The sequence below is a fragment of the Pseudomonas sp. UBA5666 genome, from assembly GCF_002420785.1.
In the GTDB taxonomy this organism is placed as follows: domain Bacteria; phylum Pseudomonadota; class Gammaproteobacteria; order Pseudomonadales; family Pseudomonadaceae; genus Aquipseudomonas; species Aquipseudomonas fulva.
The window spans coordinates 489-58,159 of record NZ_DIIQ01000002.1; the positions used below are offsets into that span (position 1 = coordinate 489).

Here is a 57,671-nt window from a genome sequence, read left to right on the forward strand (position 1 = left end):
ATGACCCGCCTGATGCAGGTCGGTGCTGCCAACCTGCACCGCAGCTGGCTGAACGTGCCTCACGTCACCCAGTTCGATTCGGCTGACATCACCGAGCTCGAAGCCTTCCGCGTGGCCCAGAAAGCCGTCGCAGAAAAGGCCGGCGTCAAGCTGACCGTCCTGCCGCTGTTGCTCAAGGCCTGCGCCTTCCTGCTCAAGGAACTGCCAGACTTCAACAGCTCGCTGGCACCAAGCGGCAAAGCGGTCATCCGCAAGAAATACGTGCACATCGGCTTTGCCGTGGACACGCCCGACGGCCTGCTGGTACCGGTGATCAAGAACGTCGACCAGAAGAGCCTACTGCAGCTGGCTGCCGAAGCGGCTGCACTGGCCGAGAAGGCGCGTACCAAGAAGCTGTCGGCGGACGAGATGCAGGGCGCCTGCTTCACCATCTCCAGCCTCGGCCATATTGGCGGCACCGGCTTCACGCCGATCGTCAACGCCCCTGAGGTGGCCATCCTGGGCGTCTCCAAGGCGACCATGCAGCCTGTCTGGGACGGCAAGGCCTTCCAGCCCAAGCTGATGCTGCCGCTGTCGCTGTCGTACGATCACCGTGTGATCAACGGCGCTGCCGCTGCGCGCTTCACCAAGCGTCTGGGCGATGTGCTGGGCGATATCCGCACCATGCTGCTGTAAGGCAGCGCACTGCCCCTCCCGGTGAGGGGCAGTCTCTTTTTCGAGCTGCCACGCTCGTACCTCAACCCCGTCGATTGACGGGGCTTTTTTTGCCTGGCGCAAAGTGGGCGCTGTGCGGGGACATGATGGCCCCGGTGCGCGTCGGCGTTGCCGATCATCGTTGCACAGCCGCTCTGAACAGCCGTCCTACAGATTCCGTACCCTCGGCCGATATCCTTGTTACAGCTTCGTACATGGCCGCTTGCCAGCTATAGGGACATGATGCAACCTTGCCAGATTCGACGCGGTCCAACGCGCGCGTTCCCTCTTCAAGCGAGTTTTCGATGAAAAGCCAACCCGATGCTGGCAACCGTGTGACGGGCGAGGTCGTCACGCAGTTACCCGTGCCCTCGCGGTTGGGCATGCTGCGCTTCGAAAGGCTCAATGAAGCCAGTTGGTCGTTGCTCTACCTGGACCCGGCCTGCGAGCGCCAGTTCGGCGTTCATGCCAGTGACCTCTGCGCGCTGGTCGATGCCCCTTACGCCAGCCTCATGGAACCTGAGGCCCGCTACCGGCTGCATGACGACATCCAGCTGCAACTGTCGCAACGCGGCTACTACCGTGTGCGCTACACCCTGCACACGCCAGGCGCTTCCGTGCGCATGCTGGAGGTCGGCGAAGCCTTCAAACAGCACGCCCGGCAGTTGCTGTGCGGCTACCTGAGCGTACTGGACGATCACCCGGAAGACACGGGCGAGACCGCCAGCGACCTGGAGTCACGCAACAACCGCCTGCAACTGGCCCTGCAACTGAACCAGCGTGCCCAACGTGAGCAGCTCGAGCACCTGGAGCGCGTACGCAGCCAGCAAGACCTGATCCTGCGCCTGGCCCGTCAACGCTACAGCGCCGAGAACTCGTTGCTCGAAGCCGCCGAACTGATCACCCGTAGCGCCTGTGAGATCTACAAGATCGACTGCGCCGGTATCTGGCACCTGGAAGGCCATCGGCTTGAGCCGATCACAGCCTGGTACAGCGATGTGCAAGCGCACCGGCAACCCCAGGCAATCGACGCCAGCCATTTCCCGGATTACCTCGAGGCCCTGCATGCCAGCCGTGCGATCGATGCGCACAACGCTGGGCACGATCCCCGTACACGTGCGTTGATGCAGAGCCTGGGGCCTGGCAACAAGGCCATGCTCGATGCCAGCATTCGCGTCGATGGCCAGGTGGTGGGCGTGTTGTGCCTGGAACAGGCCGGCCAGCCACGGGCCTGGCAGTCCGATGAGATCGCCTTTGCCGGCGAGCTGGCCGACCAGTTCGCCCAGGTCATTACCAATCACAACCGCCGCGCGGCGGCCAGTGCGCTGCACCTGTTCCAACGCGCCGTGGAGCAGAGCGCCAGCGCCTTCCTGCTGGTGAACCGGGATGGGCAGGTCGAGTATGTGAACCCGAGCTTCACCGCCATCACCCAATACAGCACCGAGGAAGTGCAAGGGCGTCACCTGGGTGAACTGCCCGCCCTTGAGAACCTCAACGAGCTGCTGTTCGACTCGCCTTCGAGCCTGGCCATGGGTAATAGCTGGCAGGGTGAATTCAAGAGCCGGCGCAAGAACCTGGAACCCTACTGGGGGCAGCTGTCGATCTCCAAGGTGTATGGTGACAACCGCGAGCTGACCCACTACATCGGCATCTACGAAGACGTCACCCAGAGCAAGCTGGCCCAGCAGCGCATCGAGCGGCTGGCCTACACCGACAACCTGACCAACCTGGGCAACCGTCCGGCGTTCATCCGCAGCCTGGACGAATGCTTCGCCCGGGATGTGCAGAATCCGATGTGCCTACTGCTGGTGGACATCGACAATTTCAAGCGCATCAACGACAGTCTCGGCCATCACACGGGCGACAAGTTGCTTATCAGCCTGGCCAGGCGCCTGCGCAACAGCCTGCATGCCGGCGGTATCCTGGCCCGTTTTGCCAGCAACGAATTCGCCGTGTTGCTCGACGACACCAGCCTGGAGGCCGGCCAGGGGGTTGCCCAGCAATTGTTGCGCACCCTCGACAAGCCGATGTTCGTCGATAACCAGCTGATCAATGTCACAGCATCGGTGGGCCTAGCCAGCGCTCCCCAGCATGGTGCCGACCCCACCAGCCTGATGAAGAATGCCGGGTTGGCGCTGCACAAGGCCAAGGCCAACGGCAAACACCAGGTGCAGGTGTTCACCGAGGTCCTCAACGCCGAGGCCAGCTACAAACTGTTCGTCGAAAACAACCTGCGCCGCGCATTGACCCAGAACGAGCTGGACGTGTTCTATCAGCCCAAGCTGTGCCTGCGCAGCGGCCGGCTGCTGGGCCTGGAGGCACTGTTGCGCTGGAACCATCCTGAGCGGGGCATGATCCGGCCTGACCAGTTCATCAGCGTGGCCGAAGAAACCGGTTTGATCATCCCCATTGGCAAATGGGTTGTGCGCCAATCGTGCCGCATGAGCAACGAACTGCGTGCAGCAGGGCTTGGCAATCTGCACGTCGCGATCAACCTGTCGCCCAAGCAGTTTTCCGACCCTGATCTGGTCGCCTCGATCAGCAGCATCATCAGGGAAGAAGGCTTGCCTGCGCACCAACTGGAGCTGGAGCTGACCGAAGGGTTGCTGCTCGAAGCCAGTGAGGACACCCATCGGCAACTCGACGAGCTCAAAGCCTTGGGCCTGACCCTGGCCATGGATGACTTCGGCACCGGTTATTCCTCGCTCAGCTACCTGAAGAAATTCCCGATCGACATCCTCAAGATCGACCGCAGCTTCATCAAGGACATCCCCGACAACCAGGACGACATGGAAATCACCTCGGCGGTGATCGCCATGGCCCACAACCTCAAGCTGAAGGTGGTAGCCGAAGGCATTGAAACCCCTGCGCAGCTGGGTTTCCTGCGTCGACACCGGTGTGACATCGGGCAGGGCTATCTGTTTGACCGACCTATTCCGGGGCGAGAGCTGGCAGAGCGCCTGCAACGCTATCCGCGAGGTCCAGCCGCCTGACAGCGGCGCAAACCTCGGGCACACTAGAAACCATTCGGGCTACATCGCGAGCAGGCCCGTCCCCACCAGGATCACGCAGGTCATGTGATCGGGAGCGGACTTGTCGGCGATGGCCCTGAAGCTATCCAACTGAATAGACACAGAGGAACGGCCATGGTCCTGCGTTCGGAAATACTGGTGAACAAAAACGTCATGCCCACTGCGGAGCAGGCCCTGCCTGGCCGCGAAACGCCGATGAGCCTGCCCGAGTTCCACTACGTGTTCGAGGAAACGCCGCTGCTCGGGCCATTCTTCGAAGATGTGGATTTCGCCATTTTCGGCCTGGGGTGTTTCTGGGGCGCAGAGCGTCGATTCTGGCAGCGTGAGGGTGTGGTCAGTACCGTCGTGGGTTATGCCGGCGGCTTTACCCCGAACCCTACCTACGAAGAGGTCTGCTCAGGCCTGACCGGGCACACCGAAGTTGTGCTGGTGGTCTTCGACAAGAGCAAAGTGAGATACAGTGAACTGCTGGCCATGTTCTGGGAACTGCACAACCCGACCCAGGGCATGCGCCAGGGCAACGATGTCGGCACGCAGTACCGCTCGGCCATCTACTGCACGAGCCCAGAGCAGCTCGAGCAGGCCCAGTCCAGCCGCGAGGCCTTCCAGGCCGAGCTGGACAAGGCTGGCTTCGGTCAGATCACCACCGAAATCGACAAAGCACCCACTGTGTACTTCGCCGAGGCCTACCACCAGCAATACCTGGCCAAGAACCCGGACGGCTATTGCGGTATCGGCGGGACGGGCGTGTGCATGCCGGCCAGCTTGCAAGGGAATTGAGCATGAGCACTATGACCCTGTTCCACTCGCCCCTGTCGCCATTCGTGCGCAAGGTCATGGTGGTATTGCACGAAACCGGCCAATTGGACCGAGTGGCACTGCAGCCTGTGAACATCAGCCCAGTCAACGGTGACGAGCAGCTCAACGCCGGCAATCCCATCGGCAAGATTCCGGCGCTGCGCCTGGCCGACGGAACCGTGCTGCATGACAGCCGGGTGATCTGCGAGTACCTGGATCAGCAACATGTGGGGTTGCCACTGCTGCCCCGGGAAGGCTCGGCTCGCTGGCGGCGCATGACGCTGGCCTCCCAGGCGGATGCCATTCTGGATGCAGCCGTCTCGAGCCGCTACGAAACGTTCGTGCGACCCGTCGAGAAACGTTGGGATGGGTGGTTGGAGGCGCAGGGGGACAAGATCCGCCGCAGCCTGGCCAACCTCGAACAGGCCCACCTGGCGGAGCTGATGTCGGGATTCGATTTGGCAGCAATCGGCGTGGCTTGCGCATTGGGGTACCTGGACTTGCGTCAGCCAGCGTTTGGCTGGCGTGAGCGCCAGCCTGGGCTGGCGGCCTGGTACGCCGAGGTGAGCACACGGCCGTCAATGGTCGCCACCGCACCCGATGCCTGAACAGAAGGCTATTGCCGTCAAGCCGGCTCGTGTAGAAGCGATCCGGCGCCCCTGCAGGCGTGCGTCAGCGGCGATGCGCCCGTTCATGCAACGATAATCAGCAGTCAGGCTTGCCAGCGGTAAATCGTTTGGCAGGGTTCACCGCGCCTTTGAACTCGCGCAACGCCTTGGCACCCACCAACAGTGGGTAATTGAAGTTGCTGCGATCCACCAGGTTGACCTCCACGGTTCGCTTCACGTCTCCCAGGCACAGTTCCAGGTCCACCACTGGCCGCTTGGCGCTCTCGGGTGCATCGCCCTCATCCTCATCATCGGCACGGCCCTTGATCTTGCTGATGCGCGAGACCTGGTGCTCGTAAACCTTGTCGTCGGCATCCTTGGTTGCCAAACGGAAACGTACCCACTCCTGCCCATCGCGGGTGAACAGCTCGATGTCCTTGGCAGACAGTGACGCCGTATAGGCGCCAGTATCCATCTTGGCCTTGAGCGTCTGGCCAATCTCCGGCAGCGCGATATTCTCGTAACGCCCGTACAGCGTAGGCTCGGCGGCCATCACCGGTAGCGTCAACAGGGTCAGCACGGCAAACAGTGATTTCACAAGCAAGCTTCCTTGATCGATTTACGGGTTAGACCGCACAGGCAGCCCAGGTTCGCGGTCCAAAGCCTAACCAACATAATGTGAAACATTTGTCCGTGCCGCCGGGCATTGGAGGTTTGGCGTAGTTCGCAACCCTGCTTATCATTGCCGATCGTTATGGTTCTGACAGAAAGAGTCTCCTTATGCGTCGCGTGCTGACCGGCATACTTACAGCCACCTTGCTGCTGCTCAATACCTTGGTGTTGATCGGGCCCCTGCTGGTGTTCGCCTTGTTCAAACTGGTGCTACCTGGTCGTGGGCGAGACCATGCATCAGGGGCTGTAATGTGGGTGGCCGAAACCTGGTCGGAAATCGACAAAGCCATCTTTGCCTTGTGCACCCCCACCCAATGGGACATTCGCGGCATCGAAAACCTGCGCCGTGACACCTCGTACCTTGCGATCAGCAATCATCAGAGCTGGGTGGACATTCCCGCCTTGATCGAGAGCCTCAACCGGCGCACACCCTTCTTCAAGTTCTTCCTGAAAAAGGAATTGATCTGGGTGCCGCTGCTGGGCCTGGCATGGTGGGGGCTGGACTATCCCTTCATGAAACGCTACAGCAAAGCCTTTCTGGAGAAGCACCCCGAGCTCAAGGGCAAGGATCTGGAAATCACCAAGGCTGCCTGCGAGCTGTTCAAGCGCCAACCGGTGACCGTGGTCAATTACCTGGAGGGCACCCGCTTCACCGAGGCCAAGCGCCAGGAGCAGCAATCACCCTACCGCCATCTGTTAAAGCCCAAGGCCGGAGGCGTGGCGTTCGTACTCGCAGCGCTGGGTGAGCAGCTCGATGCATTGCTGGACGTCACCATCGTCTACCCCGGCGACAAGGCGCCAGGTTTCTGGGACTTGCTCAATGGCAGTGTCAGCCGGGTAATTATCGACATTCAGGTGCGTGAGCTCGACCCAGCGTTGTGGGCCGGCGACTACGAGAGCGATCCTGTTTTCCGCCAGACAGTACAGGCGTGGGTAAACCAGCTGTGGCTGGAAAAGGATGAACGGATCGAGCAGTTGCGTTGGGAATAAGGGACGTTGTTGCCTGTAATGGCTATGGCGCCGGCATGCTGGGTCCTGCGGGGTCATGACGGTGCGCGGGGCATCCAGGCGATAGGCGCATTGGACGCTTGGACACCCCGCCAATGAGAGTTCGGCGTCTATTCGGCCCCTGATACTTCTTGTCACACACCCCTTTTGTGGATAAAGATCGATCACAGCACAACTATAAAAATGTCTGGATCGACCGATGACCCACCCATCAAGCTCCGCCCCGCCCCAACTGCGTCGTGTTCTGGGCCTCCCTGCCCTGGTGTTCTTTGGCCTGGTGTACATGGTCCCACTGACCATTTTCACTACCTACGGCATCGTCACCGAGCTAACCGGTGGCCGTACGGCAACCGCCTATCTGATCACGCTGATGGCCATGCTGTTCACAGCCGCGTCCTACAGCTTTATGGTCAAACGCTTCCCGGTCGCGGGTTCGGCGTACTCCTACACCCACATGGCTTTTGGCCAGAACGTAGGCTTTCTGGCGGGCTGGTCGCTGCTGCTCGACTATCTGTTTCTGCCGATGATCAACTACCTGCTCATCGGCCTGTTCCTGAATATCGCCTTTCCAGCGGTGCCGGCCTGGGCGTTCGTACTCGCCTGCATCAGCTTGGTGACCGTGCTCAACGTGGTTGGTATCAGCTCGGTGGCCAAGACCAGCAATCTGATCGTGGGCGCGCAGATCGTCTTCATTGGTGTGTTCATCGCGCTGTCCTGGCAGTCCCTCAGCGACGGCCACCCCATCGACTGGCTGGCGCCGCTGCAAGGTGACGGTAGCGCACCCGGCTTTGGTCCGATGATGGCCGGCGCGGCAGTGCTGTGCCTGTCGTTCCTGGGGTTCGATGCCGTTTCCACCCTGGCCGAGGAAAGCCGCAATGCTCGGCGTGATGTGCCTCGGGCGATCATCCTCACCACGCTGTTCGCCGGCCTGCTGTTCACCGTGCTGGCCTATGTGAGCCAGTTGGTGCTGCCGGGCAGCACCTTCGCCAATGCCGATGCTGCTGCAAACGAGGTCATGCTCAAGGCGGGCGGCCAGTTCCTGGCCAACTTCTTCACGGCCGCTTATGTCGCCGGTAGCCTCGGCTCGGCCTTGGCCTCCCAGGCCGCAGTGTCGCGCATCCTCTACACCATGGGCCGGGACCGGGTGCTGCCCCCGCGCACCTTCGGCCACCTGTCGCCACGCCTCGGCACACCGGTATTCGCCATCGCGGTGGTATCGGCGTTCTCACTGCTGGCGCTGGTAATCGACTTGTCCACCCTCGCCTCGCTGATCAGCTTCGGCGCCTTGGTGGCGTTCTCGGCGGTGAACCTGGCGGTGGTGAAGACCCACCTGATGGACGATGCCAGCCAGCGCAATACCAAGGGGTTGCTGAGCTATGGCGTGGTGCCACTGGTGGGGTTGGGGCTGACGCTGTGGCTGTGGACCAGCCTGTCGGCGCTGACGCTGGTGATCGGGCTGTGCTGGTTCGCGCTGGGCCTTGCCTACCTGGCCGTCCTGACCGCCGGCTTCCGCCGCCCGGTGCGGCTAGTGGATTTCAGCGAAGCGGCCTGATCCAATGATCTGGCGGCCTGCGCTGGCTGTTGTGGAGCGGACGCGTGTCGCGAAAGGGCCGCGCCAGCCTTCACCATCTACCTGGATTGTCCATACCGTGCCCTAGACCGAAGGCTGGTTCAAGGGCGCTGGTGCGGTCCACAAGCTACCCAGGTTCTGCAACAACGACCCTGCAATGCCCTGTTGGCCGAGGTATTGCAGAATCAACGGCGCAAACTGCCCGATCATCCCGGCATCCATCCCCAGCGCCTTGAATGCACTGTACAAGTCGCTGCGGTTTTCCACGTTGTTGCCCAGCGCGTTGCTCAATGCCGACTGGCTTTCGCTGTGCTTGCCCAGCAAATCCCCCAGCCCGCTCAACCCACCCAGCGCATTGGCCCCAGCCAACAGGTCCAGCCCAGGCACCGCTTTGGTCAACTGGCCATATTCCTCAGTGCTGAGGTTGTTACGTGCCATCCCTAGCATCGCCCCCGCCCCGCCCATGGCCTGTTCGGGGGTGATGTTCAATTGGCTGCCCAGGGTATTGAGCAGATTGGCCTGGGCCGCAGGAGCCTGCACCTGGCCTTGTTGCATCTGGTTCTGCATGGCAGAGACGGCGTTGGCCGCATCGCTGAGGTTGAAGGCGAACACCGGGCTTGCGGCCAGGGTCATCAGGGTCGCCAGGGTGAATGCTTTCATCGGGAGGGACCTCGTAGGCCGGGATGGCCCGGGAAACGAGGCATTCGACTGGGGTTCGGGGGATTTGTTCCTATCCGACTGTCGACGCAGATGTTCACCCGTACCGTATCCATCACCTGTTACTTCTGCCAGTAGCGGCATACGGAGATCACCGGGATACTCAGAGCAGCCGCTTTAAAAGAGCGAGAGCTATGCGCATTCTGACAGGAGCACACCCGTATGAAAGACGTCGGACCGCACGTTTATTCTGCCTATGGCTTCTGCGCAACACTCCAGCCAGCAAAAATCTTACTTGGATTCAACGGCCAGGCCATAGAGCAGTTCACAAAGTATTATCAGCTGGGCGTCGGTTATCGTAGCTATGCACCGTCACTTCTACGTTTTCTAAGTCCTGACAGTCTGTCCCCCTTTGGCGAAGGCGGGATTAATGCATACAACTACTGCGCTGGTGACCCGGTTAATTTTCAGGATCCTACGGGACATATGCCGAGGCCGATTACTAAAGTCGGTCTACTCCCGAGATACAAGGGACTCGGGCCGACAGCCAAACTGGCGCTCGTCAAAAAATCGCTTAATACTTCTACACCCCGACCGGGTAAACAACCAACAATAAAGCCGGCAGGCACTGCTCCTCAGCCAAAGCACAAACCACCTCGAGCTTCAGAGGTCCCAACCCTGTCTATCAGTACAAATCCTGAGCAGCTCTCGAGCTTACCAGGGGTTAGCAGTTCACATGGTTCTTCCCGAGCGCGTAGCGTCCTTGATGACTACGTAAGTGATATTAACATCAACATCAAAAAAATTAAGGATGGTGCAGCGAAAGCGGGAAGAGCACTAACGCGCGACGAGCAAAATTCAATTGATCACTTCAGACGTGAAATTGAGTCCACGCGTCCAGCCTGGAGCTCTTCGAATGCCGACAGCGGTAGTCACCCACCAGAAGCGAACGCAAAGATCCGTGAAGACAGATTGTTATATTAGGTAATGCCCAACCGGACCAGCGGATCAGCGCGCCTAACGCCGCCAGTTTTCCGATTTTTCCGCTTACTTGTAGGACGTTTCAGAAATATGCTTCCAAGCCGTTTAAGCCGTTGCGGTGATCCGGGATGGGCTCTAGTCTCGGCCGGTCGTTGCAAAATCAGCGACCGGCTTTGACAGGCCGCCTTCGTCAAACACATGGCTTAACCTCTATGGCAGCTGTGCATGGGGCACTTCACGTGCGCCGGGTTTTGTTTGACCTACCGGTCTGTCAACCCATGTACAGCTGCCGCCTTCTTGTTTGACAGCAGGCTGGTTGTGGCCCCACTACAGGTCATTCCTCACGCTTAAAATCGTATATGCACGGGATTTGACCATTGACGGCCTGATGGACAACAAGCCGCAGTTGCTTTGGGCTTCGCATTATCTAAGCGCGCTGGCCAAGGCGCTGTTGGACGATGCGGAGTTGGGGATGATGCGCTGAGTGATGGCTAGGGCGGGCTGGCCTCTTCGCGGGCGGGCCCGCTCCTACAGGTTCCGTGTGAGCTTCCAAAACTGTCATTTCTGCCAGTACCTAAATCCCTGTGGCTGTTCAGAATGGGCTTAGAGCAACCTCCATTCACCCCGCACGGCAGGGAGTTGAACCATGAGCAAAGCACCGAACAGTTCGCTTTTATTCTACCAAGGCAACAAGCTGAGTACCGTCCGGGAGGACGCCGTCACTCGTACGATCCTGCGCGGCGCTGAAGCGCCTTTGGCAGAACAACTCACGGGGGCCACAACAACCGCCGGGCTGCTGACAACCGACGACAAGGGTTCTGTGCTCTCTGTGCTGAGCGACGATGAGGAGCCTCCCCACAGCTATTCAGCTTACGGACATGATCCCACCTTGCCTTCAACGCGAGTGGCGACAGGCTTTAATGGTGAGGCGTTGGAACCAACTGCCAGATGCTATCTACTGGGGCAAGGATACCGCGCTTACTCTCCTAGCCTTGGCAGATTTATCGCAGCAGACAGTCTCAGCCCCTTTGGCGAAGGCGGCCTGAATAGCTACGCCTACTGTACGAACGACCCGGTGAACGCGGTCGATCCCTCAGGCCATGCCACGCTCGTTATTGAAATTTTCAAACAAATCAAGCGACAGCCCACAACGACTGTAACCAGGTTTACAGCGGGTAGCAAAGTGCCGCCCTCGACGAAGATCGTGAAACAAGGGAACAGCAAGTATTACTCAAAAACCTGGCAGCCGGATACCCTCTATCGATATGAAACTCGAACGCTTAACAGCGTACCGGTAAACCAGGATCTGGGCGGTGGAAAAGGGGCCATATTGAAGGAAAATTTGGCCCGATATAAAGCCAATGAAAAAGATCTACGGACGTTGCAAACGTTACAAGATCTACTTCCGACGGAAGCGGGTGGACTGCACCTCAACACACTGGTGGAACGACAGCGCGGTATGTTGAACGAGGGTGGAAGACTGCTGAAGAGCGCATTGGATCCTCAGGACCTTACCACTCATATCCGTGGTAACCCCAGAACGACTCAGGGCGAATGATCCAGCCAAACGCAAAACGCCACGCACTCCCATGCGTGGCGCTTTCTTATACCGTTGCGAAGCCCGTCACGCCGCGCCCCACATCTTGTGCGGGTCGATCACGAATTTCTTCGGCACACCTGCATCGAACTCGCCATACCCTTCCGGCGCCTGATCCAGGTTGATCACCTGCACACCCACCACTTCGGCAATGTTGATGCGGTCCCACATGATCGCCTGCATCAGCTGGCGGTTGTACTTCATGGTTGGCGTCTGCCCGGTGTGGAAGCTGTGCGACTTGGCCCAGCCCAGTCCGAAACGGATGCTCAGTGCACCGATCTTGGCAGCCGCGTCTACAGCGCCCGGGTCTTCGGTCACGTACAGGCCAGGGATACCGATCTGGCCGGCAACTCGGGTCACCTGCATCAGCGAGTTAAGAACAGTGGCCGGCGCCTCGTGCTTGGCACCTTCATGGCCGTGGCCGCGCGCTTCGAAGCCGACGGCATCGACGGCGCAATCCACTTCCGGCTCGCCGAGAATGTCCACGATCTGCTCGTGAAGCGGCGTGTCTTTGGACAGGTCGACCACTTCGAAACCCTGGGACTTGGCGTGAGCCAGGCGAGCAGGGTTCAGGTCGCCCACGATCACACAGGCAGCGCCCAGCAGGCGAGCCGAAGCAGCGGCAGCCAGGCCCACAGGGCCGGCACCTGCAACATAGACGGTGCTGCCTGGGCCTACGCCTGCAGTCACGGCACCGTGGTAACCGGTTGGCAGAATGTCGGACAGGCAAGTCAGGTCACGGATCTTCTCCATGGCCTTGTCGCGCTCAGGGAGCTTCAGGAGGTTGAAGTCGGCGTATGGCACCAGTACATATTCGGCCTGACCACCGGTCCAGTCGCCCATGTCCACATAACCGTAGGCACCACCGGCGCGGGCCGGGTTTACGGTGAGGCAGACACCGGTGTGCATTTCCTTGCAGGAACGGCAACGGCCGCAGGCGACGTTGAATGGCACCGAGACCAGATCGCCGATCTGCATGCGCTCGACGTCACTGCCCTTCTCGACGATTTCACCAGTGATTTCGTGGCCCAGAACCAGGCCGACCTGGGCAGTGGTGCGGCCGCGGACCATGTGCTGGTCAGAGCCGCAGATGTTGGTGGAGACCACCTTCAGGATCACGCCGTGCTCGATCTTTTTGCCGCGCGGGTCCTGCATTTTCGGGTAGTCGATCTTCTGCACCTCGACCTTGCCGGCGCCGAGATATACCACTCCACGATTGCCAGACATGCTCTTACCTCGCTTGATTTGTATTTATGCAGCGGTGGTTGAACGCGCCGCCATCCATGGGCGGCATGTGTTTCTGGAATGGGGGAATTGTGGGCCGGATGGGGCCCGATGCACTGACTGGGAGCGACAGGGAGATGCCTTTTAGCGGCAGGTTTGTCGCGGGAAGATAAGGCACACACGCAGGGAGAGGCAGAAGCGAGCCTCGCCGCGACCCAAGCGGCGAGGAGGCCAGCAAAAACGCTAAAGAACGACCGTGCGGTTGGCGTTGAGGAACACCCGCTTCTCGATGTGGTATCCCACCGCCCGTGCCAGGGTCAGGCACTCGATGTCTCGCCCCTTGGCGATCAGGTCTTCGGGGTAATAGGTATGGTCCACCACTTCGACACCTTGGGCGATGATCGGCCCTTCGTCCAAGTCATTGTTGATGTAATGCGCCGTGGCCCCGACCATCTTCACACCCTTGTTGTACGCCTGGTGGTAAGGCTTGGCGCCCTTGAACCCCGGTAGCAGCGAGTGGTGGATGTTGATCGCGCGGCCATCGAGCTGGCGGCACAGCTCGGGCGAGAGCACCTGCATGTAGCGCGCGAGAATAACCAGCTCGGCGCCCGTCTGTTCGATCACCTGCAATACCTTGCGCTCTTGTGAAGGCTTGTCCTTCGGGTCGAGCGCGAAGTGGTAGTAGGGAATCTTGTGCCAGTGTGCCAACGGCTCGAGGTCGGGGTGGTTGGAAACCACCGCCACCACGTCCATGCCCAGTTGACCGATACGCTGGCGATACAGCAGGTCGTTCAGGCAATGGTCGGCCTTGGACACCATGATCACCACCTTGGGGCGATGGTTGGGAGCCGTCAGCTCGAACGCCATGCCAAACGCCTCGCTGCGCTCGGCAAGGCCTGCACGCAACCCGTCTTCGTCGAAGCCGTCAGGCACGCGAAACTCCACGCGAATGAAGAAGCGCCCGGACAGCCGATCATCGAAGGAATGGTGCTCCGTCACGTAGCAGCGTTGCTCGAAGAGGTAACGCGTCACCACGTCGACGGTACCGAGCATGCTCGGGCAGTCGGCGGTGAGAATCCAGGTATCCGGTGCCCGACTCATGGCAGTTCTCCTTAAGCTTCGATGGCCAGCCCGTACTCGGCCGATGCGTCCTGCAGCCACATCCACCAGTAATCGGAGAAGCTGCGGCGGATGACCAGCTCCCAGGTGTCTTCGGCAGTACGCCGAATCACCAGCTGCGACTTGGCGAACACCGTGCCGACAGCCTTGCCGACCGGGAAGTTGTTCGGATGCACGTCGTAGCTGGTGGACTTCATCAGCACGTCGCGCACGTTCGGGCCGCGCAGCTCCAGCAGGCTCTGCCCACCGCTGACATTGACCACCTGGATGTGTTGCCCTTCAAGGGCAGCACGCAGCTTTTGTTCAATCGCCACTTCCTGCCCACCCGGGACGATCAGCAGCCACTCATCAGGACCGACCCATTGCAGCGACAGATCGCCGTTGGCCACGACGGTCAATGCCACCGGCAACTCCAGGCCCAGGGCCTGGTGTACGCCACCGGCAAAGGCTGGATCATGACCGTTGCCACGCAGGGTCAGGTGGCCGAGGAACTTGCGCTCGCGCAGGGTCACGCCAGCGTTGTTGCGGCCCTTGCCCACCAGGCTTGCCAGGTCGGCGTGGTGCAATGGCGACTCGGCCTTGGCCGAGGCGCCGGGGTTTTGCTCGAAGACGTTGATAGCGCTCATTTCATACCTGCCTTGAATTCTTGTTCGTCGATGGGATGCAGACACCCGGTCCAGCAAACTCTGCCAGCCTCATCGCCGGCGAGCCGGCGCTTACTGAGCGTGCATGAACCTCGGTGTCTGCACCGCGCCTGTGGGAGCCGACCGGCCTGCGACCCGGCCTGGCCTGCTCCCCAGGGGCCCGGAGTCAAACGTTCTGCCGCTCACCCTTCGGATCGAAGAACACCGAAGACACGATTTCCGCCTCGATCACGCTGCCATCGGCCTGAGGCGAGTAGACACGCTCGCCCATGCGCTTGAGGCCGCCCTTGACCACACCCATGGCGAACGAATAGCCCAGGGAGTTAGCGGCGTAGCTGGAGGTGACGTGGCCAACCATGTCCATCGGGATGGGCTGCTTCGGATCGAACACCAGCTGAGCGCCTTCGGGCAGCCACTGGTTCGGGTCGATCGGTTTCAGGCCAACCAGCTGCTTGCGGTTTTCACGCACGCAGTCTTCACGGTTCATGCCGCGCAGGCCAATCCACGAATACGGCTTGTTGCGCCCCACGCACCAGCTCATGTTCAGGTCGTCCGGCGTCATCGAGCCGTCCGTGTCCTGGCCGACGATGATGAAGCCCTTCTCGGCACGCAGCACGTGCATGGTCTCGGTGCCGTACGGGGTCAGGTTGTACTTCTTGCCTGCCTCGACGATCTGCTCCAGCACGCCCATGGCGTAGTTGGCTTGCACGTTGATTTCATACGACAGCTCACCGGTGAACGAGATACGGAACACACGGGCTGGCACACCACCGACGTTGCCTTCCTTCCAGGTCATGAACGGGAAGGCTTCCTTGTCCATGTCGATGTCGGTCAGCTCGCTGAGCAGCTTGCGGCTGTTCGGCCCGGACAAGGTCATGGTCGCCCAGTGGTCGGTCACCGAGGTGAAATACACCTTCAGGTCTGGCCACTCGGTCTGGTGGTACAGCTCCAGCCACTGCAACACGCGCGCCGCGCCGCCAGTGGTGGTGGTCATGATGAAGTGGTTGTCGCCGACGCAGGCGGTTACGCCGTCGTCGAACACCATGCCGTCTTCCTTGCACATCAGACCATAGCGCGCCTTGCCCACATCGAGCTTGGTCCAGGCGTTGGTGTACACGCGGTTGAGGAACTCACGCGAATCCGGGCCCTGGATATCGATCTTGCCCAGGGTGGAGGCGTCCAGGAAGCCGACGCTGTCACGCACCGCCTTGCATTCGCGGGCAACGGCGGCGTGGATGTCTTCACCGGCTTTGGGGAAGTACCACGGGCGCTTCCACTGACCAACGTCTTCGAACTCGGCGCCATTCTTCACGTGCCAGGCATGCAGGGCCGTGAAGCGCACGGGCTCGAACAGGTGCCCACAGTGACGACCCGCCACCGCGCCGAATGTCACCGGCGTGTAGTTGGGGCGGAACATGGTGGTGCCCATTTCCGGAATGGTGATGCCCATCGAACGCGCCGCAATGGCCAGGCCGTTGATGTTGCCCAGTTTGCCCTGGTCGGTACCGAAGCCCAACGCGGTGTAGCGTTTGACGTGCTCGACCGACTCGAAGCCTTCACGGGTAGCCAGCTCGATGGCAGCGGCCGTCACGTCGTTCTGCTGATCGACGAACTGTTTAGGCGCACGTGCGGTGCCCTTGTCGTGTGGCACCTGGAACAGCGCCAGGGTGGCGTCTTCCTTGCGCGAGACGGTTTTCGGCAAGGTGCCTACGGTCGCCTTGAAGCCTGCTTCGGTGGCTGCACGCACGCCGCCTTCGAAGCCGTCGGCAATGGCATCGCCCAACGGATAGACACCGTTGATGCCGCCAACACACTCACGCTTTTGCGGGGCATTGCCCGGCACGAAGCCCAGAATGTCTTCACGCCATACCGGACGGCCGCCCAGGTGCGAAGCCAGGTGAACCACAGGGCTATAGCCCCCGGAGGTGGCGATCAGGTCGCACTCGAGGGTTTCGCCAGGGCTGGTGACCTTGTGGGCCTGCACATCGATGGCGGCCACCCGAGCACCCGTGACGTGCTTGCTGCCCTTGGCTTCGATGACAGCACTGGAGGTGAGGATACGAATACCCTTGGCACGCGCTTCTTCGACCAGCGAGCCCCGTGGGTTGTGGCGGGCATCGGCGATGGCCACCACCTGCAAACCTGCATCGTGCCAATCCAGCGCGGTACGGTAGGCATGGTCGTTGTTGGTCGACAGCACCAGCTTGCGGCCAGGCGCTACGCCGTAGCGGCGAACATAGGTCGAAACGGCGCCGGCCAGCATGTTGCCTGGCACGTCGTTGTTGCCGTACACCAGCGGGCGCTCGTGGGCGCCGGTGGCCAGCACCACACGCTTGGCCCGTACACGGTGCACGCGGTGGCGCACCTGGCCGAGCGGAGCACGGTCGCCCAGGTGGTCGGTGAGGCGCTCATGGATGGTCAGGAAGTTATGGTCGTGGTAGCCGTTGACCGTGGCGCGTGGCAGCAAGGTCACTTCCGGCAGGCCTTCGAGCTCCTTGATGACGCCACTGACCCATTCAACGGCCGGCTTGCCGTCGAGGGTTTCACGGGTGTCCAGCAGGCTGCCACCGAATTCTTCCTGCTCGTCGGCCAGGATCACGCGAGCACCGCTGCGCGCAGCCGCGAGGGCTGCCGCCAGGCCAGCAGGCCCTGCACCGACGATCAGCACGTCGCAGTGCTGGTTCATGTAGTCGTAGCTGTCCGGATCATTCTGCAGCGGCGCGCGGCCAAGGCCGGCTGCCTTGCGGATGTACTTCTCGTACGTCATCCAGAACGACTTGGGGTACATGAAGGTTTTGTAGTAGAAGCCCGGCGGCATCATGCTGCCGCCTACCTTGCCCAGGATACCCATGACGTCATTGTTGACGTTCGGCCAGCCATTGGTGCTGGTGGCGACCAGGCCCGAATACAGGGCTTGCTGGGTAGCGCGCACGTTGGGGATCTGGGTGGCTTCGCTGGAGCCGATCTGCAAGATGGCGTTCGGCTCCTCGGTGCCTGCGGCGATGATGCCGCGCGGACGCGAGTACTTGAAGCTGCGGCCGACGATGTCGACGCCGTTGGCCAGCAAAGCCGCCGCCAGGCTGTCGCCGGCATAGCCCTGGTAAGTCTTGCCGTTGAAGGTGAAGTTCAACACCTTGCTGCGGTCGATACGGCCGCCGCTGGCGAGGCGATAGGTCTGGCTCATACGTTGACTCCCCGTTCGTTTACAGCAGCCGAGCGCGCCGGTGTGTGTTCACGGGCGCTGACTTGCGGCTTCTCGCCAATCTTGTAGGTTTCCAGGATCTCGTAGGTTTCGGTGTTACGGGTGACGTTGAAATACTGACGGCAGCCGGCAACGTGGTCCCACAGTTCGTGGTGAATACCGCGCGGGTTGTCACGGTAGAACATGTACGTGCCCCACTCCTGGTCGGAGCAGGCGTTGGGGTCCAGCGGGCGGGCGATGTGCGCCTGGCCAGCGGCGTGGAACTCTTCTTCGGAGCGCAGCTCGCCGCAGTGGGGACAGAAAATATGCAACATGACGGTGTCTCCGGTTAGTGGGCGACGGCGGCAGCGCCGTGTTCGTCGATCAGGGCGCCGTTGTAGAAGCGGTCCATGGAGAACGGCGCGGCCAGGGGGTGCATCTCGCCCTTGGCCAGGCTTGCGGCGAAGACGTTGCCCGAACCTGGGGTCGCCTTGAAACCGCCAGTACCCCAACCGCAGTTGAAGAACATGTTCTTGACCGGGGTCTTGGTGATGATCGGGCAGGCGTCCGGCGAGGTGTCGACGATGCCGCCCCATTGGCGGTTCATGCGCACACGCGAAAGGTTGGGGAACATCTCGACGATGGCCTGCAAGGTGTGCTCGATCACCGGGTACGAACCACGCTGGCCGTAGCCGACCCAGCTGTCGATACCCGCACCGATCACCAGGTCGCCCTTGTCCGACTGGCTGATGTAGCCGTGCACGGCGTTGGACATGATGACGCTGTCGATGATGGGCTTGATCGGTTCGGAAACCAGTGCCTGCAATGGGTGCGATTCGAGCGGCAGGCGGAAGCCGGCCAGCTTGGCCATATGACCGGAGTTACCTGCCGTGACCACGCCCACGCGCTTGGCGCCGATGAAGCCCTTGTTGGTTTCCACGCCGATGACCGCGCCGTTTTCCTTGCGGAAACCCGTCACTTCGGTCTGCTGGATCAAGTCCACGCCCAGGGCGTCGGCGGCACGGGCGTAGCCCCAGGCCACGGCGTCGTGGCGGGCGACGCCGCCACGGCGCTGCACGGTGGCACCCAGGATCGGGTAACGGGTGTTCTTGGAGCAGTCCAGGTACGGAATCTCGGCCGCTACCTGGGCGGTATTGAGCAGTTCGCCATCGACCCCATTGAGGCGGTTGGCGCTGACCCGGCGTTCGGAGTCACGCATGTCCTGCAGGGTGTGGCACAGGTTGTACACGCCGCGCTGGGAGAACATGACGTTGTAGTTGAGGTCCTGGGACAGGCCCTCCCACAGCTTCATGGCGTGCTCATACAGGTGGGCCGACTCGTCCCACAGGTAGTTGGAGCGCACGATGGTGGTGTTACGGGCGGTGTTGCCGCCGCCCAGGTAACCTTTTTCGATCACCGCGACATTGGTGATGCCGTGTTCCTTGGCCAGGTAGTAGGCCGTGGCCAGGCCGTGGCCACCACCGCCGACGATGACCACGTCGTACACCTTCTTCGGTGTCGGCGTACGCCACATGCGCTGCCAGTTCTCGTGGTGGCTGAGGGAGTGCTTGAGAAGGCCGAAGCCCGAGTAACGTTGCATGGTGTGGGACTCCACTCAGCGGTAAACAGGGAAATCTGCGCACAGCGCCGCGACATTGCTGGCCACATCGGCTTCGACGTCAGCGTCACCGAGGTTGTCGAGCACGTCACAGATCCAGCCGGCCAGGGCCACGCATTGGGCGACCTTGAAGCCGCGGGTGGTCACCGCCGGGGTGCCGATGCGCAGGCCCGAGGTCACGAAGGGCGATTGCGGGTCGTTGGGGACGGCGTTCTTGTTGACGGTGATGTGCGCGCGGCCCAGGGCAGCGTCGGCATCTTTGCCCGTCAGGCCCTGGCGAATCAGGCTGACCAGGAACAAGTGGTTGTCGGTGCCACCGGAGACCACGTCATAACCGCGATCGATGAACACCTGGGCCATGGCCTGGGCGTTTTCGATGACCTGCTTCTGGTAGCTCTTGAACTCAGGCTCAAGCGCTTCCTTGAAGCACACCGCCTTGCCGGCGATCACGTGCATCAGCGGGCCGCCTTGGGCGCCCGGGAAGACGGCAGCGTTGAGTTTCTTCTCGATCTCTTCGTTCGACTTGGCCAGGATCAGGCCGCCACGCGGGCCGCGCAGGGTCTTGTGGGTGGTGGTGGTCACCACATCCGCGAACGGGATCGGATTCGGGTAAAGGCCCGCAGCGACCAAGCCGGCCACGTGGGCCATGTCCACGAACAACAGCGCCCCGACCTTGTCGGCGATGGCGCGGAAACGCGGGAAGTCCAGGGTCTTGGAGTAGGCCGAGAAGCCCGCGACGATCATTCTAGGCTTGTGCTCGACCGCCAGTCGCTCGACTTCGTCGTAATCGATCAGGCCGGTATCGGTGTCGATGCCGTACTGCACGGCGTTGTACAGCTTGCCCGAGGACGACACCTTGGCGCCGTGGGTCAGGTGGCCGCCATGGGCCAGGCTCATGCCCAGGATGGTGTCGCCAGGCTGCAGCAGCGCCAGGTACACCGCGCTGTTGGCCGAGGAGCCGGAGTGCGGCTGAACGTTGGCATAGTCGGCACCGAACAGCTGCTTGGCGCGCTCGATGGCCAGCGCTTCGACCTTGTCGACGTGCTCGCAGCCACCGTAGTAGCGCTTGCCTGGGTAGCCTTCGGCGTATTTGTTGGTCAGGCCGCTGCCTTGGGCCTGCATCACGCGCTTGGACGTATAGTTCTCCGAGGCGATCAGCTCGATGTGGTCTTCCTGACGCTGCTCTTCGGCACTCATCGCCGCCAGCAGTGCATCGTCATAACCCTGGATCTGGTCTTGCTTGCTGAACATCTTGTATCTCCCGGCAGCGATCGTTTTTTGTTCGGAGGGTTCACTCTGACCCTTTGTGGCGATGGTAGGGCTGGCCGGGGTGTGCCAGATGCCTGCGCACGCCTTGCAATGGCGCGTTTACGACATTGGTCAGCGTCCGGATCACACTGGCCACACGTACGGCGCCCGGTGGGAGGCACAGGCCTGAAAACCAGCCGAGCCAAGCCCCCGTCTGCTCAAAGGGCAACGCTCACCCGTGTGGCGCTTCGGCGAGGTTGGCCACATTCGAATGTCGAGGATTCCTTGAACACACGACCTGAAAACGCACGGGTATCCGGGTTGTATAGTCAACCGCTGAATCGATGGTTTAGAGTGCTGTTCTGCGTCGTTCACAGGACAGTGTCATGACAGATAAGAGCCAACAATTCGCCAGCGACAACTATTCCGGCATCTGCCCGGAGGCCTGGTCTGCGATGGAAAAAGCCAACCACGGCCACGACCGCGCCTACGGCGACGATCAATGGACTTCGCGCGCCTCGGAATACTTTCGGGCCTTGTTCGAAACCGACTGCGAAGTGTTCTTCGCCTTTAACGGCACCGCCGCCAACTCCCTGGCCCTGGCCTCGCTGTGCCAGAGTTACCACAGCGTGATCTGCTCCGAGACCGCGCATGTCGAAACCGACGAGTGCGGCGCGCCGGAGTTCTTTTCCAACGGGTCCAAGCTGCTGACGGCACGCAGCGTCGGCGGCAAGCTCACGCCCGACAGCATCCGTGAAGTGGCGCTCAAGCGGCTGGACATCCACTACCCGAAACCGCGGGTGGTCACGCTCACGCAGGCCACTGAAGTCGGCACTGTTTACCGTCCCGACGAACTCAAGGCGATCAGCGAGACCTGCCGGGAGCTGAACCTGCACCTGCACATGGATGGCGCACGCTTTTCCAATGCCTGTGCCTTCCTGGGCTGCTCGCCTGCCGAGCTGACCTGGAAAGCGGGAGTGGATGTGCTGTGTTTTGGCGGCACCAAGAACGGCATGGCCGTGGGCGAGGCGATTCTGTTCTTCAACCGCGAGCTGGCCGAAGACTTCGATTACCGCTGCAAGCAGGCTGGGCAATTGGCTTCGAAGATGCGCTTCCTGTCGGCACCTTGGGTCGGTTTGCTGGAAGACGGCGCGTGGTTGCGGCATGCGCAGCACGCCAACCATTGTGCGCAGCTGCTGGCCTCGCTGGTGCAGGATCTGCCTGGCGTCGAGGCGATGTTCCCAGTAGAGGCCAATGGCGTGTTTCTGCAACTTCCCGAGCCTGCACTGACTGCGTTGAGGGATGAAGGATGGCGCTTCTACACGTTCATCGGCAATGGCGGCGCTCGCTTCATGTGCTCCTGGGATACCGAAACGGCACGGGTCGAGGCCCTGGCATCGGCCATACGCCGAATCGTGGCAGCCTAAGATCGACTGCGACTAGCAGATTTGCCAGTTGGGCGTGGTGCACCGCCTGAGTACCTTGGGCCCTCTAGTCCTAAGAGTATCCGCCATGAAATCTCTGAACGCACCTGATCGCCCATACAGCTCTGTACCAGTGGATCCGGAAAAACTGTTGCAAGCTAGCTTCGGCAGCATTTTTCCGGAACCTGCCTTGAATCACCGCGTCTGGGTACGCTACATCGAGTTGGATGAAGCATCGGACACTGCGGTTCTTAGTGTGCAAGCGCAAAACGTCGACGATGGCTCGACCCAGTTCTATACCGCGCAAGTTACCCGCCAGCAAGCCATAGACTGGAGCGGCCCACTCGATATAGTCATTGTCGATGGTAGTTACCACCATATCGAGCAAAAGCTCGTAACCAACAACCCTAAAGCCACTGCTCTTAAAACGTTGCCATGCCCCACGGATGCTCTCGTGCTCGGCGAGAAACACCAGGCGGCCCTGTATGCACCCAAAGGTACGGTGATCATGCTGCCAAGCACGTGGGAGACGGTTCATCACAGGACGCTGTATCACCTGGCAGACGGCACGCGTAAGTTCATCGTGAACCTTGGCGGTGACCGGCACCTGGAATACCCAGTCGATACCAGTGCTGGCCCGCTCGGTGTACCCGGCGATTTCATGGCGTTTGAGGGCAGTGGTTACGTGAGCCTGATCGTTGGTCGCTTATCGGAGAGGGAACTCATTAGAGACGACTCGAAACCGTTGATGCTCCTGGGCCTGGGCAAAGGGCAGTGGTTACGTGAGCCTGATCGTTGGTCGCTTATCGGAGGGGGAACTCATTAGAGACGACTCGAAACCGTTGATGCTCCTGGGCCCGGGCAAAGTGCAGGGCGTTGTAAACCCCGATTGAGCACGCGGCGCTAGGTGACTGCTGCACCAGCGGCCGTGGGCCGCTGGTGAAGTGAACGCGTCATCCGGCAAAGCCTGGCGCTTCTACACCTTCATCGGCAGCGGCGATGCGCGGCTCATGTGTTCCTGGGACACCGAGCAAGAACGTGTGCGTGAGCTGGCGGCAGACATCCAGGCCATCGCTGGCACCTGATACTTCTGCCAGTTTCTCTCTGCCGGACAGGACGATAGGCTGCTTACACCTGGCCGGGTAACCACTCTTGTGACATGGAGAAACGCGATGAACGAAAAAAATCAGGCAGTGCTCAGCGAAGCTGATGTTGCCAAGTGCATCAAGGTTGGCGACCGGATCAATGGCCAGGTCGTCACGGAGAAGGTGTGGACCCGCGACACCCCGGGGAACCTTACCGTTCACGTCATCTATAACAGTGACATCGCAGAGCGGGTGGAAGTACTCGATCCCGATATACTTTTCACCGTGCGTGAAGGCCTGGTGAGTTCAGGCGAGGTGTACGAAAAAAAACGTGTGGAAACACAGTACACCAAGTCTGATTCGGGTTGGACTGTCCAGGAAGTTCATTACGACCTGTTCGACGTGCTGAGTCTTAAGACTTGATAATCCAGATGCCGCCTCCTGCTCCGGACTGAGCGAAAGCAGGGCGCTTGGTGTGGTTGCCAGTGAAGCCATTGCTTTGCAAGCAGGACCACCTACACCTTCAGTCATTCAATGACTGGAGAAAACGTGAAGCGTGGGGGCGGGATTAGCCGCTCCCACGTAGCTTGGCCAACGGCCTGTCACTGCTCGGCGATGGTCCGAACGATCGCATCCACCGTGGCGTCGATCTGTGCCTGGGTCCGGGCAAGGGTCCGCTGATGTTCCTTCTGCAGTTCGACCTGCTTTGAGCACAGGTTCAAGGCTGCCAGTACCAGCAGCTTGTCGCCGATCAGGGTCGGATACGATCGCTTGGTCTCGGCCAGGGCAGTGTTCAACATACGCACCGCGTGGGCCAAGGTCTCTTCCTGGCCTTCGGGCGCCTTGATCGAATAGTCGTTGCCCAGGATCGACACGACATTGACCGGCTGCGCTTGCAGGCTCATGCGTTGACGACACCCGCGCTGGCACGGTCGACCAACGCCTGGATACGGGCGGCGGTGGCGCCGTTCTTTTCTTCCTGCTCCATCAACGACAGCTGCAGGGTTTCGTTCTCTTCGTTTGCCTGGGCCAGTTGCTGGCCGAGGACGTTGTTTTGCTCGGTGAGTTGAGCGTTCTTTTGCATCAGGTCGCTGACCAGTTGCTCGAGTTGATTCAGGGAAGCTTCAAGCATGGGTCTATCTCAGGTTGTTGCGAGGGGCGCACACGATAAAGAAAACCGTTGCCCATCGCCATTAAATATCGGATTCACAAGGGTTGTGCCCCGCACATTGACAGGGTAACCCCCCTCTTGTTCCGACCTGAGTCAACCATCGGTCAGTCAAAGACGTGGGGCTGCACCGCAGCCCCCGACAGATCCAAGCTGTGCCCTGGATTCAATAATCGATGCGCACATCCCCTTTCGGTACGCTGCAACATGACAGGATGTAGCCTTCGGCCTCGTCTTCCTCGGTGATGCCGCCGTTGTGTTCCATCTCCACTTCGCCGCCCAGCTTCAACACCTTGCAGGTACCGCAGATCCCCATGCCGCAGGCTTTAGGGATCATCAGCCCGACTTTCGCCGCCGCTGCGTGCACGGTTTCGCCCGGCGCGATGCGAATGCTTTTGTCACTGCCGATGAACTCGACCAGGTTGAGGTCGGCTGCGTCCACTTCCGGCGCATCGGCGGCCGCTTCGGCATGTTCCACTGCATCGGCCTTGGCTTCGGCTGGCGTCGCCCCGAACGACTCCTCGTGGTAATTGCTCATGTCGAAGCCGACCGCTTCGAGCATGCGCTTGACCGCCGTCATATAGGGGGTCGGGCCGCAGCAGAACACCACGCGTTCCATGTAGTCCGGCGCAATCAGCTCCATCAGCCGCTGGTTCAGGTAGCCACGGTAGCCCGCCCAGGGTTCGCCCAGGCCATGCTTCTCGCAGATGATGTGCAGGCCGAAATTGGGCACGCGGGACGCCATCTGCTCCAGTTCGCGATGGTAGATGATGTCCTTGGGTGAACGGGCGCTGTGTACGAACACCATGTCGACATTGGCGTTGGTGTCATAGAACCAGCGGGCCATCGACATGACCGGTGTGATGCCCACGCCGCCAGACAGGTACAGCACCTTGGCGCCGGGGAAGTCGATGGCGTTGAACAGCCCCACAGGTCCGTGCACCGGCAGCTCGGCACCTTCGTGCATGGTGTCATGCAGGAAGTTGGACACCAGCCCGCCGGGTACGCGCTTGACTGTGATGGAGAAGCTGTAGGGCACCGAAGGCGAGCTGGATATGGTGTAGGAACGCATGACCGGCTTGCCTTCGATTTCCAGCTCCAGGGTCACGAATTGCCCAGGCTTGAAGAAGAACATGATCGGCTGGTCTGCCATGAAGCAGAAGGTGCGCACGTCCCAGGTCTCCTGGATGACCTTGACGCAGCGCACGATGTGGCGGCCGTTGGCCCAGGTCTGGGTAGTGACCGGATTGAGGAAGGTTTCGGACATGTTCATCTCCAGCAGCCGACAGTTGGCCTTTTTATGGCTCGGATGATGCTCAAGCTTGCGACCTTGAACATTCCTGCCAGCGACATCGGCGTACTTATCGCGACCAGCCCCGCACGACAAGGGTTGCGGCGTCGTAATTCAAATCGGCCATGTCGCCCATGGATACGGTTCACGCCGCCTTCGCACGCACACTCCACCGCAAAACAACACGCTGTTCATGGTTAACAGCCTTGCGGCACCACAACAACGATTAGCCACCTTTTGCCGGCCGCGCACGGCCCCGAGGAATACACGATGGACGTCACCGCAACCCTGAGCCTGGGCGATCCACTGGAACCTGCACGCAAGGCGACCGCCGAGATGCTGCAAAACCGCGAGCGCACCTACTCGCTGCCCCAGCCTTTCTACACCGACGAGCGTCTGTTCCAGATCGACATGCAGGAGATTTTCCACAAGGAGTGGCTGATCGCTGGCATGACCTGCGAGATCCCGGCGAAAGGCAATTACCTCACGCTGCAGATCGGCAAGAACCCGATCATTGTCGTGCGCGGCACCGAGGGCAAGGTGCATGCGTTTCACAACGTCTGCCGTCACCGCGGCTCGCGCCTGTGCGTCAGCGAAAAAGGCAAGGTGGCCAAGCTGGTGTGCCCTTACCACCAGTGGACCTACGAGCTGGACGGCCGCCTGCTGTTCGCCGGCACCGAGATGGGCGCTGACTTCGACATGAACCAGTACGGCCTGAAGCCTGTGAACGTGAAGGTCGCTGGCGGTTACATCTTCATCAGCCTGGCGGAAAACCCGCCAGCCATCGACGAGTTCCTGGCCACCCTGGACCACTACATGGAACCGTACGACATGGAAAACGCCAAGGTGGCGGTGCAGACCACCTTGATGGAAAAGGCCAACTGGAAGCTGGTGCTGGAGAACAACCGCGAGTGCTACCACTGCAATGGCTCGCACCCGGAACTGTTGCAGACCCTGCTGGAGTGGGACGACACCAACGACCCGCGCGCCAGCCAGGAATTCAAGGACCACGTGGCCGCCTCTGCTGCCGCCTGGGAGGCCGAGAAGATCCCGTACCTGCACAAGAGCCATGGCCTGCGTAACCGTATCGTACGCATGCCGCTGCTCAAGGGCACGGTTTCGATGACCATGGATGGCAAGCAGGCCTGCAAGAAGTTGATGGGCCGCATCAAGAACCCGGACCTGGGGTCGATGCGCATCCTGCACCTGCCGCACTCCTGGAACCACTGCATGGGCGATCACATGATCGTGTTCACCGTATGGCCGATCAGTGCCCAGGAAACCATGGTCACCACCAAGTGGCTGGTGCACAAGGATGCCGTCGAAGGCGTTGACTACAACCCAGAAAACATGCGCAAGGTATGGGACGCCACCAACGACCAGGACCGCCGCCTGGCCGAAGAGAACCAACGTGGCATCAACTCCACGGCGTACCAGCCTGGTCCTTACTCCAAGACGTATGAGTTTGGGGTGGTGAACTTCATCGACTGGTACAGCGGGCGCTTGCTGAACAACCTGGGGGCGGAGCCTGCGCCGTATCTGAAGGAAGTGCAGGCACAGTAACTGGCTAGAAGCCGGGATAGCGGCAACTGTCGCTATCCTTTCTTCAAGCCGGCATTAAGTAGATCTTATAGTTGCAGTCTGAGTCCGCATCCTTTCCGAGGAGCCAGGGTCTGCAGAGTGCCTGCGTCTCCCTGAAGCCCTGTCAGGGGCACTCACCGATCGCTCGACCAACGGCAGGTTAACGAGTTCGGGCACGTTTAGTCGCCACGGTTTCGCTTGAGCCAGCTTCCATGCTTCATAGGTAGAGGTGCCCAGCGACACTATCGTCAGCGCTGCAAGCGCCCAGGTTTGCCATTTGCTGTCCGGGTCGACCGCTCTGGTCACCCCAATGGTCAACCCCGCCGTACCCGATAGGGCACTGATACTCGATAACACCCACTCAGCCCGCTTTGGCTTGGGTATCAGCGGTTGAAGAGCTTCCACGGCAGTTTGGGAAGCCGAATTGATCCGTTTATGGAAAGACCTGAAACGTAGGCCGCTGATAAAGACGCCCATGAGGTTGGTGAAGATGCTCAGGACTGGCAGCACATATTCCTCTGGCTTTTGCCCAGTAGGGTCGCTGTGGTTGACTGGATCACCCACGCAGTAGGCATAGGCATTCAAGCCGCCGTTACCGAATGGGCTCAATATGTCGGGTGAATGGAAGCGCATGAGCGATGGCTTGTAGTGCCGGTGTCCATTCCCCAGCGGGTAGCTGAACGTCAGCGGATCGCGCAACTCTCCACAAAAGGCAAGGCTTGGCTCCGAGAGCTCGTTCCCAGTGCCATAGGGCGAATAAGCCCGACGACCTTGGCGCCCGGTGTCTGATACGGGATGTCGTCGGTTGGCGCTGTAGAGAAAGGTCGGCATGATTCCCCGAACTCGCGTGGCATGCGTGCAGGATAGACGGGCATGCAGCGCTGGGGTACTGGCAAAAATGACAGGTCTTGCACGGCGCGCGTCACCCGCTGTGCTCGCCGGTGGAAGCGGGCTTGCCCGCGATCACCGGCACAGCCGATGCCAGCCGCTGCGCGGGATGCCTGGCGGGTTCAGTCGCCAGGCATGCCCATCAGCGCAGTACGCCTTCCTCGACCAATAGTTTCACAATGGCCTCGGCACCTTCCTGTGGCGTGACGTCCTTCAACACTTTGCCCCCGCCCCCGCTGGCCTTGGCCGTGGCGGCCTTCATGCGGTCGGCGCCGCTTTTGGCCTTGATAACCTTCAGCCGTTTGGGCCGTGGGCGGGCCGGTTGCAGGGCCTCTTCGCCCAGCAGTTCATCGTCCACCACCTGTACGTCCTGCGCCGCCAGCACACCACGGCGCGCTGGTCCGAAGGCACTTTGACGCGGCTTGGGCGCGGCGTTATCCACCGTCGCCACCATGGGCAGGCGTACCTTCAAACGCCGGCGCTGACCGCGCGGTAACGCCTGCAACACCTGGGCAGTACCGTTCTCGATGGATTCCACCTCTGCCAGCCCCACCACCAGCGGCCAGCCCAGTTTTTCAGCGAGCAGGAACGGCAGCATGCCCGACCCCTCCCCCGTCTCGGCCTGGCTGCCGGTAAGCACCAGTTGCGCACCGGCACCGCGCAGGTAATCGCCCAGCACCCCCAGCACATCGGCGCCGGCGGGTTGCTCGAGCACATCAAGGTGTTCCAGGCCCATGCCCAGGTAACCGCGCAAAGCCTCCTCACGGGGATCCCCTGCATGCACGACTTGCAGGTCCTCGCCGGCCAGTTGCAGACCCAACTCGACCGCCCGTGAGTCCTGCTCGGCGCGCCGCGCGCGACCGGAGCTTGGGTGCGCACCGATCGAAACCAGGCTGATGACTTTCGTACTCATGCTCGTGCCCTTATGCCGCGTCACGCTGGGCGCCGTTGCGGAACTGCTCCACAGCGTCGATCAGTGCCTGAAGAATCGCCGCGCTGTCGCCAATCACCGACAGGTCGGCGCGTTTGATCATGTCGCAACCGGGGTCCATGTTGATCGCCACCACCTTGTCGCAGGCACCGATGCCCTGCAGGTGCTGGATAGCGCCAGAGATACCCACCGCCATGTATACACGAGCCGTTACCCACGTCCCCGTAGCGCCGACTTGACGATCACGCGGCATGTGGCCATCGTCCACCGCCACCCGCGATGCACCTTGGGTCGCGCCCAATGCGGTGGTCGCCTTGTGAAACAGGGCCCAGTCCTTGACACCGTTGCCACCGGATACAATGAACTCGGCTTCGGCCATGGCGATCTTGGCCGGGTCGACGGCCACCGAGCCCAGGTCCTCGATGCGCGAGATACTGCGCGCCACACTGCCGGACAGCTCGACCGGCAAGGCCTCGTGACGGGTTTCGCTCACAGGCTCTGCACATTCGGCCGCAGCCAGGATCAGGCGTGGCAGCACGCGTTGCATGTCTTGCTGCCCCGCACCGGCGCGGCCGATGCACTGGCCGTCCTTGACCTGCCAGACACGCGTTGCCGGTCGCTCGCCCAGCGCAGCACCGAGGCGTCGGCCGAGCTCGCCACCGCCGGAACGGCTGTCTGGCAGCAGCCAGTGACGCGGGGTGAACTGGTTATCGACAGCGCGCAGGCCCTGCACCAACTGCTCCGGTGCATACCCTTGGTACGCCTCGCCTTCGATGACCAGCAAGCGGTCCACGCCTGCGGCGGCAAAGTTGGTTTCCTTGTGCTCGCCGAACACGATGGCCAGTACCGCGCCGTCGCTGCCCGCCAACCCATGGGCCAGGCCCAGCAGGTCGCGGTCGTGGCTACCCAGGCGCCCGCCGATCATGTCCGGTACCACGGCAATGTAGAACGCAGGCTCTGCCACCTGGTGCAGCGGCAACTGCACTTCGGCCGCAGCGCTACGCCGTGCGCCACCGCTGGTGCCCTGCTGGCCCCCCGAGCGGTCGATACGCTTGAGGCCGTTGGGGCCGATGAAGCCAGCCGCACTGGCATGGGGGTTCTTGCGCATGAGGCCGTTGGGCCCCATCCAGCTGGTTTGTTGCGTCTGCATGGCCGCATGCAGCGGATGCAGACGGTTACGGGCGATCCACTCGGCGCGAGGGTCGCGGCGGATGATGTCGCTCATCAATGCACCTCCGCAGGTTCACGTTTGGATTTCGCAGGTTTGGCAGCCGCTGGCTGGGCCTCTTCCTCGATCAGCACATCGGCCACCAGTTCGGCCAAATCCTTGATCAGCGGCCGTGGCTCTACCACCCCTTCGAGCATGGCCGTGCACTGCGGGCAGCCCACGGCGACCACTTCGGCTTCGGTGGTGCGGATGTCGTCCATGCGCATGTCGGGAATACGCTGTTTGCCCGGGATGTCGGTGATCGGCGCACCGCCGCCACCGCCACAGCAGCGTGAGCGAAAGCCCGAGCGCTCCATTTCGCGAACTTCGATGCCCAGTGCGCGAAGCACCTCGCGAGGCGCCTCGTACTCGCCGTTGTAGCGGCCCAGGTAGCACGGGTCGTGGTAGGTGACGCTGCCGCCCTTGTGCTGCCCCAGGTTGAGCTTGTTGGCACCGATCAGCTCGGCAATGTAGGTGCTGTGGTGCTGCACCTGGTAGTTGCCACCCAGCGCACCGTATTCATTCTTGAGCACATGGAAGCTGTGCGGGTCGCAGGTAACGATGCGTTGGAACGTGTATTTGGCCAGGGTCTGAATGTTGCGCTTGGCCAATTGCTGGAACGTGGCTTCATCACCCAGACGGCGCGCCACGTCACCACTGTCGCGCTCCTCCAGGCCAAGCACGGCGAAATCGACGCCAGAGGCCTTGAGCACCTTGACGAACGCGCGCAGCGTGCGCTGGTTGCGCATGTCGAAGGCGCCATCACCCACCCAGAACAGCACGTCGGTACGTTTGACGTCCGCCAGCAGTTTGAGGTTGAGGTCAGCCGCCCAGTTCATGCGCCCGCCCGGGGCGAAACCGCCCGGGTTGTCGGTGGCGATCAGGTTGTCCAGCACCTCGGCGCCCTTGTTCGGGGTGGCGCCTTTTTCAAGCGTCAGGTGACGGCGCATGTCGACGATGGCATCGACATGCTCGATCATCATCGGGCACTCTTCCACACACGCGCGGCAGGTGGTGCAGGACCACAGTGTCTCGGCATCGACCAGCCCATTGACGATAGGCTGGTGGGGGTGGCCGCCGTGCTCACCCAACGGCTTGCCAGGATAGGGGCTGCCAGCGAACTTGGCATCGGTGCCGCCCGCCAGGCCGATGACCATGTCCTGAATGAGTTTTTTCGGGTTCAACGGCTGCCCGGCGGCAAAGGCCGGGCACATGGCCTCGCACTTGCCGCACTGCACGCAGGCGTCAAAGCCCAGCAGTTGGTTCCAGGTGAAGTCCACTGGCTTTTCAACGCCAAGCGGCGCACGGGGGTCTTCCAGGTCCAGCGGCTTGAGGCCAGTGGAGCGCCCGCCACCGAAACGCTCGGCGCGCCGGTGCCAGGCCAGGTGCAGGGCACCGGCGAAGGCGTGCTTCATGGGCCCGCCCCAGGTCATGCCGAAGAAAAGCTCCGACACGCCCCACAGCACGCCCAGGCCCAGAATCCCGACCATCACCCAGCCGCCCGTGTTGGCCGGCAGAATACCGGCCACGGGCAAGGTGGCGATGAAGAAGCTGGCAGCAAATACCAGCAGGCTCTTGGGCAGGCGCATCCAAGGGCCCTTGGACAGGCGCGAAGGCGGGTTCAGGCGGCGCTTGAAGACGAAGATGGCGCCGGTGAACATGATCACCGTGGCCAGCAGCAAGGCGTAGCCCAGGATCTTGCTCTGCAGGCCGAAACCATGCACCAGGATCGCCAGCAGCGCCGACAGCACGAAGCCGCCAGCGGTGGCCACGTGGGTATTGGACATGTACTTGTCGCGCTCGACCACGTGGTGCAGGTCCACCAGGTAGCGGCGCGGCATGGCCAGCAGACCGCCGATCAGGTCCACCTTGGAGGGTCGGCCTCGGCGCCACATGTTCACACGGCGCAGCGCACCGAGCACGGCAAGCCCGAGCGCGGCGAACAGCAGGATGGGTAGAAGGGTGTTCAACATGGGAAGCTCCCACAACAGCTAGATTCTTGCGCCACCCCGAAGGCCAGCGCGGGCCCCTGCGGGAGCGGCCTGGTGCTGCGAAAGGGCTATGAAGCGGCCCCAGCATCCGTGGTACTGATCAAATGCTGGGGCCGCTTCACGACCCTTTCGCGGCACAAGGCCGCTCCTACAGGGGGGCCAGTCCCGCTTTCAGAAAGGCGGTGCGATCAGAAGTCCTTGCACAGACGCAAGGCATCGTAGATCGCCGCATGCACGTTACGCTGGGCCACACAGTCGCCGATGCGGTACAGCAGGTAGCCTTCGCCTGGCTGGCTCAAGATCGGCTGTGGCTTGATGGCGAACAGCGCCTCCACGTCGATCTGGCCCTTGTTGCGCGAACCGTCCTTGAGGGCGTAGTACAGCTGCTCGTCCGGACGCACACCGTTCTCCACCACCACCTGATCGACCACCCGCTCTTCCTTGGCGCCGGTGTACTCGTTCTCCAACACAGCGACCAGCTTGTCGCCCTCGCGGTAGACTTTCTCCAGCATCATGTCCCCGGTCATGATCACTTCCTTGGGGTACATGCTGCGGTAGTAGGTCGGGAAGGTGGTGCCGCCCATGGCGACACCCGGCTTGATGTCGTCGGTGACGATCTCGACCTGGCTACCCTTGTCGGCAATGAAGTCGGCCACCGACATGCCGGTGAACTCGCAGATGGTGTCGTACACCAGCACGTTCTTGCCCGGCGCGACCTTGCCATCGAGCACGTCCCAGCTGCTGACCACCAGCCCTTCGGCCGCACCCCAGTGTTCGTTCTGCTCCAGGAACGAATGCCCGCCCACAGCCAGCACGATGATGTCCGGGCGCAGATCCTGAATGGTGTCTACATCGGCCGCGGTCCCCAGGCGCAGGTCCACCTTCAGGCGGGCCAACTCCAATTGGTACCAGCGGGTAATACCAGCAATCTGGTCACGTTGCGGCGCCTTGGCCGCGATGGTGATCTGACCGCCGATCTGGTCGCGTTTTTCGAACAGGGTCACATCGTGGCCACGCTCGGCGGCCACGCGCGCCGCCTCCATGCCTGCAGGGCCGGCACCGACGATGACGACCTTGCGCTTGGCGCCGGTGGTCTTCTCGATGATGTGCGGCACACCCATGTACTCACGCGAGGTCGCGGCGTTCTGGATGCACAGCACGTCCAGGCCTTGGTACTGGCGGTCGATGCAGTAGTTGGCGCCGACGCACTGCTTGATCTGGTCGATCTGGCCCATCTTGATCTTGGCGATCAGGTGGGGGTCGGCCATGTGTGCACGGGTCATGCCGACCATGTCCACATAACCACCTTCGAGAATCCGGGTGGCCTGGTTCGGGTCCTTGATGTTCTGCGCGTGCAGGACCGGGACCTTGACCACTTCCTTGATGCCCGCTGCCAGGTGCAGGAACGGCTCTGGCGGGTAGCTCATGTTCGGGATGACGTTGGCCAGGGTGTTGTGGGTATCGCAACCCGAGCCCACTACCCCGATGAAGTCGAGCATGCCGGTGCCATCGTAATAGGCAGCGATCTGCTTCATGTCTTCGTGGCTGAGGCCATCGGGGTGGAACTCGTCGCCGCAGATCCGCATGCCCACGCAGAAGTCGTCGCCCACTTCGGCACGCACGGCCTTGAGCACTTCCAGGCCGAACTTCATGCGGCCTTCGAAGCTGCCGCCCCACTCGTCGGTACGCTTGTTGACGCGCGGGCTCCAGAACTGGTCGATCATGTGCTGGTGCACCGCCGACAGCTCGACGCCATCGAGGCCACCTTCCTTGGCGCGGCGGGCTGCCTGCGCGTAGTTGCCGATCACACGCCAGATCTCTTCCACCTCGATGGTCTTGCAGGTGGCACGGTGCACCGGTTCGCGGATGCCCGAGGGCGACATCAGGGTCGGCCAGTTGAAACCATCCCAGCGCGAGCGACGCCCCATGTGGGTAATCTGAATCATGATCTTGGCGCCATGCTTGTGCATGGCGTCGGCCAGGTTCTGGAAGTGCGGAATGATACGGTCGGTGGACAGGTTGACCGACGACCACCATTCCTGCGGGCTGTCGATGGCCACCACGGACGAGCCGCCGCAGATGGCCAGGCCGATGCCGCCCTTGGCCTTTTCTTCGTAATACTTCACATAGCGGTCGGTCGTCATGCCGCCGTCAGTGGCGTAGACCTCGGCGTGCGCGGTGCTGAGCACGCGGTTGCGGACGGTCAGTTTGCCGATCTGGATCGGCTGGAACATTGCTTCGAATGCCATGACGCTATCTCCGGCTTACAACGGCTTCGTTACGAACAGGCCATCTTCGTGGCCTTCTTCCGACCCACCGTACACCTGCTCGGCAACGGTGCGGATCGAGCTGCCGCGGGCAGCGAGAATCTGGTCCATGGCACCGGCGAACCAGCCAGTGAACATGTAGTCGACCTTGCGGCCGCACTTGCCATAGACGTAGACGAAGGCCGAGTGCTTGAGCTTGACGCTGCACGTGCCCTTGTCCAGGTCGATGTCCTGGATCTCGAACAGCCCCCAGCCACGCTGGCTCAGGCGCTTCATGTAGTGCTCGAAGACCGCGACCCCTTCCAGGCCATGGCACTCGGCTTCTTTCTCGCACCAGTGCCACGCCGACTTGTAGCCCGCCTTGTAGAGAATGTCGGCGTACTTGTCGGCGCCCAGGACTTCTTCGATGCCCATGTGGTTGTTGACGAAGAAATGGCGTGGCACGTACAGCATCGGCAAGGCGTCGCTGGTCCAGACACCGGTCTCGCTGTCGACTTCGATTGGCAATTGCGGGGCGATCTTGGCCATGGAAACTCAACTCCAGAAAAAATTTTTATTGGGTAGCCCCGGCGTTGCTGGCAGGGGCTCGAAGCTTGAGAGCGGCTTATTCGCCCCAGACGTCTTTCAATACGTTGACCCAGTTCTCGCCCATGATCTTGCGAACCACGCGCTCGGAGTGGCCACGCTTGAGCAAGGTTTCGGTGAGGTTGGGGAACTCGCCCACGGTGCGAATGCCCAGCGGGTTGATGATCTTGCCGAAGTTGGTCAGGCGACGGGCGTAGCCCTTGTCGTGGGTGAGGTATTCGAAGAATTCCTTGCCGTGACCCTGGGTGAAGTCGGTGCCGATGCCGATGGCATCTTCACCTACGATGTTCATGGTGTACTCGATGGCCTCGGCATAGTCGTCGATGGTCGAGTCGATACCCTTGGCCAGGAACGGTGCAAACATGGTCACGCCAACGAAACCACCGTGGTCGGCGATGAACTTCAGTTCTTCATCGGACTTGTTGCGCGGGTGCTCTTTAAGGCCCGATGGCAGGCAGTGGGAGTAGCACACCGGCTTTTTCGATTCGAGGATGACTTCCTCGGAGGTTTTGGAGCCGACGTGGGACAAGTCGCACATGATGCCGACGCGATTCATTTCGGCAACGATTTCGCGACCAAAGCCCGACAGGCCGCCGTCACGCTCGTAGCAGCCAGTGCCTACCAGGTTCTGGGTGTTGTAACACATCTGCACGATGCCCACGCCCAGCTGCTTGAACACCTCCACATAACCGATCTGGTCTTCGAAGGCATGGGCGTTCTGGAAGCCGAAGAGGATACCGGTCTTGCCCAGTTCCTTGGCCTTGCGAATGTCGGCCGTGGTGCGCACGGGCATCACCAGGTCGCTGTTCTCGCGGATCAGTTTCTGGCTTGCAGCGATCTGGTCGACGGTTGCCTTGAAACCTTCCCAAACCGACACGGTGCAGTTGGCGGCGGTAAGGCCTCCTTTGCGCATATCTTCGAACAGCTCGCGGTTCCACTTGGCGATGATCAGGCCATCGATGACGATGCTGTCGGCGTGTAATTCGGCTGGGCTCATCAGGCGTCCCCTTTTATTGAATGGGCTGGCGCCAAACCTTGTGCCGGCGCTTTGGGGCCAGCATATGCCTGTGCCCCGAGGCGCCCCGATGCAAAAACGACAGGGGGTTTGCCGAAAGCGTCAATGCGCGACAAGCCGGCCTCTGGCGCGGCCTGCGGCGATGAGACACAGTCTCGATAACGACCATCGAGGGCCCTTTGATGAACAATCTGCCCAGGTGATACCGTACGCGCCGAGAGTGCGCGAGAATCGTCAGGATTCGTCAGCCGGTGGAGGAAACAACGAATGAAAGCGATGGCAGGGATGGTACTGCTGGCCGTGGTGGCCGCAGCCCAGGCCGGTGAGGAAGAAAATACCCCGTGCGACAACGTCGAGACCGAGGCGCAAGCCCACGCCTGCGCAGCGTTCAACAAGCAAGCCTCCGAACGGGAGCTGAAATCGGCCTATGACGAACTTCTCCAGCGCGTTCATGACGCGTTCGACGACAAAGGCAGCGTTGCAGCAACAATGATCGAGCACTTGAAGCAGGCTCAGGGGCTGTGGACGCAGCTTCGCGATGCCGATTGCAAGGTGGAAACCCTCACCCTGCCAACCAACGGCAAAGCTTACCAGGCCGCCTGGGACACCTGCGTGGCGCAACGCACCGATGACCGGTCCGAGTACCTGCAATCGATTCTGCAACAGTAGCGCGAGACTGCCTGGTCAGGAAAAGTTTGCGGCTTATTCATCGCACCAACCTCAAGCTCCAACGTGTGGGCAACGACATTTTGCAGGGCTAATTCGGCGGTGACGGCTTCACGACCCTTCGCTCCTCGCGCGGGCAGCGCCCGAAACGGCGCTTGTAACGTCGGGTGAAGTACGACGGCAGTTCAAAACCGCATGCCACGCTGACCTGGGTGATCGTCATCTGGGTTTGGCGCAACAACTGGCAAGCCTTGTCCAGGCGCAGGCCGAGGTAAAAGCCGCTGGGGGTGTCGTTGAGGTGCAACCTGAACAGGCGCTCCATCTGGCGACGGGTGATCATCGCGCGCGCGGCCAGTTCCGTTGTGCCAAGGGGGTGTTCGGTGTGCTTTTCCATCTCACCGATCACCTGCACCAGCTTGCGGTTGCTGATGCCATAGCGTGCAGCGATCTGCATGCGTTGATGATCTTGGCGCGGTCGAATACGGCTCAACACGAACTGCTCGGAAACCTGCACGGCGAGCTCGGCGCCATGGGCCTGGGCAATCAGATCGAGCATCAAGTCGATTGAAGCGGTGCCGCCCGCACAGGTAATGCGTTGCCGGTCAATTTCGAACAGCTCCTGGGTGGCCTGCAGGCTGGGGTAGTTTTCCCTGAACGCATCCAGCGCCTCCCAGTGTACGGTCGCACGATGGCCATCGAGCAAGCCTGCCTCGGCCAGCACCACAGCACCCGTATCGATCCCGCCTAGCATGCCACCCTCGTGAGCCAGGCGTCGCAGGCTTTGCTGGAGCTTGGGGGCGTAGCAGCGCAGGGGTTCGAAGCCTGCCACGATCAGCAACGTACCGCAGGGCGTTTGCGCACCCAGCGCTGCGTCGGCATTGACCGACATGCCATTGCTGGCGTTCACGGCGCTCCCATCCAGGCTCAACACCTGCCAGTGGTACGCCTGGGCTTTGAACCTATTGGCCACGCGCAGGGGCTCCAGGGCACTGATGAACCCCATGGCCGAGAAACCGGGCAATAACAGGAAGTGGATGATCTGCGCCATGGCGTGCTCCAGAGAACAGGTCGCCTGCGTGCAAATGTTGGTCGCCGGCGTGCGATTTTCAATAGTGCCACCAGCGTAGCGTGTTCACACGGTCCGCAGAGACCGCCACCATAACAATCTGTACTGCCGATGGAGAGCCACCATGCACAGCTTGATCCGCCGCAGCCTGTTGACCTTGGCCCTGACCAGCCTTGTTACCCCCTCGCTTTACGCAGCCGATGCCGCTGCCTGCAAGAATGTCCGTCTGGGCGTGGTCAACTGGACCGATGTGATCGCGACAAGCGCCATCGCTCAGGCATTGTTCGATGGCCTGGGTTACACCACCAAGCAAACCAGCGCGTCGCAGCAGATCATCTTCGCTGGCATTCGCGACAAACGCCTGGACATGTTCCTGGGGTACTGGAACCCGATTATGACCCAGACCATCACTCCCTTCATCGAGGCCGGGCAGGTCAAAGTCATGGACAAAGCCAGCCTCGAAGACGCCCGGGCCACGTTGGCAGTGCCCAGGTACCTGGCGGACAAGGGGCTGCGCACCTTCGCCGACATACACAAATTCGAGAAGGAACTGGGCGGCAAGCTCTATGGCATCGAGCCGGGTTCCGGTGCCAACACCCAGATAAAGGCCATGATCGCCAAGAACCAGTTCGGCCTGGGCAAGTTCCAGCTGGTCGAGTCCAGCGAAGCGGGCATGCTGGCCGCCGTGGACCGCGCAGTACGGCGCAAGGAAGCCGTGGTGTTCTTCGGCTGGACCCCACACCCCATGAACGTGAACATCGACATGGTTTACCTCGGCGATAGCCAGGATGCGCTCGGCCCTGACGAAGGTCGCGCGACGGTGTGGACCGTAACCGCGCCCGATTACGCAGCGCGCTGCCCCAATGCCAACCGCCTGCTGGCCAATCTGAGCTTCAGTGCCGAAGACGAGAGCCGCATGATGCAGCCACTGCTCGACCACAAGGACGCGCTGGAATCGGCGCGCCAATGGCTCAAGGATCACCCCGAGGACAAGGCCCGCTGGCTTGAGGGGGTGACCACCTTCGATGGCAAGCCGGCCGCCGACAACCTCAAGCTTACCGCCAACTGATACCGCCCCATCACCAACAAGCCGGCCCCTACAGCTCCCTGCACACCGAGGTTCGTCCAGGACCTTGCAGGGGCCGGCTTGCCGGCGAAAAGCCCACAACAGATCGCACAGGATCCCTTATGAACCACGACGTCATCATCACGTGTGCCCTGACCGGCGCCGGCGACACCGCCTCGAAAAGCCATCTGGTCCCAGTCACACCCAAGCAGATCGCCGCAGCGGCCGTGGAAGCCGCCAAGGCCGGCGCCACCGTGGTGCACTGCCATGTACGCGACCCGCAGACAGGGCGCTTCAGCCGTGATGTGGCCCTGTACCGCGAAGTCATGGAGCGTATTCGCGAAGCCGACGTGGACATCATCGTAAACCTCACCGCCGGCATGGGCGGCGACCTGGAAATCGGGCCCGATGAAAACCCCATGGCATTCGGGCAGGGCACTGACCTGATCGGCCCGCTCGAACGCCTGGCCCACGTCGAGGCGTTGTTACCGGAAATCTGCACCCTGGACTGCGGCACTCTCAACTTCGGTGACGGCAATTCCATCTACGTTTCCACGCCCGCGCAACTACGCGCCGGTGCCCGGCGCATCACGGAACTGGGGGTCAAGGCAGAGCTGGAAATCTTCGATACCGGCCACCTGTGGTTCGCCAAGCAAATGATCAAAGAGGGCCTGCTCGACAACCCCTTGTTCCAGCTGTGCCTGGGAATCCCGTGGGGCGCACCCGCTGATACCACCACCATGAAAGCCATGGTCGACAACCTGCCCGCCAATGCGACCTGGGCCGGGTTTGGCATCGGCCGCATGCAGATGCCCATGGCCGCACAGGCCGTGTTGCTCGGCGGCAACGTGCGGGTCGGCCTGGAAGACAACCTGTACCTGGACCGTGGCGTACTGGCCAGCAACGGCCAGTTGGTCGAGCGCGCGGTAGAGATCATTTCACGCCTGGGCGCCCGTGTGCTGAGCCCCGCCGAAGGCCGGGCAAAGATGAACCTGAACCGTCGCTGATCGCTTCTGGAGACCCGCATGAACTTCATCACTGACATCAAGACATTCGCGGCATTAGGCAGCGGCGTGATCGGCAGCGGCTGGGTTGCACGCGCCCTTGCCCACGGGCTGGACGTGATCGCCTGGGACCCGGCGCCAGGCGCCGAACAGGCCCTGCGCAAACGTATCGCCAACGCTTGGCCTGCCTTGGAGAAACAGGGCCTTGCGCCGGGCGCGTCACAAGCCCGACTGGCCTTTGTCGACACCGTTGAAGCGTGCGTGCGCGACGCCGATTTCATCCAGGAAAGCGCGCCTGAGCGGTTGGACCTGAAACTCGACCTGCATGCACGGATCAGCGCCGCAGCCAAACCCGATGCGATCATTGCCAGCAGCACGTCGGGCTTGTTGCCCAGCGAGTTCTACGCCTCGGCCTTCCACCCTGAGCGCTGTGTGGTGGGGCATCCTTTCAACCCGGTGTACCTGCTGCCGTTGGTCGAGATCGTCGGCGGCATGCGGACCGCGCCGCAGGCCGTCGAGGCGGCCAGCACCGTCTATACCGCCCTTGGCATGCGCCCGCTGCACGTACGCAAGGAAGTCCCCGGTTTCATCGCCGACCGTTTGCTCGAAGCGCTGTGGCGCGAGGCGCTGCACCTGGTCAACGACGGAGTCGCCACCACCGGTGAAATCGACGACGCCATCCGCTTTGGCGCGGGCCTGCGCTGGTCGTTCATGGGCACCTTCCTGACCTATACCCTGGCGGGGGGCGATGCCGGCATGCGCCACTTCATGTCGCAATTCGGGCCGGCATTGAAGCTGCCGTGGACCTACCTTCCGGCGCCTGAGCTGACCGACAAGCTGATCGACGATGTGGTGGAAGGTACGTCGCAGCAATTGGGTGATCGCAGCATCGCCGCGCTGGAACGCTACCGGGATGACTCACTGCTGGCGGTGCTGGAAGCGGTAAAGATCAGCAAAGCCAGACACGGCATGCCGTTCAGCGAATGAGGAGAGCACGATGCCTGCACTGATCACCTATCGCACCCCAGTCAAAGCAGACTGGGTCGACTACAACGGGCATCTGCGCGATGCCTTCTATCTGTTGATCTTCAGCTATGCCACCGATGCGCTGATGGAGCAGATCGGGCTGGATGCCGACAGCCGTGGACGGAACGGTCATTCGCTGTTTACCCTGGAGGCGCACATTAACTACCTGCAGGAGGTAAAACTCGATACTGAGGTATGGGTGCAGACCCAAATCATCGGCTTTGATCAAAAACGTCTGCATGTTTATCACAGTCTGCATCGGCACGGTCTTGAAGAAATCTTGGCTGCGAGCGAACAACTGTTACTGCACGTGGACATAGCAGGTCCGAGGTCGACACCTTTTAGTTCACGAACACTGCAAGGCCTGGAGCGGGTGACCGCACAGCAACGAGACGTACACAAGCCTGAGCACGTGGGCAAAACCATCCAGTTACCAAATGGCAACAATGCCCAATGACGCATGAAGGGCTGGCATAGGCCATGCCGCGGCGAGGCGGCAGGCCGTGCCAGAAACGGGCTTTTCCTGCTACAGCGCGTAAACCTGAGTATCCATCAAGCCTTTGCCTGCTAAACGCACACAACCCTAACGGTTGGGCATTAATGCAGCGTTACGCAGGGTGCCATTGAATGGTCATTTGGGTACGATGCTCTTCTGAAACCGGTGGACATTTCCATTCATATAACTACCAGATTGAGTTCTTTTAAGAGTGGGTGGAATACCCCGCGTAGAGTCGAAATTGGCGATATCAAATCTTCCTCTTACCTCTCCTTCGAAGCACAACGTACGGGTGCGGTCTTGGTTAAAAAAACACCATTTATAATTGGTGGTGATCACGTCTTGACTAAAGACCCGTGCAGATCGCGCCAAGCCTCCGCCCTTTACACAACCTGGCAGATCAGCAATGAGATGATTGGCCAAATACGTGCTGAACCCACAAATCGGTTTTTTGAAGTCAGCTGCTGCGAACAGGAGCACCCCGTGACTCCCGTACAGCGCATCAACAACTTGGCCTGCCAGCGCTCCCCCCTTGAATGTACGGACAAATCCTTGAGGCACATTGGTACTATCTATATCGACCACAACGAACTCTCGGGGAGATGACGCCCCTCCGCGATAACAGACATGCCGATCACCGGGTCCATTGTAGAAACATAATTTCTCTCCCCCCTCATACCCCCGTACCTTGAAAGAGCGTACCGCCTGGCCTGAACATTGGCTCGCAACGTTGACTGGGCTGGTGAGTCGAATACTCACTGGGCACGAACTGCCCTGGAGATTGGTTCCACTGTAGAGGGTGAGCTCGACACCCCGGAAGGGATCATAGGTATTCTCAACACGCTCTCGGTTTTCATTAATTGTGCGTGCCACATCGTGGTGTGCCATCGTTCCTATAGGCACGCCCTGATAAGAAAGCCTAGGGTTAGAAAAATAAGGTATGGACCCCCATGTGGTTACCATACGTGTGTGGAATGTCGGATTGTCACGTTTATAACCGTGATGGTAACCCCCCGATGACCCGTTCCACCCATGGCCAGCTCCCAGCACGTGCCCCATCTCGTGAGCGAAGGCGTCAACTGCACCGACGATGAGATACCCGCCGGTAGCGGCTTCACCACCTGTACCCGGATAGGAGGTGTAAAGGGTGACCACATCGGCAGAGAAATAGTCGCGCCAGCGGCTCACCTGATTATTCAGGTCACGCCCCGGTGTTCTGAAATCTTTGAATTGCTCAACCCCGGTCTTGTCGCCCTCTGCGTAGTCTAGCTCTATGAACCCCGCGATGCTGACGGTGACCGGGACCTGTGAGTTAATCATCACCTGGTTGGCATCCTGGACTACCCTGGCTATGGTCGCGCGATAACTCGGATTCTTGGCACGTTGTTCATTGGTTGCGAAAAACAGCACGCGGATCGTGCTGGAGGCAGCGCGCGGGGCCTTGCCAGCAACAGCATATTGCTGGAGGTGCTCCAGATCAGTTGCCTGTTCAAAAGGCCGCTTGGCTTCGTCGACTTTGACCACTACATGCTGCCCGGCCCCAACATAGTGCAAATCATAAGACACGCCCTCAATGTGAATAGCGCCCGCCAGCTGCTCGCCGTCTCGCACTATCGAGATCCAGGTCAATGGGTTGAAATCAATGTCCGTGTCCGCGTTCTTCTCTAACTCAGCCACTGAGTCCCCCACCCAACCCACCATGCCCGGGGCGGGCGGATCGCTGCGCCGCAACCGAAATGTAATGGCCTTCCCTTGCGCCAACCGCACACTTAACGTTTTGGTGGCTTCGTTGATCAATGAAGCATCCACATCCACCCACTGCACCTCCTCTGTGGCGGGATCTTTCAGCACGTCATTCAATAAGCGATACGTCCGCTTGCTCTGTTTGAGGGCCTGCATGTTTTTTGACTTAGCCATGTCAAAAAGCGGCTGAGCGGAAGAGGCGTCCACCTGTCGATCTGGTGCAGGCAGCCCTGAACACGCCGTTAAAAACAACACCATCGAAATAAACCAGGCTCTGCATTTCATCGCTCACGCTCCAAAGGCACTTGAAGCCTAATTACTGCCTGGTTTCTAGTCTCGGTAAACTGGCAAATTTATCAGGCCTGAAGATACGCCTGAACGAACGTCTAGGCCTAGGGTGCGGTTAGTTTTGTATCAGCACGCCTGCGCTGTGCGAGGCAAGAAACAAAAAAACCCCGGAAAGCCGTGAGCGTCCGGGGCCAAGAGCGAGCAACATCCACTGTGCACGAGTGAGGGTGACCAAACCCTCCGCTTCGGTAGATGACTAGAGTGTGCGCAGTTCCTGGGCAGCGGATTTAGCCGGAAACGACCTGTTCATAGCCAAAGCAGCCACCCCGCCCTTTCGAGGTTGCGAGCATGACGGCGGCGTCACAGAATCGGTCGTGATCACTGCAGCACTCTCTATGCGATAAAAGGGACAACAGCCATGATGCATGCCGATTTGATTGATCAAGACGACCTGGCGGGCCACCTGCGAGCACGCGGGTTCGAGATTCCGGCCGGTGCCAGTGCCGAGCAGGCATGTGAGGCCGTGGTACGCGGGCTCACCGAACCAAACGCGCGGGCGCTCAAGGGGATGGTCGAGCAGATGTACGCGGGCAGCGCCACCTTGTTACCGGCCGTGCGGCAGGCGATTGATAAACAGCTGCTGCCAGCCTTGGCGCAATTCAATAACCGCACCTGAGCAAACGCTGCGATGCAGGCGTGATCGTCGGCAAGCCGGCCCCTACAGGGGCCGCGCCATGCCGGCGAGTGGGTTGAGACGCCGCCCCGGACCCTTAGAGCCTCACACTGGCAAACGTCGACTCATTACGCGCCTGACTCAATGCCGCCATGGGACCGCTGTGGGGCGACAGGGTGATGGCTTGTGGAATCGGCATCATCGCCACCTGCTGGGTCGTATTGGAGCCAACACGCTCGTCGCGCGGTGGAATGCCGAAGTACTCGCGGTAACACTTGGAGAAGTGTGGCGTGGACACGAAGCCGCAGACCGACGCCACCTCGATGATCGACATCGGCGTCTGCTTGAGCAGCTGACGTGCGCGTATCAGACGCAGCTTGAGGTAGTAGCGCGAAGGCGAACAGTGCAGGTACTTCTGGAAAAGACGCTCAAGCTGCCGACGCGACACCGATACGTAGACGGCGAGCTCGTCCAGGTCGATCGGCTCCTCGAGGTTGGCTTCCATCAGCGCGACGATTTCCTGCAGCTTCGGCTGGTTGGTGCCCAGCATGTGCTTGAGCGGTACGCGCTGGTGATCCTGCTCGTTACGGATGCGCTCGTAGACGAACATCTCGGAAATGGCCGCCGACAATTCCCGACCATGATCGCGGCTGATCAAGTGCAACATCATGTCCAACGGCGCAGTGCCGCCAGAGCTGGTGAAGCGGTTGCGGTCGAGGGTGAACAGGCGGGTGCTCATGTTGACCCGTGGGTAGGCCTCCTGCATGGCCGCCAGGCACTCCCAGTGCACGCTGCAATCGAAGCCGTCGAGCAAGCCGGCACAGGCCAGTGCCCAGCTGCCGGTGCACACCGCTCCAAGGCGGCGCGATTGGCGAGCCTGGGCTTGCAGCCAGGTCACGTGCTCACGTGTCACGGTACGCTGGATACCCACACCGCCACAGACGATGACCGTGTCCATGGGGGGTGCGCTGTGCATGGCGGCATCGGGGGTGATCTGCAGGCCGTCACTGGCCCAGACCTGGCCGCCATCGACGGTCAGGGTATGCCAGCGGTACAGCTCACGGCCGGACAGCTGGTTGGCCATGCGCAGGGGCTCGACCGCCGACGCCAGGGAAATGAGCGTGAAATTGTCCAGGAGAAGAAACCCGATGGACTGGGGGGTTGTGCGGTTCTGGGTTGGATTCCCGGAGGTGTACGACGTCATCGCGATTTCTCCTCACACAAATGCAGGGTGTGCCTCAGGCGGGCACTGATTTCTTGTTATTGCCCCAGGGTCGTCCACGGGGCTTGGTTGTCTATCACTACGCAAACGCCGTGCCTGAAATTGAACAGCTATCCGAAAAAACCTGAAAACGACCTACTCAGTGATCAAAATCAGGACTTTCCTACAAGTCTGTTACAGCGCTCAAACAGGCGTTCTAGGCGGTATGCGTGTAACCCCTGAGCACTTTGGTGACATACAGTCCCCAAGTTGCCCAGAAACGACACTCTTGAGTGTCACCGACAATGCCTGCACCGATCACGACATCCGACTGACGGTAGGCATCGTCTTGCACGTTTTAAGGTCACGAGGTGGTGCTTTGCACCGTTATGATGAGCGCAGTGCCAACGATTACGCGCCGATGACACTGCAGATCGAAGAAGTGCCTCAGCACTCGATGGCGCTGACGGCAAGGCCGCCGCGCGAGGTTTCCTTGTACTTGTCGTGCATGTCGGCACCTGTATCACGCATGGTGCGGATCACCTGGTCGAGGGAGATGAAATGCTCGCCATCACCGCGCAACGCCATCTGCACGGCGTTGATGGCCTTCACCGCAGCAATCGCATTGCGCTCGATGCAGGGCACCTGCACCAAACCACCTACCGGGTCGCAGGTCAGGCCCAAATTGTGTTCCAAGGCAATTTCGGCTGCGTTTTCAACCTGGGGCGGGGTAGCACCCAGTACTTGGGCAAGCCCTGCCGCGGCCATGGCACATGCCGAGCCTACCTCACCCTGACAGCCCACTTCGGCACCTGAGATCGAGGCGTTCTTCTTGCACAGGATGCCCACGGCGGCGGCTGCGAGGAAGAAATCGACCACGCTGGACTCGTCCACCTCGTCGCTGAACCGCATGTAGTAGTGCAGCACCGCCGGAATGATGCCGGCCGCGCCGTTGGTAGGCGCGGTGACCATGCGCCCGCCTGCGGCGTTCTCTTCGTTCACGGCCAAGGCGAACAAGTTGACCCACTCCATGGCGCTCATGGTCGAGCCGATCACGTTGGGCTTGCCGATCTCCTGCAGGCTGCGGTGCAGCTTGGCAGCACGGCGGCGCACGTTCAGCCCGCCCGGAAGCGTGCCTTCGTACCTGAGCCCATTGTTGACGCACTCCTGCATGGCATCCCAAAGCGTGTGCAGGCCGGCGCGAATCTCCGCCTCGCTGCGCCAGACCCGTTCATTGGCCATCATCAATTGCGACACGCTTAGGTCGTTTTGCTTGCACAGGCGCAACAGTTCAGCCGCGCTGTTGAAATCGTAAGGCAGCACGGTCTGGTCGGCGTCCAGCACGCCACTGGCGGCCTGGGCGGCATCGACCACGAAGCCACCGCCGACCGAGTAGTAGGTATCGCGGTGAATTTCGCCATGCTCGCCTTCTGCCACAAGGGTCATGGCGTTCGGGTGGTATGGCAGGTTCTCCTCGAGCAGCAGCATGTCACGGGCCCAGATGAAGTCGATGGGCAGGCGGTTATCGAGCTTGAGCACCTGGGTTTCACGCAGGTCGGCAATACGCGGGACGATCTGGGTGGGGTCGATGGCGTCTGGCCATTCGCCCATCAGCCCCATGATGGTGGCGTTGTCGGTCCCATGGCCGATACCGGTAGCCGACAGCGAACCATACAGGCGCACCTCGATCCGCTTTACCTGTTCCAGCTCGCCGCGCTCACGCAGCCCTTGGACGAACAGGGCACCGGCACGCATGGGGCCGACGGTGTGCGAGCTGGAAGGCCCGACACCGATCTTGAACAGGTCGAACACGCTGATGGCCATTGTCGAATCACCTCTTGCTGGGCTTGTCTGTGCGCGCAATGCGCAGGGCGGGGCAGCTGCTAGGCTGAACTGCAGGCCGCCTTCAATGCACGCATCATCGGGCTTTTGCCACCCTGCTCGCCGTCTGCAACCGACGTAGTCTTGTCCAGCCGCGCCGCCTGTTTTGCAGGCCCAGCGCGCCGCTTTCCGGCGCCTTGGTGACGCAAAAAAGCGGCAGGATGGGCAGAAGAATCCATAAGCGACATTGCCCATACTGGATGCGACCCGTTGCGTACTGGATACGACTCCACCAGTAGGCGATTGCTCGGCGCTGGAGGATTATCGAAAGCGACTCGTAAAGCACGGCCACGCAACCTGCCCTCTGCAGGCCTGATCGATCGGACCCTCAGAACGTCCGACGAACCACGCGAACCCGAAGACAAAATCACAGGAGTCCACCCATGAAAGGTTCACCCTCGTTATTGCTGGTCGCGTTGCTGTCCGCATCGGTACTGGCCCAGGCTGCAGAACCCGAGCAGTGCCAGACGGTGCGGTTTTCGGATGTCGGCTGGACCGACATCACGGTAACCACGGCCACCACCAGCGCTGTGCTCGACGCCTTGGGCTACAAGACGCACACCACCATGATCTCGGTGCCGGTGACCTACAAGTCGCTGGCGGCCGGCAAGGACCTGGACGTGTTTCTCGGCAACTGGATGCCGACCATGGAGAACGACATCAAGCAGTACCGCGACGCCGGTACGGTCGAAACCCTGCGCGCCAACCTGGAAAACGCCAAATACACGCTGGCAGTACCGCAAGCCCTGTACGACAAGGGCTTGAAGGATTTCAGCGACATTCCCAAGTTCAAGGATGAGCTAGGCGGCAAGATCTACGGGATCGAGCCGGGCAATGATGGCAACCGCACCATCCAGAGCATGATCGACAAGAACGCCTTCGGCCTGAAGGACGCCGGCTTCAAGATCGTCCAGTCCAGCGAGGCCGGCATGCTGTCCCAGGTGGATCGCTCGCAGAAACGTGGCGAAGCCATCGTGTTCCTGGGGTGGGAGCCGCACCCGATGAACACTCGGTTCAAGATGCAGTACCTGACCGGTGGGGACGAGTTCTTCGGCCCCGATTTCGGCAAGGCGACGGTGTACACCAATACCCGCAAGGGGTATGCGCAGGAATGCAGCAACGTCGGCCAACTGTTGAAGAACCTGTCGTTCGAGCTCAAGGACGAAAGCACCATGATGGGCTATGTCCTGGACGACAAGATGAAACCTGACGCCGCCGCGCGCAAATGGCTCAAGGACAATCCTGGCAAGCTGGACACCTGGCTGGCAGGCGTGACCACCGTGGATGGCAAACCTGGTCTCGAGGCGGCCAAGGCCAAGCTGACGCAATAACCGAACTACGCAGTAGCGCTACCTCGGGGCAGGACCGTGCCCGCCCCGGGTTGATTTCAATCTACGCAGGTGGAAGCTCGCTATCATGCTTATCGATCAGAAAATACCCCTGGGCCAGTACATGTCCTCGTTCGTCGAGTGGCTGACCCAGCACGGCGCGAATTATTTCGACGCCATCGCCCAAGGCCTGGAGTTCATGATCCATGGGGTCACCAGTACCCTGACCTGGTTCAACCCGCTCGTGCTCATCGCGCTATTCGCTGCCCTGGCGCACCTGATCCAGCGCAAGTGGGCATTGACCGCCTTCGTCGCAGTGTCCTTTCTGCTGATCCTCAACCTGGGCTACTGGCAGGAAACCATGGAAACCCTGGCCCAGGTCAGTTTCGCCACCGTGGTCTGCGTGGCCATCGGCGTGCCGCTGGGTATCGTCGCCGCACACAAGCCGATGTTCTACACCGCCATGCGGCCGGTGCTCGACCTGATGCAAACGGTCCCCACCTTCGTCTACCTGATCCCTACCCTTACCCTGTTCGGCCTGGGCGTGGTGCCTGGGTTGATCTCGACGGTGGTATTCGCCATCGCCGCCCCCATCCGCCTGACCTACCTGGGTATCTGCGATGTACCCCAGGAACTGATGGACGCCGGCAAGGCCTTTGGCTGCTCGCGCCGTCAACTGCTCACCCGTATCGAACTGCCCCATGCGATGCCGAGCATCGCCGCAGGCGTCACCCAATGCATCATGCTGTCGCTGTCGATGGTGGTGATCGCCGCCCTGGTGGGCGCCGACGGCCTGGGCAAACCCGTGGTCAACGCACTGAACACCGCCGATATTTCCTTGGGCTTCGAAGCGGGCCTGGCAATCGTGCTGCTGGCGATCATGCTCGACCGTATCTGCAAGCAACCGGAGCTGCCGGCCAGGAGTGAAGCATGAGTATCATTCGATTCGAAGACGTCGACGTCATCTTCTCCAACAAGCCACGCGAAGCGCTGTCGCTGCTGGACCAGGGCAAGACCCGCGAAGAGATTCTCAAGCAGACCGGGCTTGTGGTCGGCGTCGAGAAAGCCAACCTGGACATCCAGAAAGGCGAGATCTGCGTGCTCATGGGCCTTTCCGGTTCGGGCAAGTCCAGCCTGCTGCGCTGTATCAACGGGCTGAACACCGTCAGCCGCGGCAAGCTGTTCGTGGAGCACGAAGGCAAGCACATCGATATCGCCCACTGCACTCCGGCTGAACTGAAGATGATGCGCACCAAGCGTATCGCCATGGTGTTCCAGAAGTTCGCCCTGATGCCTTGGCTCACGGTGCGCGAGAACATCAGCTTCGGCCTCGAAATGCAGGGCCGCCCCGAGAAGGAACGTCGCAAGCTGGTCGACGAAAAGCTCGAACTGGTAGGCCTGGCACAGTGGCGCAACAAGAAGCCCGATGAATTGTCCGGCGGCATGCAACAGCGCGTCGGCCTGGCACGCGCGCTGGCCATGGATGCCGACATCCTGCTGATGGACGAACCGTTCTCGGCCCTGGACCCCTTGATTCGCCAAGGCCTTCAGGACGAATTGCTGACCCTGCAGAGCCAGCTGAACAAGACCATCGTCTTCGTCAGCCACGACCTGGACGAGGCGCTCAAGCTGGGCAGCCGGATCGCGATCATGAAGGACGGCCGGATCATCCAGTACAGCAAGCCCGAGGAAATCGTGCTCAACCCGGCCGATGAATACGTGCGCACCTTCGTGGCCCATACCAATCCGCTGAACGTACTGTGCGGACGCAGCCTGATGCGCTCGCTCGACAACTGCAAGCGCGTCAACGGCTCGGTCTGCCTGGACCCCGGTGGCGATTCGTGGCTGGACTTGGGTGAAGGCAATTCGATCAAGCGTGCACGGCAAGGCCAGAACGGGCTGGAGATGCAGAACTGGGCGCCAGGGCAGTCAGTGGAAGGCCTGAGCCGCAGGCCAACCCTGGTGCATGCCGATATCGGCATGCGTGAGGCACTGCAGATTCGCTACCAGACCGGCAACAAGCTGGTGCTGCAGGAAAACGACAAAGTCGTGGGGATTCTGGGAGACACCGAGCTTTATCACGCCTTGCTGGGCAAGAACCACGGTTGATTGCACGAGGGCCGCATTCGCGGCCCTCTTCTTTGAAGGCGGCGCGCGCTGCGGGCTGGCTTGCCTACATCTTCAGAAACGCTTTACAGGCTGCCAATTCATCAGGTTAGAATCGGTTGGCACGCGACCTGCTAGCAAACACCGAATCCGCGCTATCACGTCTTCCCTCCTCGTTGTCCCGGAGTACCTGCCTTTGGATGCCAGTACCATCAATAGCCTGTTCCTGATCGGCGCATTGCTGGTGGGGGCAAGCATCCTGGTCAGTTCGCTGTCGTCGCGGCTTGGCATCCCGATTCTGGTCATCATCCTGGCCGTCGGCATGATCGCTGGCGTGGACGGGGGTGGCATCATTTTCAACAACTACCCAACCGCCTACCTGGTGGGCAACCTCGCGCTTGCCGTGATCCTGCTCGACGGTGGTTTGCGCACGCGGGTGGCAAGCTTCCGGGTCGCCTTGTGGCCGGCGCTTTCGCTGGCAACGGTCGGGGTCATGATCACCACGGCGCTGACCGGCATGGTGGCGGCCTGGTTGTTCGACCTGAGCCTGATCCAGGGCCTGCTGATTGGCGCCATCGTGGGCTCCACCGATGCCGCAGCGGTCTTCTCACTGCTGGGCGGTAAAGGCCTGAACGAACGGGTCACCGCCACACTGGAAATCGAATCGGGTAGCAACGACCCGATGGCGGTGTTCCTCACCGTGACCCTCATCGACATGATCGCCAGTGGCCAGACCGGGCTGCACTGGAGCCTGCTGGGCCACCTGTTGCGCGAGTTCGGCATCGGCGGGTTGCTGGGGCTGGGCGGCGGCTGGGTGATGCTGCAGTTGGTCAACCGCATCAACTTGGCAGGCGGCCTTTACCCGATTCTGGTCGTGGCCGGTGGGCTGGTGGTCTTCTCGCTGACCAACGCTTTGCACGGCAGTGGTTTCCTTGCGGTCTACCTGTGCGGGCTGGTGCTGGGCAACAAGCCGATCCGCAGCCGGCACGGCATTTTGCACATGCTCGACGGCATGGCATGGCTGGCCCAGATCGGGATGTTCCTGGTGCTGGGCCTGTTGGTGACGCCTCACGACCTGCTGCCTATCGCCCTGCCGGCACTGGGCCTTGCCCTGTGGATGATTCTGATCGCACGCCCGTTGTCGGTCGTTGCCGCACTGCTCCCCTTCAAGGCGTTCCACGACCGCGAGAAAGCCTTCATTTCCTGGGTAGGCCTGCGCGGCGCCGTGCCCATCATCCTGGCGGTATTCCCGCTGATGGCCGGCCTGCCGGACGCCCAGCTGTTCTTCAACCTGGCGTTCTTCATCGTCCTGGTTTCGCTGCTGGTGCAGGGCACCAGCCTGCCCTGGATGGCCAAACTGCTCAAGGTGACGGTGCCGCCAGACCCGGCGCCCATCTCTCGCTCGGCACTGGAAGTGCACATCACCAGCGAATGGGAGATGTTCGTCTACCGCCTGGGCGCCGAAAAGTGGTGCATTGGAGCGGCGCTCAGGGAGCTGAAGATGCCAGAGGGCACGCGCATCGCCGCGCTGTTCCGTGGCGAACAGCTGCTGCACCCTTCGGGCAGTACCGTGCTGGAAGTGGACGACATGCTGTGCGTGATCGGGCATGAGCACAACCTGCCTGCACTGGGCAAACTCTTCAGCCAGGCGCCCCAACGCGGCCTGGACCTGCGCTTCTTCGGCGACTTCGTGCTCGAAGGCGATGCCGAGCTCGGCGCCGTGGCGTCGCTCTACGGCCTCAACGTCGACAGCCAGGATGCCCACATGCCGCTGGCGCAGTTCATCCGACAGAAGGTCGGAGGCGCGCCAGTGGTAGGCGACCAGGTCGAATGGCATGGCACGATCTGGACCGTGGCGACCATGGACGGGAACAAGATTCAGAAAGTGGGCGTCAGATTCCCCGAAGGATCGCGACCAGGACCAGGATTGTTCCTCTAAACTTCGTTTCTGCCTGATCCACAAGTAGTCTGCCTATGTCCTTTCGCCTGCACCTTCGCACAGCCCTGCTCGGGCTGTGCCTTTGCCTTCCCCTGGCGGTCGCCGCCGCTGAAGCCCCCACCACCGCCAGCGTCCAGGAAAGCCTGGACAAGATCGCCGAGCGCAAGCTGCCCGAAGCCGATCAGAAGGCCCTGCAGCAAGTGCTCGAGCAAACCCTCAGCCTGCTGGCCAGCAAGGAAGACAACGAACGCAAGCTGACCGCCCTCAAGCAGCAGCTGGCCAGCGCGCCAAAGGAAACCAGCGACAGCCAGAAAGAGCTGGCAAGGCTCAAGCAGAGCTCGGTGCAGTCGGTGGCCCAGCGCTACGCCAGCCTTGGCGTGCCGCAGCTCGAGCAGATGCTCAGTGAACGCACCACCCAGCAAGGCGAGCTGCAAAAGGCGCTGTCCGAAGCCAACAGCCTGATCATCAATTCGCAGACCCGTCCCGAACGGGCTCAGTCCGAGATCAGCAGCAGCCAGGCGCGGGCCCAGCAGATCAACAGCATCCTCAAAAGCGGCAAGGATGCGGGCAAGCCTATCAGTGCCGACCTGCGCAACCAGCTCAACGCCGAACTGGCCTCGCTCAACGCCCTCACCCAATTACGCCGCCAGGAGCTGGCGGGCAACAGCGTGCTGCAAGACCTGGGCAATGCCCGCCATGACCTGCTGATCGAGCGCACGGCACGCCTGGAGCAGGAAATCCAGGACCTGCAGACCCTGATCAACGATAAACGCCTGGCCCAGTCCCAGGAAACCGTCACGCAGCAGTCGATCGAAGCCCAGAAAGCCGGCGGCAGCAGCCTGCTGGCCACCGAAAGCGCGGCCAACCTCAAGCTGTCCGACTACCTGCTCAGAAGCACCGACCGGCTCAACGAACTGACCCAGCAGAACCTGCGGACCAAGCAGCAGCTCGACACCCTGACCCAGGCCGATCAGGCGCTGGACGAGCAGATCAGCGTACTCAAGGGCAGCCTGCTGCTGTCCAAGATCCTGTACAAACAGAAACAGACTCTGCCGCACCTCAAGCTCGACCGTGACCTGGCTGACCAGATCGCCGACACGCGCCTGTACCAGTTCGAAGTCAATCAGCAGCGCGAGCAGATGAGCAGCCCGGTCAGCTACGTGGACAAACTGCTGGCTGCACAACCCCCCGAAACCGTCACCCCCCAATTGCGCAAGGCATTGCTGGAAGTGGCCATCACCCGCAGCGACTTGCTCGAACGCCTGAACCGAGAGCTGTCGGCGCTGCTCAACGAATCCATTACCCTGCAACTGAACCAGAAGCAGCTACTGGGCACTGCCCAAAGCCTGCGCACCACGCTGGACGAGCAGATGTTCTGGATACCCAGCAACAAGCCGTTGGACTGGGACTGGCTGGCCTATGTGCCGCAACGCCTGGCCGACCAGGTGGCGGACCTGCCGTGGAGCTCGGGCCTCAAGGAGCTGGCTGACGGGTTGAGCCAGCGCCCATTGCTGTTCCTGCCGCTGTTGCTGGTGATCGGCGCGTTGCTGTGGCGACGCAAGTACCTGTACCAGCGCCTGGGCAAGGTGCACCAGGACATCGGCCATTTCCGTCGCGACAGCCAGTGGCACACCCCGCAGGCGATCCTGATCAACATCCTGCTGGCGATGCCGGTGAGCCTGGGCCTGGCGCTGTGCAGCTACGCCCTGCAGATCGACGCCCGCGGGCAGAACGCCAACCTTGGCGCGGCACTGTGGCAACTGGCCCAGGCCTGGCTGGTGTTCTATACGGCCTACCGCATCCTCTCGCCTGGCGGGGTGGCCGAGATTCACTTCCGCTGGTACAAGCCCCAAGTGGAGTTCTTGCGCGGCTGGGTTCGGCGACTGGGCACTGTGGTGCTGGCACTGGTGGGGGTGGTGGCGGTGGCCGAGCACCAGCCCTCGGCGCTGGCCGACGACGTGCTGGGGATTGGCGTGGTGCTGACCTGCTACGCACTGATGGCCTGGTTGCTCAGCCGCCTGTTGCTGAGCAGCCCTGCCCACCGCGACACCTCGCTGTTTCGCAAAGCAGTGGGCGTGGCCTTCACCGCCTTGCCCATCGCCCTGTTCATCGCCGTGTGCTTCGGCTACTACTACACGGCGCTGAAACTCACCGACCGCCTGATCTACACCCTCTACCTGCTGCTGTTCTGGCTGGTGATCGAGGCGGCATTCGTACGCGGGCTTTCCGTGGCCGCCCGACGCCTGGCCTACCAGCGCGCGCTCAGCAAGCGGGCTGCAGCCAAGGAAGGGCTCGATGGCGAAGTCGTCGTCGAAGAACCGACGCTGGACATCGAACAGGTCAATCAGCAGTCCCTGCGCCTTATCCGCCTGGCCTTGCTCGGTGGCTTCATCGCCGGCCTGTACTGGGTATGGTCGGACCTGCTCTCGGTATTCGCCTACCTCAACAACTTCGTGTTGTACGAATACACCAGCGGTACGGGCGCTGCGGCGAGCATGGTCCCCATCAGCCTCGGTGACCTGCTCGGCGCACTGGTGATCGTGGGCATTACCTTCGCCCTGGCCGGCAACTTGCCCGGCCTGCTGGAGGTGCTGGTACTGTCGCGGCTTAATCTGGCCCAAGGCAGTGCTTACGCCACCACCACGCTGCTGTCCTACACCATCGTCGGCGTCGGCATCGTCAGTACCCTCTCCACCCTGGGGGTCAGCTGGGACAAGCTGCAGTGGCTGGTCGCCGCGCTGTCGGTAGGCCTGGGTTTCGGCATGCAGGAAATCTTCGCCAACTTCATTTCGGGCATCATGATCCTGTTCGAACGCCCGGTGCGTATCGGCGACACCATCACCATCGGCAACTTGTCGGGCACGGTGAGCAAGATCCGCATCCGCGCCACCACCATCACCGACTTCGACCGCAAGGACATCATCGTCCCCAACAAGACGTTCATCACCGGGCAACTGATCAACTGGTCGCTCACCGATACCGTTACCCGCGTGACCCTGAAACTGGGCATCGACTACGGCTCGGACCTGGACCTGGTACGCGACCTGCTGCTCAAGGGTGCGCATGAGAACCCGCGGGTGCTCAAGGACCCGGAACCTCTGGTGTACTTCCTGCAATTCGGCGAAAGCTCACTGGACCACGAACTGCGCATGCACGTCCGTGACCTGGGTGATCGCAACCCGACGCTGGACGAGATCAATCGCTACATCAACCGGGAGTTCAAGGCGCACGACATCAAGATCTCCGTACGCCAAGTCGAGGTGTTCCTGATGGACCCCAAAGCCGGCAAACAACAGTTGATACCGATGGACTCGCCCAAATCCGATGGCACTCAACCGGTGTGATTGGACTCCATAGGGCAGAGACGCCCGTTCAACCCGCGAGGGCCCGGCCCTCGCTCACGGCCGGTTCGCCCGCACAGGGCCACGCAGCGGCCGCTTGCCACCTCGACTCAGGAGCAGCCCCGTGAAAGCCCTCGACCAGCTCACCTTCGACAACCGCTTCGCCCGCCTGGGGGACGCATTCTCTACCCAGGTACTGCCCGAGCCGATCGCAGACCCTCGCCTGGTGGTCGCCAGTGCATCGGCCATGGCGCTGCTCGACCTCGACCCGGCCCAGGCCGAGCTGCCGTTGTTCGCCGAACTGTTCAGTGGCCACAAGCTCTGGGAAGGCGCCGATCCACGAGCGATGGTGTATTCCGGCCATCAGTTCGGCGGCTACAACCCGCGCCTGGGTGACGGCCGCGGCCTGTTACTGACCGAGGTGGTCAACAATGCCGGTGAACATTGGGACCTGCACCTCAAGGGCGCCGGCCAGACCCCCTACTCGCGCATGGGCGATGGCCGTGCCGTGCTGCGCTCCTCGATTCGTGAGTTTCTGGCCAGCGAAGCCTTGCATGCCCTGGGCATCCCCAGCAGCCGAGCCCTGTGCGTGATCGGCTCCAGCACCCCGGTGTGGCGGGAAACCCAGGAAAGCGCCGCCATGCTCACCCGCCTTGCCCAGAGCCATATCCGCTTTGGCCATTTCGAATACTTCTACTACACCCAGCAGCCCGAGCAGCAGCGCGTGCTGATCGACCATGTACTCGATGAGCACTACCCGCAGTGCAAAGACGCCGAGCAGCCTTACCTGGCCATGTTCCAGACCATCGTCGAGCGCAATGCCGAGCTGATCGCACGCTGGCAAGCGTACGGTTTCTGTCACGGCGTGATGAACACCGACAACATGTCGATTCTGGGGATCACCTTCGACTTCGGCCCGTTCGCTTTCCTTGACGACTTCGATGCCAACTTCATCTGCAACCACTCCGACGACCGCGGCCGCTACAGCTATGCCAACCAGGTACCGATCGCCCATTGGAACCTCAGCGCGCTGGCCCAGGCCTTGACCACGGTGGTCGAGGTCGAAGCGCTCAAGCAGGCACTGGCGCTGTTCCTGCCCCTCTACCAGGCCCATTACCTGGACCTGATGCGTCGCCGGCTCGGCCTGACTACCGCCGAGGATGAAGACATGGCCTTGGTCGAGCGTCTGCTGCAACGCATGCAGAGCGGTGGTGTGGACTACAACCTGTTCTTCCGCCGCCTGGGCGATCAACCGCTGGCCGACGCGCTGCAATCGGTACGTGACGCCTTCATCGACCTGGCGGGTTTCGATGCCTGGGCTGTCGACTATCAAGCGCGCTGCGAACGTGAACCGAACCATGCTGCCGGGCGGCGTGAGCGCATGCACGCCGTGAACCCGCTGTATGTGCTGCGTAACTATCTGGCGCAGAACGCCATCGAAGCGGCCGAGGCAGGCGACTACACTGAGGTCAGGCGTTTGCATGAGGTGCTGAGCCGCCCGTTCGAGGAACAGGCCGGAATGCAGGCCTATGCAGCGCCGCCACCTGCCTGGGGCAAGCACTTGGAAATCAGTTGCTCGTCCTGAAGCCCACAGACGCCAACGGAGATGCAATGACCGATCCGCTAATTGTCCCTTGCCCTCACTGCAACGGCCTGAACCGCTTGCCCGCCGACCGCCTGGGCGATGCGCCCAAGTGTGGCCGCTGCAAGCAGCAAGTGGTGCTCCAGGCGCCGTTCGTGCTGACCGAGAGCAGCTATGCAAGC

At 61.3% G+C, this 57,671-nt stretch carries 47 protein-coding genes and 3 pseudogenes (1 of these 50 only partly in view); 27 read left to right on the forward strand and 23 right to left on the reverse strand.

Translation table 11 applies throughout. The features are described from left to right. The 4 genes from B2Y33_RS00200 to B2Y33_RS00215 form a co-directional block, all read left to right on the forward strand. A partial coding sequence (locus tag B2Y33_RS00200) for a 2-oxo acid dehydrogenase subunit E2 (protein ID WP_288632732.1) occupies positions 1–675 on the forward strand: 675 nt, incomplete at its 5' end. Positions 676–998: 323 nt separating this feature from the next. Next, complete coding sequence (locus B2Y33_RS00205) at positions 999–3,686, forward strand: putative bifunctional diguanylate cyclase/phosphodiesterase (protein WP_027913577.1); 2,688 nt, start codon at positions 999–1,001, stop codon at positions 3,684–3,686. A 153-nt stretch (positions 3,687–3,839) separates the two neighbouring features. Continuing rightward, positions 3,840–4,505 (forward strand): peptide-methionine (S)-S-oxide reductase MsrA, encoded by a 666-nt coding sequence (gene msrA, locus B2Y33_RS00210; protein ID WP_028686652.1) that lies wholly within the window; start codon positions 3,840–3,842, stop codon positions 4,503–4,505. A gap of 2 nt (positions 4,506–4,507) precedes the next feature. Next, on the forward strand, positions 4,508–5,131 hold the full coding sequence (locus tag B2Y33_RS00215) for a glutathione S-transferase (protein WP_028686653.1): 624 nt from the start codon (positions 4,508–4,510) through the stop codon (positions 5,129–5,131). A gap of 97 nt (positions 5,132–5,228) precedes the next feature. Here the strand turns inward: B2Y33_RS00215 and B2Y33_RS00220 are convergent, their stop codons facing one another. After that, the gene (locus B2Y33_RS00220; RefSeq protein ID WP_028686654.1) at positions 5,229–5,729 is read right to left on the reverse strand and encodes an ATP-dependent zinc protease; all 501 of its coding nucleotides are present in this window, start codon (positions 5,727–5,729) and stop codon (positions 5,229–5,231) included. Positions 5,730–5,911: 182 nt separating this feature from the next. Between B2Y33_RS00220 and B2Y33_RS00225 the strand changes: the two genes are divergently transcribed. Next, positions 5,912–6,793, forward strand: coding sequence for an acyltransferase (locus B2Y33_RS00225; protein ID WP_027913573.1), 882 nt, complete (start codon positions 5,912–5,914; stop codon positions 6,791–6,793). Positions 6,794–7,010: 217 nt separating this feature from the next. Next, a complete protein-coding gene (locus B2Y33_RS00230) occupies positions 7,011–8,363 on the forward strand; it encodes an APC family permease (protein WP_088522852.1) in 1,353 nt (450 codons plus the stop codon). 102 nt (positions 8,364–8,465) lie between these two features. On the opposite strand, the gene B2Y33_RS00235 is transcribed toward B2Y33_RS00230, so the two are convergent. Continuing rightward, positions 8,466–9,041 carry a DUF2780 domain-containing protein gene (locus B2Y33_RS00235; protein ID WP_027913571.1) on the reverse strand — a complete coding sequence of 192 codons (576 nt, stop codon included), beginning with the start codon at positions 9,039–9,041 and terminating at the stop codon, positions 8,466–8,468. 219 nt (positions 9,042–9,260) lie between these two features. On the opposite strand from B2Y33_RS00235, the gene B2Y33_RS23110 reads away from it, so the two are divergent. The 3 genes and pseudogenes from B2Y33_RS23110 to B2Y33_RS00250 all read left to right on the forward strand — a co-directional run bounded on the left by B2Y33_RS23110 (position 9,261) and on the right by B2Y33_RS00250 (position 11,577). Further along, complete coding sequence (locus B2Y33_RS23110) at positions 9,261–10,022, forward strand: RHS repeat-associated core domain-containing protein (RefSeq protein ID WP_081783925.1); 762 nt, start codon at positions 9,261–9,263, stop codon at positions 10,020–10,022. A gap of 355 nt (positions 10,023–10,377) precedes the next feature. After that, a pseudogene (locus B2Y33_RS00245) lies at positions 10,378–10,503 on the forward strand (DUF3077 domain-containing protein); the annotation flags it as partial. Positions 10,504–10,665: 162 nt separating this feature from the next. Continuing rightward, a complete protein-coding gene (locus B2Y33_RS00250; RefSeq protein WP_049695332.1) occupies positions 10,666–11,577 on the forward strand; it encodes an RHS repeat-associated core domain-containing protein in 912 nt (303 codons plus the stop codon). A 66-nt stretch (positions 11,578–11,643) separates the two neighbouring features. Here the strand turns inward: B2Y33_RS00250 and fdhA are convergent, their stop codons facing one another. The 7 genes from fdhA to B2Y33_RS00285 all read right to left on the reverse strand — a co-directional run bounded on the left by fdhA (position 11,644) and on the right by B2Y33_RS00285 (position 20,653). After that, positions 11,644–12,843, reverse strand: a complete 1,200-nt coding sequence (fdhA, locus tag B2Y33_RS00255) for a formaldehyde dehydrogenase, glutathione-independent (RefSeq protein WP_023532721.1) — start codon at positions 12,841–12,843, stop codon at positions 11,644–11,646. 240 nt (positions 12,844–13,083) lie between these two features. Then, positions 13,084–13,941, reverse strand: a complete 858-nt coding sequence (purU, locus tag B2Y33_RS00260; protein ID WP_027913570.1) for a formyltetrahydrofolate deformylase — start codon at positions 13,939–13,941, stop codon at positions 13,084–13,086. 11 nt (positions 13,942–13,952) lie between these two features. Then, positions 13,953–14,585 carry a sarcosine oxidase subunit gamma gene (locus B2Y33_RS00265; RefSeq protein WP_206405130.1) on the reverse strand — a complete coding sequence of 211 codons (633 nt, stop codon included), beginning with the start codon at positions 14,583–14,585 and terminating at the stop codon, positions 13,953–13,955. A gap of 184 nt (positions 14,586–14,769) precedes the next feature. Then, the gene (locus tag B2Y33_RS00270) at positions 14,770–17,787 is read right to left on the reverse strand and encodes a sarcosine oxidase subunit alpha (protein ID WP_088522849.1); all 3,018 of its coding nucleotides are present in this window, start codon (positions 17,785–17,787) and stop codon (positions 14,770–14,772) included. Then, on the reverse strand, positions 17,784–18,119 hold the full coding sequence (locus B2Y33_RS00275; protein ID WP_206405129.1) for a sarcosine oxidase subunit delta: 336 nt from the start codon (positions 18,117–18,119) through the stop codon (positions 17,784–17,786). Before B2Y33_RS00275 ends, B2Y33_RS00270 begins: the two co-directional genes overlap by 4 nt. A gap of 14 nt (positions 18,120–18,133) precedes the next feature. Further along, entirely contained in the window at positions 18,134–19,384 is a 1,251-nt protein-coding gene (locus tag B2Y33_RS00280; protein WP_023532460.1) for a sarcosine oxidase subunit beta family protein, read from the reverse strand. A 15-nt stretch (positions 19,385–19,399) separates the two neighbouring features. Continuing rightward, complete coding sequence (locus B2Y33_RS00285) at positions 19,400–20,653, reverse strand: serine hydroxymethyltransferase (protein ID WP_023532571.1); 1,254 nt, start codon at positions 20,651–20,653, stop codon at positions 19,400–19,402. Positions 20,654–21,036: 383 nt separating this feature from the next. Here B2Y33_RS00285 and B2Y33_RS00290 point away from each other — a divergent pair, with 383 nt between their 5' ends. The 4 genes and pseudogenes from B2Y33_RS00290 to B2Y33_RS00305 all read left to right on the forward strand — a co-directional run bounded on the left by B2Y33_RS00290 (position 21,037) and on the right by B2Y33_RS00305 (position 23,582). After that, positions 21,037–22,077 (forward strand): threonine aldolase family protein, encoded by a 1,041-nt coding sequence (locus tag B2Y33_RS00290; protein ID WP_027913565.1) that lies wholly within the window; start codon positions 21,037–21,039, stop codon positions 22,075–22,077. An 85-nt stretch (positions 22,078–22,162) separates the two neighbouring features. Next, positions 22,163–22,900, forward strand: a complete 738-nt coding sequence (locus tag B2Y33_RS00295) for a hypothetical protein (RefSeq protein WP_125921859.1) — start codon at positions 22,163–22,165, stop codon at positions 22,898–22,900. A gap of 118 nt (positions 22,901–23,018) precedes the next feature. Then, positions 23,019–23,159 (forward strand): annotated as a pseudogene (locus tag B2Y33_RS00300) (threonine aldolase); the annotation flags it as partial. Between the two features lie 87 nt (positions 23,160–23,246). Then, positions 23,247–23,582 (forward strand): hypothetical protein, encoded by a 336-nt coding sequence (locus tag B2Y33_RS00305; protein ID WP_027913563.1) that lies wholly within the window; start codon positions 23,247–23,249, stop codon positions 23,580–23,582. A 179-nt stretch (positions 23,583–23,761) separates the two neighbouring features. On the opposite strand, the gene B2Y33_RS00310 is transcribed toward B2Y33_RS00305, so the two are convergent. The 3 genes from B2Y33_RS00310 to gbcB form a co-directional block, all read right to left on the reverse strand. After that, a complete protein-coding gene (locus B2Y33_RS00310; RefSeq protein ID WP_027913562.1) occupies positions 23,762–24,064 on the reverse strand; it encodes a cell division protein ZapA in 303 nt (100 codons plus the stop codon). After that, positions 24,061–24,291, reverse strand: coding sequence for a hypothetical protein (locus B2Y33_RS00315; RefSeq protein WP_027913561.1), 231 nt, complete (start codon positions 24,289–24,291; stop codon positions 24,061–24,063). The genes B2Y33_RS00310 and B2Y33_RS00315 overlap by 4 nt, the downstream gene beginning before the upstream one ends. Before the next feature lie 202 nt (positions 24,292–24,493). After that, complete coding sequence (gbcB, locus tag B2Y33_RS00320) at positions 24,494–25,594, reverse strand: glycine-betaine demethylase subunit GbcB (RefSeq protein ID WP_028686660.1); 1,101 nt, start codon at positions 25,592–25,594, stop codon at positions 24,494–24,496. A 294-nt stretch (positions 25,595–25,888) separates the two neighbouring features. Here gbcB and gbcA point away from each other — a divergent pair, with 294 nt between their 5' ends. Beyond that, positions 25,889–27,181 carry a glycine-betaine demethylase subunit GbcA gene (gbcA, locus tag B2Y33_RS00325; protein WP_028686661.1) on the forward strand — a complete coding sequence of 431 codons (1,293 nt, stop codon included), beginning with the start codon at positions 25,889–25,891 and terminating at the stop codon, positions 27,179–27,181. A gap of 546 nt (positions 27,182–27,727) precedes the next feature. On the opposite strand, the pseudogene B2Y33_RS00330 reads toward gbcA, so the two are convergent. From B2Y33_RS00330 to B2Y33_RS00360, 7 genes and pseudogenes are all read right to left on the reverse strand, one after another. Next, positions 27,728–27,913: pseudogene (locus tag B2Y33_RS00330) on the reverse strand (RHS repeat-associated core domain-containing protein); the annotation flags it as partial. A 316-nt stretch (positions 27,914–28,229) separates the two neighbouring features. Further along, positions 28,230–29,000, reverse strand: a complete 771-nt coding sequence (locus B2Y33_RS00335; RefSeq protein ID WP_027913558.1) for an electron transfer flavoprotein subunit beta — start codon at positions 28,998–29,000, stop codon at positions 28,230–28,232. Positions 29,001–29,010: 10 nt separating this feature from the next. Next, positions 29,011–30,243: an electron transfer flavoprotein subunit alpha/FixB family protein gene (locus B2Y33_RS00340; protein ID WP_110606400.1), complete on the reverse strand. Its 1,233-nt coding sequence runs from the start codon at positions 30,241–30,243 to the stop codon at positions 29,011–29,013. Further along, complete coding sequence (gene dgcB / locus B2Y33_RS00345) at positions 30,243–32,198, reverse strand: dimethylglycine demethylation protein DgcB (RefSeq protein ID WP_027913556.1); 1,956 nt, start codon at positions 32,196–32,198, stop codon at positions 30,243–30,245. Before dgcB ends, B2Y33_RS00340 begins: the two co-directional genes overlap by 1 nt. A 206-nt stretch (positions 32,199–32,404) precedes the next feature. Next, the gene (gene dgcA, locus B2Y33_RS00350) at positions 32,405–34,465 is read right to left on the reverse strand and encodes a dimethylglycine demethylation protein DgcA (RefSeq protein WP_027913555.1); all 2,061 of its coding nucleotides are present in this window, start codon (positions 34,463–34,465) and stop codon (positions 32,405–32,407) included. Between the two features lie 15 nt (positions 34,466–34,480). Beyond that, on the reverse strand, positions 34,481–35,011 hold the full coding sequence (locus B2Y33_RS00355) for a DUF5943 domain-containing protein (protein ID WP_023532428.1): 531 nt from the start codon (positions 35,009–35,011) through the stop codon (positions 34,481–34,483). 76 nt (positions 35,012–35,087) lie between these two features. Then, positions 35,088–36,065: a dipeptidase gene (locus B2Y33_RS00360; protein WP_023532386.1), complete on the reverse strand. Its 978-nt coding sequence runs from the start codon at positions 36,063–36,065 to the stop codon at positions 35,088–35,090. A 285-nt stretch (positions 36,066–36,350) separates the two neighbouring features. Here B2Y33_RS00360 and B2Y33_RS00365 point away from each other — a divergent pair, with 285 nt between their 5' ends. Next, on the forward strand, positions 36,351–36,752 hold the full coding sequence (locus tag B2Y33_RS00365; protein WP_140174957.1) for a lysozyme inhibitor LprI family protein: 402 nt from the start codon (positions 36,351–36,353) through the stop codon (positions 36,750–36,752). Positions 36,753–36,840: 88 nt separating this feature from the next. On the opposite strand, the gene B2Y33_RS00370 is transcribed toward B2Y33_RS00365, so the two are convergent. Beyond that, the gene (locus tag B2Y33_RS00370; RefSeq protein ID WP_027913553.1) at positions 36,841–37,797 is read right to left on the reverse strand and encodes a GlxA family transcriptional regulator; all 957 of its coding nucleotides are present in this window, start codon (positions 37,795–37,797) and stop codon (positions 36,841–36,843) included. Positions 37,798–37,939: 142 nt separating this feature from the next. On the opposite strand from B2Y33_RS00370, the gene choX reads away from it, so the two are divergent. From choX to B2Y33_RS00390, 4 genes are all read left to right on the forward strand, one after another. Next, positions 37,940–38,884 carry a choline ABC transporter substrate-binding protein gene (gene choX, locus B2Y33_RS00375; RefSeq protein WP_028686663.1) on the forward strand — a complete coding sequence of 315 codons (945 nt, stop codon included), beginning with the start codon at positions 37,940–37,942 and terminating at the stop codon, positions 38,882–38,884. 119 nt (positions 38,885–39,003) lie between these two features. Further along, a complete protein-coding gene (locus tag B2Y33_RS00380; RefSeq protein ID WP_028686664.1) occupies positions 39,004–39,888 on the forward strand; it encodes a 3-keto-5-aminohexanoate cleavage protein in 885 nt (294 codons plus the stop codon). An 18-nt stretch (positions 39,889–39,906) separates the two neighbouring features. Then, entirely contained in the window at positions 39,907–40,872 is a 966-nt protein-coding gene (locus tag B2Y33_RS00385) for an L-carnitine dehydrogenase (RefSeq protein ID WP_027913550.1), read from the forward strand. 10 nt (positions 40,873–40,882) lie between these two features. Beyond that, positions 40,883–41,368: a thioesterase family protein gene (locus tag B2Y33_RS00390; protein WP_027913549.1), complete on the forward strand. Its 486-nt coding sequence runs from the start codon at positions 40,883–40,885 to the stop codon at positions 41,366–41,368. A 174-nt stretch (positions 41,369–41,542) separates the two neighbouring features. Here the strand turns inward: B2Y33_RS00390 and B2Y33_RS00395 are convergent, their stop codons facing one another. Next, the gene (locus B2Y33_RS00395) at positions 41,543–43,435 is read right to left on the reverse strand and encodes a reprolysin-like metallopeptidase (protein WP_140174952.1); all 1,893 of its coding nucleotides are present in this window, start codon (positions 43,433–43,435) and stop codon (positions 41,543–41,545) included. Positions 43,436–43,856: 421 nt separating this feature from the next. Between B2Y33_RS00395 and B2Y33_RS00400 the strand changes: the two genes are divergently transcribed. Then, a complete protein-coding gene (locus B2Y33_RS00400; protein WP_027913547.1) occupies positions 43,857–44,114 on the forward strand; it encodes a hypothetical protein in 258 nt (85 codons plus the stop codon). A 94-nt stretch (positions 44,115–44,208) separates the two neighbouring features. Here B2Y33_RS00400 and B2Y33_RS00405 read toward each other — a convergent pair whose 3' ends face one another. Continuing rightward, a complete protein-coding gene (locus tag B2Y33_RS00405; RefSeq protein ID WP_023532694.1) occupies positions 44,209–45,315 on the reverse strand; it encodes a GlxA family transcriptional regulator in 1,107 nt (368 codons plus the stop codon). A gap of 444 nt (positions 45,316–45,759) precedes the next feature. After that, positions 45,760–47,136, reverse strand: a complete 1,377-nt coding sequence (locus tag B2Y33_RS00410; RefSeq protein WP_206405126.1) for an L-serine ammonia-lyase — start codon at positions 47,134–47,136, stop codon at positions 45,760–45,762. A 440-nt stretch (positions 47,137–47,576) separates the two neighbouring features. On the opposite strand from B2Y33_RS00410, the gene B2Y33_RS00415 reads away from it, so the two are divergent. The 7 genes from B2Y33_RS00415 to trxC form a co-directional block, all read left to right on the forward strand. Continuing rightward, positions 47,577–48,524 (forward strand): choline ABC transporter substrate-binding protein, encoded by a 948-nt coding sequence (locus B2Y33_RS00415; protein WP_027913545.1) that lies wholly within the window; start codon positions 47,577–47,579, stop codon positions 48,522–48,524. An 82-nt stretch (positions 48,525–48,606) separates the two neighbouring features. Next, positions 48,607–49,455, forward strand: coding sequence for a choline ABC transporter permease subunit (choW, locus tag B2Y33_RS00420; protein ID WP_173645905.1), 849 nt, complete (start codon positions 48,607–48,609; stop codon positions 49,453–49,455). Beyond that, the gene (gene choV, locus B2Y33_RS00425) at positions 49,452–50,630 is read left to right on the forward strand and encodes a choline ABC transporter ATP-binding protein (RefSeq protein ID WP_027913544.1); all 1,179 of its coding nucleotides are present in this window, start codon (positions 49,452–49,454) and stop codon (positions 50,628–50,630) included. Before choW ends, choV begins: the two co-directional genes overlap by 4 nt. A 193-nt stretch (positions 50,631–50,823) precedes the next feature. Continuing rightward, positions 50,824–52,566, forward strand: coding sequence for a potassium/proton antiporter (locus tag B2Y33_RS00430; RefSeq protein ID WP_023532459.1), 1,743 nt, complete (start codon positions 50,824–50,826; stop codon positions 52,564–52,566). A 35-nt stretch (positions 52,567–52,601) separates the two neighbouring features. Then, positions 52,602–55,910, forward strand: a complete 3,309-nt coding sequence (mscK, locus tag B2Y33_RS00435) for a mechanosensitive channel MscK (RefSeq protein WP_104926594.1) — start codon at positions 52,602–52,604, stop codon at positions 55,908–55,910. Between the two features lie 121 nt (positions 55,911–56,031). Next, the gene (gene selO / locus B2Y33_RS00440) at positions 56,032–57,492 is read left to right on the forward strand and encodes a protein adenylyltransferase SelO (protein WP_104926595.1); all 1,461 of its coding nucleotides are present in this window, start codon (positions 56,032–56,034) and stop codon (positions 57,490–57,492) included. A 26-nt stretch (positions 57,493–57,518) separates the two neighbouring features. Next, positions 57,519–57,671: the 5' end (the start) of a thioredoxin TrxC gene (gene trxC, locus B2Y33_RS00445; RefSeq protein ID WP_027913541.1), read on the forward strand. Its footprint extends 282 nt past the window's final position; only the first 153 of its 435 coding nucleotides appear in the window; the start codon lies at positions 57,519–57,521; the stop codon falls past the right edge of the window.

Bases quoted from the DNA above. Each gene is read 5' to 3' on its own strand.
- B2Y33_RS00335 (WP_027913558.1), bottom strand. From the start codon at position 29,000: ATGAGTACGAAAGTCATCAGCCTGGTTTCGATCGGTGCGCACCCAAGC.
- B2Y33_RS00305 (WP_027913563.1), top strand. From the start codon at position 23,247: ATGAACGAAAAAAATCAGGCAGTGCTCAGCGAAGCTGATGTTGCCAAG.
- gbcA (WP_028686661.1), top strand. From the start codon at position 25,889: ATGGACGTCACCGCAACCCTGAGCCTGGGCGATCCACTGGAACCTGCA.
- B2Y33_RS00285 (WP_023532571.1), bottom strand. From the start codon at position 20,653: ATGTTCAGCAAGCAAGACCAGATCCAGGGTTATGACGATGCACTGCTG.
- B2Y33_RS00275 (WP_206405129.1), bottom strand. From the start codon at position 18,119: ATGTTGCATATTTTCTGTCCCCACTGCGGCGAGCTGCGCTCCGAAGAA.
- B2Y33_RS00270 (WP_088522849.1), bottom strand. From the start codon at position 17,787: ATGAGCCAGACCTATCGCCTCGCCAGCGGCGGCCGTATCGACCGCAGC.
- msrA (WP_028686652.1), top strand. From the start codon at position 3,840: ATGGTCCTGCGTTCGGAAATACTGGTGAACAAAAACGTCATGCCCACT.
- B2Y33_RS00385 (WP_027913550.1), top strand. From the start codon at position 39,907: ATGAACTTCATCACTGACATCAAGACATTCGCGGCATTAGGCAGCGGC.
- mscK (WP_104926594.1), top strand. From the start codon at position 52,602: ATGTCCTTTCGCCTGCACCTTCGCACAGCCCTGCTCGGGCTGTGCCTT.
- fdhA (WP_023532721.1), bottom strand. From the start codon at position 12,843: ATGTCTGGCAATCGTGGAGTGGTATATCTCGGCGCCGGCAAGGTCGAG.
- B2Y33_RS00310 (WP_027913562.1), bottom strand. From the start codon at position 24,064: ATGAGCCTGCAAGCGCAGCCGGTCAATGTCGTGTCGATCCTGGGCAAC.
- B2Y33_RS00370 (WP_027913553.1), bottom strand. From the start codon at position 37,797: ATGGCGCAGATCATCCACTTCCTGTTATTGCCCGGTTTCTCGGCCATG.
- B2Y33_RS00315 (WP_027913561.1), bottom strand. From the start codon at position 24,291: ATGCTTGAAGCTTCCCTGAATCAACTCGAGCAACTGGTCAGCGACCTG.
- B2Y33_RS00395 (WP_140174952.1), bottom strand. From the start codon at position 43,435: ATGAAATGCAGAGCCTGGTTTATTTCGATGGTGTTGTTTTTAACGGCG.
- B2Y33_RS00405 (WP_023532694.1), bottom strand. From the start codon at position 45,315: ATGACGTCGTACACCTCCGGGAATCCAACCCAGAACCGCACAACCCCC.
- B2Y33_RS00280 (WP_023532460.1), bottom strand. From the start codon at position 19,384: ATGCAACGTTACTCGGGCTTCGGCCTTCTCAAGCACTCCCTCAGCCAC.
- choV (WP_027913544.1), top strand. From the start codon at position 49,452: ATGAGTATCATTCGATTCGAAGACGTCGACGTCATCTTCTCCAACAAG.
- choX (WP_028686663.1), top strand. From the start codon at position 37,940: ATGCACAGCTTGATCCGCCGCAGCCTGTTGACCTTGGCCCTGACCAGC.
- B2Y33_RS00340 (WP_110606400.1), bottom strand. From the start codon at position 30,243: ATGAGCGACATCATCCGCCGCGACCCTCGCGCCGAGTGGATCGCCCGT.
- B2Y33_RS00250 (WP_049695332.1), top strand. From the start codon at position 10,666: ATGAGCAAAGCACCGAACAGTTCGCTTTTATTCTACCAAGGCAACAAG.
- B2Y33_RS00390 (WP_027913549.1), top strand. From the start codon at position 40,883: ATGCCTGCACTGATCACCTATCGCACCCCAGTCAAAGCAGACTGGGTC.
- B2Y33_RS00365 (WP_140174957.1), top strand. From the start codon at position 36,351: ATGAAAGCGATGGCAGGGATGGTACTGCTGGCCGTGGTGGCCGCAGCC.
- B2Y33_RS00360 (WP_023532386.1), bottom strand. From the start codon at position 36,065: ATGAGCCCAGCCGAATTACACGCCGACAGCATCGTCATCGATGGCCTG.
- gbcB (WP_028686660.1), bottom strand. From the start codon at position 25,594: ATGTCCGAAACCTTCCTCAATCCGGTCACTACCCAGACCTGGGCCAAC.
- B2Y33_RS00230 (WP_088522852.1), top strand. From the start codon at position 7,011: ATGACCCACCCATCAAGCTCCGCCCCGCCCCAACTGCGTCGTGTTCTG.
- B2Y33_RS00225 (WP_027913573.1), top strand. From the start codon at position 5,912: ATGCGTCGCGTGCTGACCGGCATACTTACAGCCACCTTGCTGCTGCTC.
- B2Y33_RS00400 (WP_027913547.1), top strand. From the start codon at position 43,857: ATGATGCATGCCGATTTGATTGATCAAGACGACCTGGCGGGCCACCTG.
- B2Y33_RS23110 (WP_081783925.1), top strand. From the start codon at position 9,261: ATGAAAGACGTCGGACCGCACGTTTATTCTGCCTATGGCTTCTGCGCA.
- B2Y33_RS00265 (WP_206405130.1), bottom strand. From the start codon at position 14,585: ATGAGCGCTATCAACGTCTTCGAGCAAAACCCCGGCGCCTCGGCCAAG.
- B2Y33_RS00295 (WP_125921859.1), top strand. From the start codon at position 22,163: ATGAAATCTCTGAACGCACCTGATCGCCCATACAGCTCTGTACCAGTG.
- B2Y33_RS00215 (WP_028686653.1), top strand. From the start codon at position 4,508: ATGAGCACTATGACCCTGTTCCACTCGCCCCTGTCGCCATTCGTGCGC.
- B2Y33_RS00410 (WP_206405126.1), bottom strand. From the start codon at position 47,136: ATGGCCATCAGCGTGTTCGACCTGTTCAAGATCGGTGTCGGGCCTTCC.
- dgcA (WP_027913555.1), bottom strand. From the start codon at position 34,465: ATGGCATTCGAAGCAATGTTCCAGCCGATCCAGATCGGCAAACTGACC.
- purU (WP_027913570.1), bottom strand. From the start codon at position 13,941: ATGAGTCGGGCACCGGATACCTGGATTCTCACCGCCGACTGCCCGAGC.
- B2Y33_RS00290 (WP_027913565.1), top strand. From the start codon at position 21,037: ATGACAGATAAGAGCCAACAATTCGCCAGCGACAACTATTCCGGCATC.
- B2Y33_RS00355 (WP_023532428.1), bottom strand. From the start codon at position 35,011: ATGGCCAAGATCGCCCCGCAATTGCCAATCGAAGTCGACAGCGAGACC.
- B2Y33_RS00415 (WP_027913545.1), top strand. From the start codon at position 47,577: ATGAAAGGTTCACCCTCGTTATTGCTGGTCGCGTTGCTGTCCGCATCG.
- dgcB (WP_027913556.1), bottom strand. From the start codon at position 32,198: ATGTTGAACACCCTTCTACCCATCCTGCTGTTCGCCGCGCTCGGGCTT.
- B2Y33_RS00380 (WP_028686664.1), top strand. From the start codon at position 39,004: ATGAACCACGACGTCATCATCACGTGTGCCCTGACCGGCGCCGGCGAC.
- B2Y33_RS00235 (WP_027913571.1), bottom strand. From the start codon at position 9,041: ATGAAAGCATTCACCCTGGCGACCCTGATGACCCTGGCCGCAAGCCCG.
- B2Y33_RS00205 (WP_027913577.1), top strand. From the start codon at position 999: ATGAAAAGCCAACCCGATGCTGGCAACCGTGTGACGGGCGAGGTCGTC.